At 61.2% G+C, this 57,671-nt stretch carries 40 protein-coding genes and 1 pseudogene (1 of these 41 running past the window's edge); 15 read left to right on the forward strand and 26 right to left on the reverse strand.

From position 1 onward, the window contains the following. Window positions 1-114: 114 nt before the first annotated feature. Window positions 115-1,065, forward strand: a complete 951-nt coding sequence (locus tag AAIS01_RS22590; RefSeq protein ID WP_343470791.1) for a S66 peptidase family protein — start codon at window positions 115-117, stop codon at window positions 1,063-1,065. 118 nt (window positions 1,066-1,183) lie between these two features. Here AAIS01_RS22590 and AAIS01_RS22595 read toward each other — a convergent pair whose 3' ends face one another. The 5 genes from AAIS01_RS22595 to leuS form a co-directional block, all read right to left on the reverse strand. Next, complete coding sequence (locus AAIS01_RS22595; protein ID WP_343470792.1) at window positions 1,184-2,506, reverse strand: lytic murein transglycosylase; 1,323 nt, start codon at window positions 2,504-2,506, stop codon at window positions 1,184-1,186. Between the two features lie 73 nt (window positions 2,507-2,579). After that, window positions 2,580-2,744, reverse strand: coding sequence for an alternative ribosome rescue factor ArfA (arfA, locus tag AAIS01_RS22600; protein WP_047229500.1), 165 nt, complete (start codon window positions 2,742-2,744; stop codon window positions 2,580-2,582). Between the two features lie 177 nt (window positions 2,745-2,921). Continuing rightward, on the reverse strand, window positions 2,922-3,959 hold the full coding sequence (gene holA, locus AAIS01_RS22605; RefSeq protein ID WP_123415265.1) for a DNA polymerase III subunit delta: 1,038 nt from the start codon (window positions 3,957-3,959) through the stop codon (window positions 2,922-2,924). 39 nt (window positions 3,960-3,998) lie between these two features. After that, a complete protein-coding gene (locus AAIS01_RS22610) occupies window positions 3,999-4,604 on the reverse strand; it encodes an LPS-assembly lipoprotein LptE (RefSeq protein WP_343470793.1) in 606 nt (201 codons plus the stop codon). Window positions 4,605-4,692: 88 nt separating this feature from the next. Then, the gene (gene leuS, locus AAIS01_RS22615) at window positions 4,693-7,299 is read right to left on the reverse strand and encodes a leucine--tRNA ligase (protein WP_343470794.1); all 2,607 of its coding nucleotides are present in this window, start codon (window positions 7,297-7,299) and stop codon (window positions 4,693-4,695) included. 293 nt (window positions 7,300-7,592) lie between these two features. Here leuS and AAIS01_RS22620 point away from each other — a divergent pair, with 293 nt between their 5' ends. Both AAIS01_RS22620 and AAIS01_RS22625 read left to right on the forward strand, forming a co-directional pair. Beyond that, window positions 7,593-7,913, forward strand: a complete 321-nt coding sequence (locus AAIS01_RS22620) for a hypothetical protein (protein ID WP_343470795.1) — start codon at window positions 7,593-7,595, stop codon at window positions 7,911-7,913. Between the two features lie 103 nt (window positions 7,914-8,016). Then, the gene (locus AAIS01_RS22625; protein WP_343470796.1) at window positions 8,017-8,778 is read left to right on the forward strand and encodes a YdcF family protein; all 762 of its coding nucleotides are present in this window, start codon (window positions 8,017-8,019) and stop codon (window positions 8,776-8,778) included. A gap of 136 nt (window positions 8,779-8,914) precedes the next feature. Here AAIS01_RS22625 and lnt read toward each other — a convergent pair whose 3' ends face one another. From lnt to miaB, 5 genes are all read right to left on the reverse strand, one after another. Further along, window positions 8,915-10,438, reverse strand: a complete 1,524-nt coding sequence (gene lnt / locus AAIS01_RS22630; RefSeq protein WP_343470797.1) for an apolipoprotein N-acyltransferase — start codon at window positions 10,436-10,438, stop codon at window positions 8,915-8,917. Between the two features lie 27 nt (window positions 10,439-10,465). Next, window positions 10,466-11,305, reverse strand: a complete 840-nt coding sequence (locus AAIS01_RS22635) for a CorC family transporter (protein ID WP_025215634.1) — start codon at window positions 11,303-11,305, stop codon at window positions 10,466-10,468. A gap of 40 nt (window positions 11,306-11,345) precedes the next feature. After that, entirely contained in the window at window positions 11,346-11,804 is a 459-nt protein-coding gene (gene ybeY, locus AAIS01_RS22640) for an rRNA maturation RNase YbeY (RefSeq protein WP_047229507.1), read from the reverse strand. Beyond that, entirely contained in the window at window positions 11,797-12,807 is a 1,011-nt protein-coding gene (locus AAIS01_RS22645) for a PhoH family protein (protein WP_343470798.1), read from the reverse strand. Before AAIS01_RS22645 ends, ybeY begins: the two co-directional genes overlap by 8 nt. A gap of 207 nt (window positions 12,808-13,014) precedes the next feature. Continuing rightward, on the reverse strand, window positions 13,015-14,343 hold the full coding sequence (miaB, locus tag AAIS01_RS22650) for a tRNA (N6-isopentenyl adenosine(37)-C2)-methylthiotransferase MiaB (protein WP_343470799.1): 1,329 nt from the start codon (window positions 14,341-14,343) through the stop codon (window positions 13,015-13,017). Window positions 14,344-14,477: 134 nt separating this feature from the next. Here miaB and AAIS01_RS22655 point away from each other — a divergent pair, with 134 nt between their 5' ends. Beyond that, on the forward strand, window positions 14,478-14,807 hold the full coding sequence (locus tag AAIS01_RS22655; protein WP_003185742.1) for a DUF1820 family protein: 330 nt from the start codon (window positions 14,478-14,480) through the stop codon (window positions 14,805-14,807). Window positions 14,808-14,948: 141 nt separating this feature from the next. Here AAIS01_RS22655 and AAIS01_RS22660 read toward each other — a convergent pair whose 3' ends face one another. The 4 genes from AAIS01_RS22660 to AAIS01_RS22675 form a co-directional block, all read right to left on the reverse strand. Next, a complete protein-coding gene (locus AAIS01_RS22660; RefSeq protein WP_343470859.1) occupies window positions 14,949-15,503 on the reverse strand; it encodes a tetratricopeptide repeat protein in 555 nt (184 codons plus the stop codon). A gap of 218 nt (window positions 15,504-15,721) precedes the next feature. Beyond that, on the reverse strand, window positions 15,722-17,005 hold the full coding sequence (gene hemL, locus AAIS01_RS22665; protein WP_343470800.1) for a glutamate-1-semialdehyde 2,1-aminomutase: 1,284 nt from the start codon (window positions 17,003-17,005) through the stop codon (window positions 15,722-15,724). Window positions 17,006-17,030: 25 nt separating this feature from the next. Continuing rightward, window positions 17,031-17,657, reverse strand: coding sequence for a thiamine phosphate synthase (thiE, locus tag AAIS01_RS22670; protein WP_343470801.1), 627 nt, complete (start codon window positions 17,655-17,657; stop codon window positions 17,031-17,033). A gap of 16 nt (window positions 17,658-17,673) precedes the next feature. Further along, entirely contained in the window at window positions 17,674-18,471 is a 798-nt protein-coding gene (locus AAIS01_RS22675; RefSeq protein ID WP_343470802.1) for a hydroxymethylpyrimidine/phosphomethylpyrimidine kinase, read from the reverse strand. 434 nt (window positions 18,472-18,905) lie between these two features. Here AAIS01_RS22675 and AAIS01_RS22680 point away from each other — a divergent pair, with 434 nt between their 5' ends. From AAIS01_RS22680 to AAIS01_RS22705, 4 genes are all read left to right on the forward strand, one after another. Next, a complete protein-coding gene (locus AAIS01_RS22680) occupies window positions 18,906-21,290 on the forward strand; it encodes a 7TM diverse intracellular signaling domain-containing protein (protein ID WP_343470803.1) in 2,385 nt (794 codons plus the stop codon). A gap of 74 nt (window positions 21,291-21,364) precedes the next feature. Then, entirely contained in the window at window positions 21,365-23,014 is a 1,650-nt protein-coding gene (locus AAIS01_RS22685; protein ID WP_343470804.1) for an acyl-CoA dehydrogenase family protein, read from the forward strand. 551 nt (window positions 23,015-23,565) lie between these two features. Continuing rightward, entirely contained in the window at window positions 23,566-25,065 is a 1,500-nt protein-coding gene (amn, locus tag AAIS01_RS22700; protein ID WP_343470805.1) for an AMP nucleosidase, read from the forward strand. Between the two features lie 158 nt (window positions 25,066-25,223). Continuing rightward, complete coding sequence (locus AAIS01_RS22705; RefSeq protein ID WP_171061311.1) at window positions 25,224-25,790, forward strand: pseudouridine synthase; 567 nt, start codon at window positions 25,224-25,226, stop codon at window positions 25,788-25,790. Here AAIS01_RS22705 and AAIS01_RS22710 read toward each other — a convergent pair. Both AAIS01_RS22710 and AAIS01_RS22715 read right to left on the reverse strand, forming a co-directional pair. Further along, a complete protein-coding gene (locus AAIS01_RS22710) occupies window positions 25,785-25,994 on the reverse strand; it encodes a DUF2788 domain-containing protein (protein ID WP_343470806.1) in 210 nt (69 codons plus the stop codon). The genes AAIS01_RS22705 and AAIS01_RS22710 overlap by 6 nt on opposite strands. A 109-nt stretch (window positions 25,995-26,103) precedes the next feature. Then, window positions 26,104-27,549: a SulP family inorganic anion transporter gene (locus AAIS01_RS22715; protein WP_343470807.1), complete on the reverse strand. Its 1,446-nt coding sequence runs from the start codon at window positions 27,547-27,549 to the stop codon at window positions 26,104-26,106. A 413-nt stretch (window positions 27,550-27,962) separates the two neighbouring features. Between AAIS01_RS22715 and AAIS01_RS22720 the strand changes: the two genes are divergently transcribed. The 4 genes from AAIS01_RS22720 (at window position 27,963) to AAIS01_RS22735 (ending at window position 32,167) form a co-directional block, all read left to right on the forward strand. Then, entirely contained in the window at window positions 27,963-29,312 is a 1,350-nt protein-coding gene (locus AAIS01_RS22720) for a GntT/GntP/DsdX family permease (protein WP_343470808.1), read from the forward strand. A gap of 27 nt (window positions 29,313-29,339) precedes the next feature. Then, window positions 29,340-30,200 (forward strand): MurR/RpiR family transcriptional regulator, encoded by an 861-nt coding sequence (locus tag AAIS01_RS22725; RefSeq protein ID WP_343470809.1) that lies wholly within the window; start codon window positions 29,340-29,342, stop codon window positions 30,198-30,200. A 1-nt stretch (window position 30,201) separates the two neighbouring features. Continuing rightward, window positions 30,202-31,674 (forward strand): N-acyl-D-amino-acid deacylase family protein, encoded by a 1,473-nt coding sequence (locus AAIS01_RS22730; protein ID WP_343470810.1) that lies wholly within the window; start codon window positions 30,202-30,204, stop codon window positions 31,672-31,674. A 124-nt stretch (window positions 31,675-31,798) separates the two neighbouring features. Then, window positions 31,799-32,167: a glyoxalase superfamily protein gene (locus AAIS01_RS22735; protein ID WP_343470811.1), complete on the forward strand. Its 369-nt coding sequence runs from the start codon at window positions 31,799-31,801 to the stop codon at window positions 32,165-32,167. 67 nt (window positions 32,168-32,234) lie between these two features. Here AAIS01_RS22735 and AAIS01_RS22740 read toward each other — a convergent pair whose 3' ends face one another. The 7 genes and pseudogenes from AAIS01_RS22740 to katG form a co-directional block, all read right to left on the reverse strand. Beyond that, window positions 32,235-35,033, reverse strand: coding sequence for an RHS repeat-associated core domain-containing protein (locus AAIS01_RS22740; protein WP_343470812.1), 2,799 nt, complete (start codon window positions 35,031-35,033; stop codon window positions 32,235-32,237). Continuing rightward, entirely contained in the window at window positions 35,030-39,517 is a 4,488-nt protein-coding gene (locus AAIS01_RS22745) for a SpvB/TcaC N-terminal domain-containing protein (protein ID WP_343470813.1), read from the reverse strand. The genes AAIS01_RS22740 and AAIS01_RS22745 overlap by 4 nt, the downstream gene beginning before the upstream one ends. Next, window positions 39,514-44,061, reverse strand: a complete 4,548-nt coding sequence (locus tag AAIS01_RS22750; RefSeq protein WP_343470814.1) for a Tc toxin subunit A-related protein — start codon at window positions 44,059-44,061, stop codon at window positions 39,514-39,516. Before AAIS01_RS22750 ends, AAIS01_RS22745 begins: the two co-directional genes overlap by 4 nt. 35 nt (window positions 44,062-44,096) lie before the next feature. Beyond that, the gene (locus AAIS01_RS22755) at window positions 44,097-46,640 is read right to left on the reverse strand and encodes a Tc toxin subunit A (RefSeq protein WP_343470815.1); all 2,544 of its coding nucleotides are present in this window, start codon (window positions 46,638-46,640) and stop codon (window positions 44,097-44,099) included. A 253-nt stretch (window positions 46,641-46,893) separates the two neighbouring features. Continuing rightward, window positions 46,894-47,757 carry a methyl-accepting chemotaxis protein gene (locus tag AAIS01_RS25765; RefSeq protein WP_431191942.1) on the reverse strand — a complete coding sequence of 288 codons (864 nt, stop codon included), beginning with the start codon at window positions 47,755-47,757 and terminating at the stop codon, window positions 46,894-46,896. A 42-nt stretch (window positions 47,758-47,799) separates the two neighbouring features. After that, window positions 47,800-48,813, reverse strand: a pseudogene (locus AAIS01_RS25770) (methyl-accepting chemotaxis protein); the annotation flags it as partial. Window positions 48,814-49,179: 366 nt separating this feature from the next. Then, complete coding sequence (gene katG / locus AAIS01_RS22765; RefSeq protein ID WP_343470817.1) at window positions 49,180-51,444, reverse strand: catalase/peroxidase HPI; 2,265 nt, start codon at window positions 51,442-51,444, stop codon at window positions 49,180-49,182. A 362-nt stretch (window positions 51,445-51,806) separates the two neighbouring features. On the opposite strand from katG, the gene AAIS01_RS22770 reads away from it, so the two are divergent. Beyond that, window positions 51,807-52,397, forward strand: coding sequence for a hypothetical protein (locus AAIS01_RS22770; protein ID WP_343470818.1), 591 nt, complete (start codon window positions 51,807-51,809; stop codon window positions 52,395-52,397). Window positions 52,398-52,503: 106 nt separating this feature from the next. On the opposite strand, the gene AAIS01_RS22775 is transcribed toward AAIS01_RS22770, so the two are convergent. The 3 genes from AAIS01_RS22775 to AAIS01_RS22785 all read right to left on the reverse strand — a co-directional run bounded on the left by AAIS01_RS22775 (window position 52,504) and on the right by AAIS01_RS22785 (window position 56,482). Next, window positions 52,504-54,876, reverse strand: coding sequence for a TonB-dependent siderophore receptor (locus AAIS01_RS22775; protein WP_343470819.1), 2,373 nt, complete (start codon window positions 54,874-54,876; stop codon window positions 52,504-52,506). Window positions 54,877-54,996: 120 nt separating this feature from the next. Continuing rightward, window positions 54,997-55,980 carry a DUF4880 domain-containing protein gene (locus tag AAIS01_RS22780; protein WP_343470820.1) on the reverse strand — a complete coding sequence of 328 codons (984 nt, stop codon included), beginning with the start codon at window positions 55,978-55,980 and terminating at the stop codon, window positions 54,997-54,999. Further along, window positions 55,967-56,482, reverse strand: a complete 516-nt coding sequence (locus tag AAIS01_RS22785) for a sigma-70 family RNA polymerase sigma factor (RefSeq protein ID WP_343470821.1) — start codon at window positions 56,480-56,482, stop codon at window positions 55,967-55,969. The genes AAIS01_RS22780 and AAIS01_RS22785 overlap by 14 nt, the downstream gene beginning before the upstream one ends. A gap of 206 nt (window positions 56,483-56,688) precedes the next feature. Between AAIS01_RS22785 and AAIS01_RS22790 the strand changes: the two genes are divergently transcribed. Both AAIS01_RS22790 and AAIS01_RS22795 read left to right on the forward strand, forming a co-directional pair. Further along, window positions 56,689-57,522 (forward strand): oxidoreductase, encoded by an 834-nt coding sequence (locus AAIS01_RS22790; RefSeq protein ID WP_343470822.1) that lies wholly within the window; start codon window positions 56,689-56,691, stop codon window positions 57,520-57,522. A gap of 22 nt (window positions 57,523-57,544) precedes the next feature. Then, window positions 57,545-57,671, forward strand: partial view of an AraC family transcriptional regulator gene (locus tag AAIS01_RS22795; protein WP_343470823.1) — the 5' portion only. It continues 812 nt past the right edge of the window; the window shows 127 of its 939 coding nt (coding positions 1-127); its start codon is at window positions 57,545-57,547; its stop codon lies beyond the right edge, outside the window.

Below are 57,671 nucleotides of genomic sequence, written 5' to 3' on the forward strand. Positions count from 1 at the left end.
TCCGGCACCCGGCTTTTCCAAAAGTGACCCGCTGTAAGAGCGGAACCATAAGTAGCCGTTACCGCAGCAACGGATATACACACGCAAGCAAGTTTCAAACCGGGAGACCCACGGATGACCGCTCGACCCACCCACACTCTAACCCCACATCACCCCGTCCCAGCACTCCCATCCCAGGGTCTGATCGCCGTGATCGCCCCCGCCGGTCCCGCCCCCCTGGACACGGAAAAAGCCATCCAATGGATGCGCGCCCGAGGCCATGAGCTGCGGATCTTCCCCGGAGTCTACGAAAAGAATGGCTACCTCGCCGGCAGCGACGAGACACGCCTCAACGACCTGCACGCCTCCTTCGCCGACCCAGAAGTAAAAACGATCATCTGCCTGCGCGGTGGCTACGGCACACCGCGCCTGCTGGACCGCATCGATTTCGAACTTCTAAGGCGCAACCCCAAGCCCTTCGTCGGCTACAGCGACATCACTGCCCTACACCTGGCCATCAGCCGTTACGCGGGCTTCGTCACCTTCCACGGCCCGTTGCTCAACGCCGATCTTCTGGGCGACAAGGATCCATTAACCGTCACGTCTTTTTTCAGCCAGCTGCGTGGGCAGTTGATGGCCGGCAGTGTGCTGAGCCATCCCGCGGCTTATCCGTTGACCACCGTTGCGCCCGGCATCGCCTACGGGCGTTTGCTGGGAGGCAATCTGTCGATGATTGCCGCGACCATGGCCACGCCCTACGAAATCGAGGCCGAAGGCGTAATCCTGCTGGTTGAAGACATCAACGAGCCGCTTTACCGCATCGACCGGCTGCTGACCCAGTTACGGCTGGCCGGCACCCTGGCAAAGCTGCGGGGTGTCTTGGTGGGGGATATCGCTGGGGTGGATGTCGAGGCGTTGAACAAACTGTTCAAGCAGACCTTCGAGCCGTTTGGCATCCCGGTACTGTCCGGCTGGCGCAGTGGGCACTGCGATCCGAACCTGACGTTGCCCATGGGCGCGCTGGTGACGCTGGATGCCGGGGAGAAGAGATTGGTGCTGGAGCAGGATGTGGTGGTTAGCCGCTAAGCGCTCGTCGTCTGATAGTCCCTCATCGCGAGCAGGCTCGCTCCCACAGTTGACTTCAAAACACGGTCCAGTGTGGGAGCGAGCCTGCTCGCGATGAGGGCAGCGGCCATAAGGCAATCTAGCGGTTACGCAACCCTTCCAGCAGCTTGTGCGTCGGATACCCATCCGCTGGCCAGCCGAACGACTGCTGGGCGCTGCGTATGGCCTTGCGGGTGTTGGCGCCGATGATGCCGTCGGGCGTGCCTGCGTCGAAGTTGTGTTTGCCCAGCAAGGTCTGCAGTTCGAAGCGCTCGCTACGGCTCAAGGGCAGATCGTCCTTTGGCCATTGCCCGTTGATCAGCCCCGCGCCCGCGAAGCGCTCTGACAGCAGGCTGACCGCCAAGGCGTACGACGAGGAATTGTTGTACTTGAGGATGGCGCGGAAGTTGTCGAGCACCAGGAAAGCCGGCCCGCGGTAGCCGGCCGGCAGCAGCAGGGCCGCCGACAAGTGTTCGGCACCAGCTGGGACCTGGCTGCCGTTGGGCAGGCTGACGCCCAGTTGCAGCCATTCGGAGACGGGTTTGCGGATCGCGCCATCGGCCAGCGGATAGTCGAACCCTTCTTTGAGTCGTACCTCGAAGCCCCACGGCTGCCCGCGCTGCCAGCCAGAGCTTTGCAGGTAGTGCGCGGTCGAGGCCAGGGCATCGGTGGCGCTGCCCCAGATATCGCGGCGGCCGTCACCATCGAAGTCCACCGCGTGGGTGTTGTACGTGGTGGGAATGAACTGGGTCTGGCCCATGGCGCCGGCCCAGGAACCCAGCATTTTTTCCGGAGCGATGTCACCCTGCTGCAGGATCTGCAGCGCGGCGATCAACTGCGCATGGGCAAACCCCGGACGCCGACCTTCGTAGGCCAGGGTCGCCAGGGAGTTGATCACCGACTTGGTGCCCTGGAACTGACCGAAATTGCTTTCCATGCCCCATACCGACACCAGGAACTGCCGATCCACGCCATAGCGCTGCTCGATGCTTTGCAGGATGTCGACATGCTGTTGGAGCAGCGTCTGGCCCCGGCGTACTCGCAGTGGCGACAGGGCGCCATCGAGGTATTCCCACACCGGACGGCTGAATTCGGGCTGGCTGCGGTCGGCCTTGATGACGCTCATGTCCGGGCTGACGCCGATGAACGCGCGATCAAACAGGTCGGCACGGATCCCGGCGGCCAGGGCTTGCTTGCGAAAACCGGCTTGCCATTCGGCAAAAGTTTGCGTGGGTGCGATGACCAGGTTGTCACCGGTCGGAACCACCGGCGGTACGATGGCCGGAGCAGGCACGGCAGGGACGGTCTTGAGCGGTTGGGCGTCGGCGGCGGTAGGTTTTTCTGCGCAGGCGACAAGCAGAACGACGCTTGTGGCTGCAATCAATTGGCGCAGGGGCCAACGACGGGAAAGACAAAAGGGCATGCACGGGTCCAGATAAACAAATCAGATGCTGACCTTATCATGCGCAAAGGAGAATAGGGCTGGTCCCGGTGTTTCAAGCCGCCACAAAGCAAGAAGCCTCCCAGTTGTCAGACTGGAAGGCTTCGCGGCGGTAGCTGCCTTTGCCCTTGGCGGGTCGTTCCTGGCGGCTGCGGAACAGGGGCTGGGCGATGATGGATTTGGCCTTGTTGGGGCCATGCTTGGATGGCTTTTTGCTCATGATGGGTTCTCTCATGGGGTGATTTTGCGGGGCAAATCATGGGGCAGACTGAGGGAGCTGTCCATAGGGTAAATGGAGGTGATATGTGTAGGATCAAGAGCGGAAAGGCTCGCAGCCTTCGACAGCTCCTACAATGAAATGCATACCTCTGTAGGAGCTGCCGAAGGCTGCGATCTTTTATTCTGCTGGCAGAGTCAGCCGCTGACCGGCCATCAACAGCGACAAGCGGCTCAGGCTCATCCACGGCGACCCCGCCGCCTGACCTTTGATCTGCGCATCGATGCGCTGGGCTTCGAGCAGCAGTTGCGCCCAGCGCGGTGCCGAATAGCGTTGCAGGGCCTTGCTCATCAGCGGCTTGCGCTTGTCCCACACCGGCGGTCGGGCCTGGCTGAAAGCCTTGTCCAGCGGCACGCCCTGGCTGTATTGCAGCGACAGGTTAGCCAGCAGGCGCAGTTCCCGGGCCAGGGCCCAGAGGATCACCGGAGGCTCGACGCCTTCGCCCCGCAGGCCTTCGAGCATGCGCAAGGCGTGGGCGGCTTCACCGTTGAGGATCGCATCGGTCAGCCCGAACACATCAAAACGCGCACTGTCGGCCACGGCGGCCTGTACCGTTTCCACGGTGATCTGCCCACCCTCGGCCATCAGCTTGAGCTTTTCGATTTCCTGAGCGGCGGCCAGCAGGTTGCCTTCGACCCGGGCGGCGATCAGTTCCACCGCATCCTGGCTGGCTGAGAGGCCGGCCTGGGACAGACGCTGGCGGATCCAGCTGGGCAACTGGCTGACGTCCACCGGCCAGATCTGTACGAACTGGGTCTGCTGACCTTCGACCAGGGCCTTGCCCCATTTGGTTTTCTGCGCGCTGCCATCGAGTTTGGGCAGGCTGATGAGCAACACTGTGTCTTCGGCCGGCCGTGAGCAATATTCGATCAGCGCGGCGGCGCCTTTGTCACCGGGTTTGCCAGACGGCAAGCGCAGCTCCAGCAGGCGTTTTTCCGCAAACAGCGACATGCTCGCCCCCGCCTGCAGCAGCGTGCCCCAGTCGAAACTGGCGTCGGCGGCGAACACCTGGCGTTCGTCGAAGCCTTGTTGACGGGCGGCGGAGCGGATGGCGTCGGCGGCTTCCTGGCACAGCAGCGGATCATCGCCACTGATGATGTAGACCGGCGCGAGTGCGCCTTGCAGGTGTTTACCGAGTTGGGCGGGAGCGAGCTTCATAAGAGAAGGCGAGCGGGGCGCCGGAGCGCCCCGCAAGGCTTATTCAGACGGGATTTGCATCGGCGACTGTTGCGGGGTTTCCGCCTCAGCCTTGCGCGCCGCTTCCAGTGCCTCGGCTTCTGCCTTGGCGCGGGCGTCGGCGGTCTGCTGCAACTGGTCCAGTTGGGCCGGGCTCAGTTGTTGCAGGCGCAGCATCATGCGTTGCACGAGGTCACGACGCATTTCGCCACGCACTTCGCTCGACTCCTGGTCGGAACCGGTGATGTTGTTGCCATCGTGCAGGTAGACCTTCTGCACTTGCAGTTTGTCGTCCAGCAGCACCAGGTTGTTCTGGCCGCGGATCTCATAGCTCAGGACGTTATTGAGTTCATACTCGGCCGAGCGACCGGCACCGGCGTAACTCAGGCTGCGCTGGCTTTGCTGTTCGCTGGTCAGCACCAGTTTGTACGGCGCGCCGTTGTAGATCTTCACGCCGCTGTTCTCCAGCGTGTCGCGCAGCATCTTCACGGTCTCGCCATAAGCGTCCCGGGCGCTGAGGTCCAGCTCCGTGATGGCCAGCTCGGTGGTGCCGGTGCCGCGCAGCTGGAAGCCGCAGGCGCTCAACAGGACCGCCAGGCCCATTACCAGCAGATTACGTTTGATCATCTTGTTGCTCCCCTTGAAACCCTATGGCTCGACAGTGCGGCCCCGCAGGTTATATTCGGCGCCCGGCCCAAGCCGGCGCCCGATCCAATTAGCTTGCGACGATGTTGACCAGTTTGCCGGGCACGACGATCACCTTGCGAATCGTCAGGCCATCGACGAAGCGCAATACGTTTTCATTGGCCCGTGCGGCGGCTTCGATTTCTTCGCGAGTGGCGGCGGCCGGCATTTCGATCTGGCCACGCAGCTTGCCGTTGACCTGGATGACCAGGGTCAGGCTGTCCTGCACCAGCGCGGTTTCGTCCACCACCGGCCAGCGGGCGTCAATCACCGGGTCAGCGTGGCCCAGGCGATTCCACAGCTCGTGGCTGATGTGCGGCGTGATCGGAGCCAGCAGCAGCGTCACGGCTTCCAGGCCTTCGTGAACCAGTGCGCGATCCTGTTCGGTGCCTTGCGCGGCTTTTTCCAGGACATTCATCAGCGTCATCACCTGGGCGATGGCGGTGTTGAATTTGTGGTTCTGGCCGACGTCATGGCTGGCCTGCTTGATGGCCAGGTGGATCGAACGGCGAACGGCTTTCTGCTCGTCGTTCAGGCCGGCGACGTCCAGTTTGCCCGGCAGGCCCTGAGTGACGTGGGCTTGAGCCAGACGCCAGACGCGCTTGAGGAAGCGGTGCGAACCCTCGACGCCGGAGTCGGACCATTCGGCGCTCATGTCGGGTGGCGAGGCGAACATCATGAACAGGCGGCAGGTGTCGGCGCCGAACTGGTCGATCATCGACTGCGGGTCGACGCCGTTGTTCTTCGACTTGGCCATCTTCTCGGTGCCGCCGATTTCCACCGGCAGGCCGTCTGCGATCAGTTTGGCGCTGATGACCTTGGCTTTGCTGTCGCGTTCGAGTTCGACGTCGGCCGGGTTGTACCAGGTGTAGGCACCGTTGGCTTCGCGACGATAGTACGTCTCGGCGATTACCATGCCTTGGGTCAGCAGGTTCTTGAACGGCTCGTTGGAGCTCACCAGGCCTTCGTCACGCATCAGCTTGTGGAAGAAACGCGCGTAGAGCAGGTGGAGAATGGCGTGTTCGATGCCGCCGATATACTGGTCCACCGGCAACCAGTGGTCAGCCGCGGATTTTTCCACCAGGCCGCCTTCATAGTGCGGCGAGGCGTAGCGGGCGTAGTACCACGAGGACTCGACGAACGTGTCCATGGTGTCGGTTTCACGCCGGGCCGGTGCGCCGCATTTCGGGCAACTGCACTCGTAGAACTCGGGCATGCGCGCCAGGGGCGAGCCGGCGCCGTCGGGTACCACGTCTTCGGGCAGGACCACGGGCAGTTGATCTTCCGGCACCGGTACGTCACCGCAAGTATCGCAATGCACGATCGGAATCGGGCAGCCCCAGTAGCGTTGGCGGCTGATGCCCCAGTCGCGCAGGCGGAACTGGGTGCGGGAAGCACCAAGGTTCTTCTTGATCAGGGCCACTTCGATGGCGTCGAACGCGCCGGGAAAGTCGAGGCCGTCGAACGCGCCGGAATTGATCAGTTCGCCGTGTTCGCCATAAGCGTCCTGCCATGGCGCCGGGGTCTGGTCACCGGCGCTGGTACGCACCACGGGCTTGATCGGCAGGTTGTACTTGTGGGCGAACTCGAAATCGCGCTCGTCGTGGGCCGGAACAGCCATGACGGCGCCGTCGCCGTAGTGCATCAGCACATAGTTGGCGACCCACACCGGGAGTTTTTCGCCGGTGAGTGGATGCTCGACGAACAGCGAGGTCGGCAGGCCTTTCTTCTCTTGAGTGGCGACATCGGCTTCAGCGACGCTGCCACCTTTGCATTCGGCAATGAACGCCTGCAGCTCGGGATTGTTGCGGGCTGCCAGGGTCGCCAGCGGGTGCTCGGCGGCCACGGCCACGTACGTGGCGCCCATCAGGGTGTCCGGACGGGTGGTGAAGACTTTCAGGCTGCCCGCTTCGCCAATGGAGGCGACGTCGTAGGGGAACTGCACTTCCATGCCCCGGGACTTGCCGATCCAGTTGCGCTGCATGGTCTTGACCTGCTCAGGCCAGCCGGTCAGCTCGTCGAGACTCTCCAGCAGTTCATCCGCGTAGGCGGTGATCTTGAAGTAGTACATCGGGATTTCGCGCTTTTCGATCAGCGCGCCGGAGCGCCAGCCACGACCGTCGATCACCTGCTCGTTGGCCAGGACGGTCTGGTCCACCGGGTCCCAGTTCACGGTGCCGTTTTTGCGGTAGATCACGCCTTTTTCGAACAGACGGGTGAACAGCCATTGTTCCCAGCGGTAGTAATCGGGCTTGCAGGTGGTGACCTCGCGGGACCAGTCCACCGCGAGGCCCAGGCTGCGCAGCTGGGTTTTCATGTAGGCGATGTTTTCGTAGGTCCACTTGGCGGGGGCCACGTTGTTTTTCATCGCGGCGTTTTCCGCCGGCATGCCGAAAGCGTCCCAACCCATGGGTTGCAGGACATTCTTGCCTTGCATGCGCTGGTAGCGGGAGATCACATCGCCAATGGTGTAGTTGCGCACGTGCCCCATGTGTAGCTTGCCGCTGGGGTAAGGGAACATCGACAGGCAGTAGTAAGTCTCCTTGCCTGGCTGTTCACTGACTTCAAAGGACTTTTGCTCGTCCCAGAACGACTGGGCGGCGGCTTCGATTTCACGGGGCTGATAGTGTTCGTGCATGGCTACTTTTGTACTGAATGGGGTGGCCCAATCCTCTTCGATGCCATGCTGGACGCAGACGACGCCTGATGCGGCGTTTTCGATGCCCAGCCGAGCTGGAAGTGGAGTTACAGGAAGCGCCGTAGCATACATGACCGTGCTCTGCCGAGGGAAACCCTGATTGCGTGCCGGGGCATTGTCGATACCCGGTGATGGTCGCTGTTCAGGGCCGTTGGTCGCGGCGCCCTGCCGGTTTGCCCAGCGAAGCTAAGCTTCTCAATGGGGAGTGAGTCTTATCTTCAATGAGGTGAGGGATGGTTGAATCACAGCGAAAAGTAACTACACCTGAGTTGTACGAAAAACTGATCGATCGTCTCGGGATGGCCCTGGACGCTGCAAGAACCGCCGGTCGCTTGCGCGATGAACGCCCGGCAGAGCTGGAACTGCGTGGCTTGACCCCCGCAGAATTCGAACTGGTCGAGGCTTACCTTGAGCAGGTCGGGCATCAACCCCCCACAAGTGGGGCCCAGCTACTCAAGCGCCTCGATACACCCCGTTCGGCCAAGGTTGTATGGCTCAAGGATCGGACGCCCACCAGGGATGCTGTAAAAGTCCGGTCACTGCAGTTCAAGTAAAGCCGGATTCACGCGTGTCGCTTTTTTTGATTCAAGGTTGTTTCGAATCTGTTGTCGCTTTGCGTCAACCCACCTAGGCTTCGGGCATCTATGGAGATGCCCGATGCCGTTTCGCTATTTCATCAAACAACTTTTATTGCCGCCCGGCATTCTTTTGCTGCTGTTGGTGCTTGCCTGGTGGTGGCGCAACTCCCGGCCGCGCCTGGCTCGCCTGTGTTTCATTGCTGGAGTGGGCGGTTTCTGGCTGATGAGTTTGCCTGTGGTGGTGCAATGGAGCGCTAAGGCGTTGGAGCGTGAGCCGCCGCTGCCTCGCAGCGAATGGGTGACGCTGGCGCAACGTGCCGATGCCATCGTGGTGCTCGGTTCGGGCCGCGATCGCGGTGACTTGGCCTGGGGCACCGACCAACCCACCGGCATCGGTCTGGAGCGCCAGCGCTATGCGGCGCGACTGGCCAAGGCATCGGGATTGCCGGTGCTGACCAGCGGCGGCTTGCACTATGGCTCCCCACCGAGTGAAGCGAAAGTGATGGCCGATTCGATGCTCGATGATTTTGGTGTCGCGGTGCGCTGGCAGGAAGGGCGCAGCCGCACGACCTGGGAAAACGCCCGGATGAGCGCCGAGGTGTTGCTGCCGCAGGGCATCAGGCGGGTCGTGGTTGTGACTCATGCGTCGCACATGCCACGGGCAGTGTGGAGTTTCGAGCGCTCGGGGTTTGAAGTGGTCCCTGCACCGATGGGTTTTCTGGGGCAGGACAATGCCCGCCCGCTGGGCGGCTGGATGCCGGAGTTCAAGTCGATCTGGCAGTCCGGGCAGTTGATGAACGAGGCGGTGGGGCAGGTGGGGTATAGGTTGTTCTATCGTTGAGTATTTGGGGGCGGTAATCTCTGTGGGGGTAAGGCTTGCCCGCGATGAAATCGACGCGGTCCTGCCTTGGGAACAGGGTGCCTGCATCGCGGGCAAGCCTTGCTCCCACAGGAAATTCGTTGACCCCGCAGCGGGATCAAACCGTCTTGGCCATCCGTCCCGCCATCAACGCCCAGCCCAGCAGCAACACGCATAAAATGATCAGCGGCCACGAGCGCCATTGCAGGTATGGCGTCAAGCCGTGCATCGGCACCACTTCGCCGTACAGGATGCCACGCTCGAATTGCGGGATCTGTGCGGTGATCTGGCCGAAGGGGTTGATCAGGCCGGTGACGCCGTTGTTGGTGGAGCGGATCATCCAGCGACCGGCTTCCAGGGCGCGCATCTGAGCCATTTGCAGGTGTTGCAATGGACCGATCGAGGTGCCGAACCAGGTGTCGTTGCTGATGGTCAGCAGCAGGTCGCTGCGCGCCGAGAGGCCGGCGGCGAACTCCGGGTAGACCACTTCATAACAGATGAACGGCGCGATCTGGTAACCCTTGGCTTGCAGCAACGGCTGGTCGGCCGGGCCGCGGGCAAAGTCCGACATGGGCAGGTCGAAGAACGCGATCAGGCCACGCAGAATGTCCTGCAACGGCACGTATTCACCAAATGGCACGAGTTTTTGCTTCAGGTAAGTGCCGTCACCTTCGCCGGTCACGGTGATGCCGTTGAAATAACGCTTCTGTTGATGCACCACCTGGCGAATCGGCACGCCGGTAATCAGCGCCGAATTTCGCTCGGCGGCGAAGGTGCCCATCATGTCCAGGTAGCCCTGGGCCGATTCCTTGAGCACCGGCACGGCTGTTTCCGGCCAGATCAACAAGTCGACCCGTTTGGAGGCAAAACTCATGTCGCGGTACAACGCCAGTTGCGCGTTGAGCTGGTCCGGGTCCCATTTCATGCTTTGTTCGATGTTGCCCTGAATCGCCGCGACGCTCAGCGGATCACCCGAAGGGCTGGTCCAGGCATGGTCTTTGAGTGCCATGCCGGCGGCCCATGGGCCGATCAGCAGGACCGCGCCCGCTGCGATAAAGCCTTTGCGCCCGGCGCGGATCAACCGTGGCGCGTTGTACAGCAGCGCGGCGGTCAGGGCCAGGGTGAAGGACATCAGCCACATCCCGCCCAGCGGCGCGAGGCCGGCCAACGGACCGTCAAGTTGGCTGTACCCGGAATACAGCCACGGGAACCCGGTGAGGAACCAGCCGCGAAAGGCTTCCTGGCCCAGCCACAGGGCGGCGAAGGCCAACGCGTCGGCCAGCGGGGCTTCGTTACGCCTCAGCCACCGCGCCCAGAGCCAGGCGGGCAGGGCGAAAAACCAGGCAATGGCGGCGATGAACAGCAGCATCAAGAAACCGGCGAGCAGCACCGAGGCGCCGCCGAAGTTGTGAATGCTGACGTAGATCCAGCTGGTGCCGGCGCCAAACAGGCCGAAACCGAAACACCAGCCACGGCCGATGGCCTGACGCGGCGAAAGCTCGCGCAGGCCCGCATAGAACAGCCCGACCGCCAGCAGTGCCAGCGGCCAGATGTCAAACGGCGCCAAGGCCAGGGTGGTGATCGCGCCAGCCGCCATGGCCAGCAGGTTACCGGGCCAGCCGGGGCGGGTTATCCAGCGCATGTGTGTCCTTAGCGGGGCTCGCAGGGTTTATCGGGCAATGGGTGACAGGCGCAGCAAGTGAATCCGACGGCTGTCGGCGTTCAGGATGCGAAAGCGCCAGGAGCCGATTTCCGTGGTTTCATTGCGCTTGGGCAGGTGCCCGAAAGCACTCATCACCAGGCCGCCGACGGTGTCGAACTCATCGTCGGAGAACTGACTGTCGAAGAACTCGTTGAAGTTCTCGATCGGCGTCAGCGCCTTGATCAGGAAGTCGCCGCTGGGCAGCGGCTTGATGTAGCTGTCTTCTTCGACGTCGTGCTCGTCTTCGATGTCGCCGACGATCTGCTCAAGCACGTCTTCGATGGTGACCAGCCCGGCCACGCCGCCGTATTCGTCGATGACGATGGCCATGTGGTTGTGATTGGCGCGGAATTCACGCAGCAGCACGTTCAGGCGCTTGGACTCGGGCACGAAGGTGGCCGGGCGCAGCAAGTCCTTGATGTTGAAGCTGTCGCCGTTCTCCTGAAGGATCAGCGGCAGCAGATCCTTGGCCAGCAGTACGCCCATGACGTCGTCATGGCTCTCGCCGACGACCGGGTAGCGCGAGTGAGCGGAATCGACCACGGCGGGCAGGAATTCGCGAGGTGTCTGGGTCGCCTTGATGCTGACCATCTGCGAGCGCGGGACCATGATGTCCCGCACCTGCAGGTCAGCGACCTGGATGGCGCCTTCGACGATGGCCAGCGCTTCGCTGTCCAGCAGTTTGTTCTGGTGTGCATCGCGCAGCAGCTCCAGCAGCTCCTGGCGGTTTTTCGGCTCATGGGCAAAAGCCTGGGTGAGCTTGCCCAGCCATGACTTCTGCCCGTTGCTCGATCGATCTTCGCTCATAGCGATTACTCTGAATCCTTTGTCGTTACAGGTTGATGTATCAGTGTTCGTCGCCGGCGTAGGGGTCGGGGTGACCCAGCTCTGCAAGCAACGTTCGTTCCAGCGATTCCATTTCCTCGGCTTCGTCATCTTCTATATGGTCGTAACCCAGTAGATGCAAGCAGCCGTGAATCACCAGATGGGCCCAGTGGGCCTCAGCGGTTTTGCCTTGTTCGGCAGCTTCGCGCTCCACCACCGGGATGCAGATCACCAGATCGCCCAGCAGCGGAATGTCGAGCAGTTCGTCGGGCACGTCGGCGGGGAACGACAACACGTTGGTGGCGTAGTCTTTCTGCCGCCAGGTGTGGTTCAGCTCGCGGCCTTCGGGCTCGTCTACCAGGCGGATGGTCAGTTCCGAGTCGGCGCTGCGCTGGCGCAGGGCCAGCTCGCACCATTGACGCAACTGAGCCTCGCTGGGGGCGGGGCGTTCGCTGGCCAGTTGCAGATCAAGTTCAAGCATCGTGGCGATTGCCCTTGTCTGCGGTCGCCCGCTCGTCCTGAAGATTCTCGAAGCGCTCGTAGGCTTCGACGATGCGCTGTACCAATGGATGGCGCACGACGTCCTTGGGCATGAAATGCGTGAAACTGATGCCCGGCACGTCCTTGAGCACCTGGATCACATGGTTCAGCCCGGACTTGGTGCCACGGGGCAGGTCGACCTGGGTGATGTCCCCGGTGATCACCGCAGTGGAGCCGAAGCCGATCCGGGTCAGGAACATTTTCATCTGCTCGACCGTGGTGTTCTGGCTTTCGTCGAGGATGATGAAGCTGTTGTTCAGCGTACGGCCACGCATGTAGGCCAACGGCGCAACCTCGATGACCTGGCGTTCGATCAGCTTGGCGACGTATTCGAAACCGAGCATTTCGTACAGTGCGTCATAGAGCGGACGCAGGTACGGGTCGATTTTCTGGGCCAGATCGCCGGGCAGGAAACCGAGTTTTTCCCCCGCTTCTACCGCCGGGCGCACCAGCAGGATGCGGCGCACCTGTTCGCGCTCCAGCGCATCGACGGCGCAGGCCACGGCCAGGTAAGTCTTGCCGGTACCGGCCGGACCGATGCCGAAGTTGATGTCGTTGCCCAGGATTTCCTTCACGTAGCGCTGCTGATTTAAGCCACGCGGGCGAATCATGCCTTTTTTCGTGCGCAGGGCCACGGCAGGTTCCGACGGAGCGTGGTTCTCGAGTTCTTCGAGGGCTGACTCCTGCAGGAACAGATGGACGGTGTCCGGCGACAACTCGCTTCCCTTGGTTTCCCGATAGAGACGGCGCAGCAGGTTTTCCGCGGAGCTGGTGTGCTTGGGTTCGCCGATCAGTTCGAATTGGTTTCCGCGGTTGCGGATCTCGATGGCCAGGCGCTGTTCGATCAAGCGCAGATGCTCGTCGAATTGCCCGCACAGATTGGCGAAGCGGCGAGCCTCAAAGGGCTCGAGAATGAAACGATGTGGTTCGATGGGTGCGTTCAAGGTCGTTTTTAGCCGCCCTGGGGCAATTAAGATGAAATCAAGGATAACGCCAGTAGGCTGGGTGCGAAAGCTCTTAATAAACCGAGCAATCTTGTGGGAGCAAGGCTTGCCCGCGATGAATGCACCTCGGTCCCTCAAGAATTGAGGCGCCTGTATCGCGGGCAAGCCTTGCTCCCACAAGTTCTGTTTTCACAGGGAATCGGCGGGTTACTGAACCAGCGAGCCGCGCAGGGAGTGCGGTTGCGCGGCGTCGATGTGCACGTCGGCGAACTGGCCGATCAGGGCCGGGGTGTCGCAGCGGAAGTTGACGATGCGGTTGTTTTCGGTCCGCCCTTGCAATTCGCCCGGGTCTTTTTTCGAGTAATCGGTCACCAGAATCCGCTGGACGGAGCCGACCATTTGTCGGCTGATCTCGAAACCTTGCTGGTTCAAGCGATGTTGCAAGGCGTTGAGTCGTTCTTTTTTAACTTCTTCGGGGGTCTCATCCGCCAGGTCGGCCGCCGGGGTGCCGGGGCGCTGGCTGTAGACGAACGAATAGGAAAAATCGAAACCCACGTCTTCGATCAGCTTCATGGTCTGCTGGAAATCTTTCTCGGTTTCGCCGGGGAAGCCCACGATAAAGTCCGAACTGATGCAGATCCCAGGCACCGCCGCCCGCAGTTTGCGCAGCTTGGACTTGTACTCCAGCGCCGTGTGGTTGCGCTTCATGGCCGCCAGGATCCGGTCGGAGCCCGATTGCACCGGCAGGTGCAGATGCTTGACCAGCTCAGGCACTTCGGCGTGGGCCTGGATCAGGCTGTCGGAGAACTCCAGCGGGTGCGACGTGGTGTAGCGGATGCGGTCGATGCCATCCACGGCTGCCACCACGCGGATCAGCTCGGCGAGGTCCGCCAGGCGCCCGTCATGGGTCAGGCCGCGGTAACCGTTGACGTTCTGCCCCAGCAGCGTCACTTCCCGCACGCCATTTTCCGCCAGGTGGATGATCTCGGCGATGACGTCGTCGAACGGACGGCTGACTTCTTCACCACGGGTATAGGGCACCACACAGAACGTGCAGTACTTGCTGCAACCTTCCATCACCGACACATAGGCGCTCGGGCCGTCGATGCGGGGTTCGGGCAGGTGGTCGAATTTTTCGATTTCCGGGAACGAAACGTCCACCTGCGGCAGTTTGGTGATACGCGCGGCGTCGATCATCTCCGGCAGGCGGTGCAGAGTCTGCGGGCCGAAGACCACGTCGACGTAGGGCGCGCGGTCACGAATGGCGGCGCCTTCCTGACTGGCCACGCAACCGCCCACGGCGATGACCATTTCCGGGTTGGCCAGCTTCAGTTCACGCCAGCGGCCGAGCTGGGAGTACACCCGGTCCTGGGCGCGCTCGCGGATGGAACAGGTGTTGAGCAGGATCACGTCGGCGTCTTCAGCGCGGGCGGTGACTTCCAGGGCCTGGTGTTCACCCAGCAGATCGACCATGCGCGAGCTGTCGTACTCGTTCATCTGGCAACCGTGGGTTTCGATGTAAAGCTTCTTGGCCATGGACGGAGTCATCACGTGATTCAAAGAACCGCGCATTATAGGGAACAAGTCACCCGGTTCCTACCGCTGTGCGAGCAGTGGCTATGCTATAGTTCGCGCCCTCATTTTTTACCCGCCGATGTGTTTCGCCAGCCATGACCAAACGTGAAGCTCCAATCTACAAGGTGATTTTCCTCAACCAGGGCCAGGTGTTCGAAATGTACGCCAAGCAGATCTATCAAAGTGATCTGTGGGGCTTCCTGGAAGTCGAAGAGTTCGTCTTTGGCGAGCGCACGCAAGTGGTCGTCGATCCGAGCGAAGAAAAGCTCAAGGCGCAGTTCGAAGGCGTGGTGCGCAGTTTTGTGCCGATGCATTCGATCGTGCGTATCGACGAGGTCGAACGCCTGGGCACCCCGAAAATCAGCGAAGCCCGCGGCGCGGTCGGCAATGTCATGCCGTTTCCGATGCCGATGCCTGAGAAGTAAGACTCAAGACAGAGTGGCCTTCATTCGCGAGCAAGCCCGCTCCCACACTGGATCTCCTGTGAACACATTATTTGTGAACACTGAAGATCCCATGTGGGAGCGGGCTTGCTCGCGAAGGGGCCAGTAAGACCCACGCAATAGTCAGGGCAACGGCGAGAAGGGCGTGCGCCCGTCGGCGTTCTGCAATTCCATCAGGTATTTGCGGAAGATCTGCCCCAGCACCTGGGTGGCGACTTCCAGCTCGTCGCGGGGCATCTGTTCGGCGACTTCGTCGGCGGTGTCCAGGGCTTCTTCGGCGCCATTGACCGCTGCCATCTTCAAGACGATGTAGGCCTGAACGTTGTTGGCCGGTACGCCTTCGCCATGGAAGAACATGCCGCCCAGCTTGTATTGCGCCTGGGCATGGCCCTGCAATGAGGCTTGCTCGAAGTAGCCGAGGGCCAGTTTGAGGTCGCGCGGTGCAGCCTTGCCCTCGTAGTAGAACTCGCCCAGTTCGTATTGCGCTTGGGCATCGCCCGCGTCCGCCGCTTTTTGACAGGCGTCGAGTGCCGGTGCGAGATCTTGTGGCTGGGTGTTGAGCGTGCAACGGCCCATCGCCGGGATCAACAACGAATTGCCGCCTGCTTGTGCGTTCGCCAGCAGCGGCTGAAGGAGCAACAGGCAGCCCAGGGCAAGGGTGCGGCCGGTGCGGTTCATGGGAATCGACTTACCTCTGAGGGGCACGCGGACCCTCCGGGGGATCCAATAAGCGCGCATTATGAAATAAGCAGGGCCATCCTTACAAAGTCTTTACTCGTTTTTCTGCTGCAAGGGAGCGCTAGCGGCAGCTTCGAGGGGTAATACGTAGGAAAAGGGGTAAGAGGTTGTCGTCAATCACTGACGCCAGCGTCAGCCGGCGTCAGTTATCCACAGGCTTACTTCAACGCGGCGAAGGCCCGTTCGGCGGCGTCGAGGGTGATTTTCAGCTCGGCTTCGCCATGGGCGATGGAGGTAAAGCCGGCTTCGAACGCGCTCGGTGCCAGATACACGCCACCCTCGAGCATCAGGTGGAAGAAGCGCTTGAAGCGGTCTGCGTCGCTGGCCATCACCTCTTCGAAGGTCACGATGTCATCGGCCCCGCTGAAGTACAGGCCGAACATGCCACCGGCCTGGGTGGTCACGAACGGGATGCCCGCCGCGTCGGCACGAATCTGCAAACCATCGAGCAGACGGGTGGTGTAGTTGGTCAGCTCGGCGTGAAAGCCCGGACGGCTGATCAGGCGCAGGGTGGTCAGGCCGGCGGCCATGGCCAGCGGATTGCCCGACAACGTGCCGGCTTGATAGACCGGTCCCAGCGGCGCGATGCATTCCATGATGGCACGCTTGCCACCGAAGCAACCGACCGGCATGCCGCCGCCGATGATCTTGCCGAAGGTGCTCAGGTCCGGTGTCACGCCGTAATGGGCCTGGGCGCCGCCGAGGGCCACGCGGAAACCGGTCATCACTTCGTCGAAAATCAACACGACGCCGTGCTGGTCGCACAGGCTGCGCAGGCCTTCGAGGAAACCCGGCGCCGGCGGTACGCAGTTCATGTTGCCGGCCACCGGTTCAACGATGATGCACGCCACTTCCTGGCCGACTTCAGCGAGCATTTTCTCGACTGCTTCGAGGTCGTTGAACGGCAGGGTCAGGGTGTGCTTGGCGAACGCTGCGGGCACGCCGGCCGAACTCGGGACGCCTTGGGTGAGTGCGCCGGAACCGGCCTTGACCAGCAGGCTGTCGGAGTGGCCGTGATAGCAGCCTTCGAACTTGATGATGCTGTCGCGCCCGGTGTAGCCGCGCGCCAGGCGAATTGCACTCATGGTCGCCTCGGTGCCGGAGCTGACCATGCGCACCATTTCCATTGATGGCACGATCGAGCAGACCAGGTCGGCCATCTCGGTTTCCATGGCGGTCGGGGCACCGTAGGACAGGCCATGCTGCAACTGGTTGCGCACCGCTTCCAGCACGTCTGGATGGCTGTGGCCGAGGATCATCGGTCCCCACGAACCGACGTAGTCCACATAACGCTTGTCATCTTCGTCCGTCACGTACGCGCCTTCGGCATGCTTGAAGAACAGCGGGGTGCCGCCCACGCTCTTGAACGCACGAACGGGGGAGTTCACGCCGCCGGGGATGTGCTTCTGGGCGTTGGCAAACAGGGTTTCGGAACGGGACATGGTTGGGCTCTCGAAATCGAAAAATTTATTTGATCTGCAACAGATCGTTGAAGGCACGGGCTCGGCGCGTCACTTCCAGGGGGCTGTCGGCGCCGAACAGGCCATGGACCACGGCCAGCAGGTCGACACCGTGAGCCACCAGCGGGGCGGCGTTGTCCAGGGTGATGCCGCCGATGGCGCACACCGGTATATGCAGTTTGAGCCGGGCCTGGTCGAGCAGTTCAAGGTTTGCACTGGGTGCGCCGGGCTTGGTGTTGGAGTTGAAGAAGCGTCCGAACGCGACATAGCTGGCGCCCTCGCTGGCGGCCTGCTCGGCCAGTTCCAGGCTGGAGTGACAGGTGGAGCCGATGATTGCGTCGCGCCCCAGCAGCGCCCGTACCGGCGCCAGCGGGCCATCGGTCTGGCCCAGGTGAACGCCGACGCCCAGGCGCGCGGCCAGTTCGGCGTCGTCGTTGATGATCAACCGGGTCTTGTAGCGCTCGCACAGATTTCGCAGCGCTTCGGCTTCGCGCAGACGGCGGGCTTCGTCGCTGCTTTTATCACGGTATTGCAGCAGGGTGACGCCACCTTCCAGTGCCGCTTGCACATACGCGAGGAATTTGCCGGCCAGCAGTTGGCTATCGGTGATGGCGTAAAGGCCACGTAGTTTCATTCCACAGCCTCCGGAGCTACGAGCAGAAATCCAGCGGCAGGCGCCGCGGTACGAACTGGCCTTTGCCCAACTGTTCGGCATCGCGCAGGGTACGCCAGGTGTAATCCAGTGCTGTCTTGACCGCGCTGGCCAGGTGTTCGCCCTGGGCCAGCCGTCCGGCCAGGGCGCTGGCCAGGGTGCAGCCGGAACCATGGTAGCTGCCGGGCAAGCGCTGGCAGGTGAAGGTTTCGCGGCGACCATCGCGGCTGTACAGGCGATTGTGGACTTCATGTTCGTCGCCGTGACCACCGGTGATCAACAGGTGCTTGACGAAGGGCAGTAGTTTTTCGGCGCACTCATCGGCGCTGCCTTCGGGCAGTTCGGCGAGGATGCGCGCTTCAGGCAGGTTGGGGGTGGCGATGATTGCCAGGGGCAACAGGCGTTCGCGCATGGCGTAGCCGACTTCATCCTTGCCCAAGCGTCCGCCGCCACCGGCACGCAGCACCGGGTCGCAGACCATGGGTAAATGCGGGTGCGCCTGCAGCAGTTCGACCACCGTGTCGACCATGTCCAGTGAACCGAGCATCCCCAGCTTGACCGCCGCCACCTGTGAATCGTTGAGCACGGCATTGGCTTGCGCCAGCACCCACTCCCGATCGAGCACGCGGAAATCGCTCACATTGACCGTGTCTTGCACGGTCAACGCGGTAACGGCCGGGGCGGCATGACAACCCTGGGCGAGCAGGGCTTCGATATCTGCCTGCAAACCGGCGCCACCACTGGGGTCGTGGCCGGAGAGACAGAGGACAACGGGGCGAGAGCTGTAGATATTCATGGTGCGCGAGCTTACCACCAAACCCCTTGTCGGGCGCGCCTGTAGTGACGGGACTCTCTACAGGCAGGATTTATTTGTGGCGAGGGGATTTATCCCCGCTGGGGTGCGAAGCGCCCCCATTCAAACTGTCTGATATACCGAGCCGACAGTTACTGGGGCTGCTGCGCAGCCCAGCGGGGATAAATCCCCTCGCCACAACCGAGCCTGACTCCAGGCTGTATTGCACGCTGACCAAAGCAACAGCTCTAGCTCAATGCTTGGCGCTGGAACGCCCGTTCTAGAGCCATCTGTAGGAAAAATTTCAATGGTGCAAATTGGCCATCAACGGCTATGCTAGAAGTGGATCCAACCAATAACAGGTAATGCCGGTTTTACGTCTACTCAGGGAATGGGGGGCTTCCTGATTCAACCGGACAGGCCACGCTGGGGCTTAAATGCGCTATTTGCTGATGTTGCTGTTGTGCTTGCCCCCTTTGGCAAGCGCCCTCTCATTCGACGAGTTCACCCAAAGCCTGCCCTTGGGCCATGCCCTGCAGGTGTTCGAAGACACCGACGGTACGGCCACCATCGACGAGGTCCAGGCGGAGGCTGCGGCGGGTCACTTCAAACCCCATGACAAAGCCACACTGAACGCCGGGTATTCGCGGTCGGCGTTCTGGCTGAAAGTCGACCTGCACTACCTTCCAGGCAACCCGGACGCCCAGCGCACCTGGTTGCTGGAGTTGGCCTATCCACCGCTGGACCATCTGGACTTGTATCTGCCTGATAGCGCCGGGGCGTATCGCCTGGTTCGCCAGACCGGCGATGCCTTGCCATTCGCCAGCCGTGAAATTAGCCAGAACAACTACCTGTTCAGTCTCGACTTCAAACCCGGGCAACGTCAGTCCGTGTACCTGCGCCTGCAGAGCCAGGGGTCGATCCAGGCGCCGCTGACGTTGTGGTCGAGCACGGCCTATCTCGAGCAACAACCCGTGCGCTTGTACGTATTGGGCATCATCTATGGCGTACTGCTGGGGATGCTGGTCTACAACCTGTTCATTTACCTGAGCGTGCGCGACACCAGTTACCTCTATTACATCGTCTACATCGCTTCGTTCGGCCTGTATCAGTTGTCGGTCAATGGTGCCGCCGTGGAGTATTTCTGGCCGGACAACCCCTGGTGGGCCAATGCCGCAACCCCCTTTTTCATCGGTTGCGCGGGCCTGTTCGGCAGCCAGTTTGCGCGCAGCTTCCTGCAAACCGCGCAACACAGTCGTTGGCTTGACCGGCTGCTGCTGGCGCTGATCGTCTACAGCGCGGTCGTGGTGGGGCTGTCGCTGATGACCAGTTACGCCCTGGCCTTGCGCCTGGCGACGGCATTGGCGCTGGTGTTTACCGTGGTGATTTTCGCCGCCGGGCTGTTCGCCTGGTGGCGCGGTCTGCGGGTGGCGCGTTATTTCATCATCGCCTGGTCGGCGTTTCTGCTGGGGGGCGTCGTCAATACGATGATGGTCCTCGGTTATCTGCCGAACGTGTTCCTGACCATGTACGCCAGCCAGATCGGCTCGGCCATCGAAGTGGCGCTGTTGTCACTGGCCCTGGCTGACCGTATCAATGCCATGCGCGAGCAACAGGCCCAGACCCTGTTCGACGCCGGGCAGAAACTTGAAGTGCTCAATCAGCAACTGGCCCACAGCAACACACTCAAGGATGAATTCCTCGCCACCTTGACCCATGAGCTGCGCACGCCGATGAATGGCGTGATCGGTTCGCTGGAGTTGATGGAGACCGTCGAAATGAACGAGGAGTTGAGCCAGTATCAACAGACGGCCGCAGGTTCTGCGCGGGACATGATGCGCATGGTCAACGGCATCCTCACCCTCACCGAGTTGCAGGCCGGCAAGCTCAAGGTCTACCCGGCGCCGTTCAGCCTGCGCGGGATGGTCGACGCTTTGCAGGTGCAGTTCGGTGCCAATGCTGCGGTCAAGAACCTGGATTTCAAGGTCGACGTGGCACCCGGCCTGACGGACCGGCTGATCGGTGACAGTGGCAAGTTGGCCCAATGCCTGGAATGCCTGCTGGACAACGCCGTCAAGTTCACCCGCACAGGGGGCTTGGCGCTGCGGGTCAGTGGCAGGCCGTCAGGGCTCGATCGGCTGGTGCTGTCCTTTGCCGTGATCGACACCGGTATTGGTTTCACGGACCTTGGAGAGGCGACCTTGTATCAGCGTTTCTTCCAGCTTGACGGTTCCATGACCCGGGAATACGGCGGCCTTGGTGTGGGGCTGGCGATCTGTCGACAGCTGGTGGAGCTGCTGGGCGGGCGCTTGACCCACACCTCCGAACCCGGGCGCGGTAGCCGATTCCAGTTGGATGTCGAGGTGGAAGTGGCCTTGCCCGTGGAGGCGCCCACGCCATTCTCGTTCAGCCCGCGAGAAAGCGCGCGGTTGCCCCAGGATTGCACGGTGTTGCTGGCTGACGACAACAGCATCGATCTGCTGGTGATGCGCGGCATGTTGCTCAAGCTTGGTTACCGGGTGCGTACCGCCGACAGCGGCCGCGCGGCATTGGAGATGCTGCAGGGCGAGAGTGTTGACGCGGTGCTGCTCGATTGCCAGTCGCCACCGCTGGACGGCGTGGCGGTCTGTTGTCAGATCCGTATGCTCGCCGGCTGCGAGGACCTGCCGGTATTTGTGATCAGTCCCCATCCGAATCACGAGCGCTGCACGTCGGGCGTGTTGACCGATTACCTGAGCAAACCGGTGAAATTCGAAGTGTTGCGCACGATTCTGCAACGGCGGGTGCTGTGTCCAAAACAGGGTGAAAGCGCCGACATTTAGGCAGGTATGACACTTTGTTCGGCCTTGGGGCGGTGCTTAACTGAACCTCTGCTGGCCGACCAAGGAGCCCTGTCATGAACCTGCACCAGTTCGCCGAAACCCACGAGGTCACCAATCAGCCACCGTCCCTGGATGGCGCCAACCTCTATCGCATCGACCTGCCGCTGCAACAGTGGTCGCAGCGTTTCGGAGCGGGCTGGGCGCAAGGACGGATCGATGCATATGGGGCGCTGGCTGGCGGGCCGCTGATGGAAGCGGGGTTTCTGGCCAATCAGAACAAGCCGGTTTTTTCCAGCCACGACCGCTACGGTCATCGCATCGATCTGGTGGAATTCCATCCCGCCTACCATCAGTTGATGCGCACCGCCGTCGAGCATGGTCTGCCCAGCCTGCCATGGGCCCACCCGCAACCCGGCGCCCACGTCGCCCGAGCCTCGATGACCTATCTGCACAGCCAGGCTGAAGCCGGCACCGGTTGTCCGCTGACCATGACCTTCGCCAGCATCCCGGCGTTGCGCTTGCAACCGGACTTGGCCGAGCTCTGGGTACCCAAAGCGCTCGCCACCGAGTACGACCCGCGAAACGTCGGCATGGCCCACAAGGCTGGGGTGACCCTCGGCATGGCGATGACTGAAAAGCAGGGCGGCACCGACGTGCGGGCCAACACCACCAAGGCTTATCCGGTGGGCGCCAGCGGTCCGGGGCAGGCCTATGAGCTGGTGGGCCACAAGTGGTTCTGCTCGGCGCCGATGTGCGATGCCTTTCTGACCCTGGCCCAGACCGACAAGGGCCTGAGCTGCTTCCTGCTGCCGCGCCATCGCCCGGACGATACGCGTAATCAGTTCTATATCCAGCGGCTGAAGAACAAGCTGGGCAATTGTTCCAACGCCTCCAGCGAAGTCGAATTCCGGGGTGCGTTGGCCTGGATGGTCGGTGAAGAAGGGCGGGGCGTGCCGACGATCATCGAGATGGTCGCCATGACCCGTTTTGATTGCATGGTTGGTTCCAGTGCTCTAATGCGCCAGGCGTTGACCCAGGCCAGTCATCACTGCGCGCACCGCAAGGTCGGTGGCAAGTTGTTGAACGAACAGCCACTGATGCAAAACGTGCTGGCCGACCTGGCGCTGGAAAGCGAAGCCGCCCTGGCCTTGAGCCTGCGCATGGGCCGGGCGCTGGATCACTTGAGTGACGAACACGAGGCCAAGTTCGCGCGGCTGGTGACGGCGGTGGGCAAATACTGGATCTGCAAACGCGCCCCGGCCATGATCAACGAAGCCGCCGAATGCATGGGCGGCGCCGGTTACGTCGAAGACAGCATCCTGCCGCGCCTGTACCGCGAAGCACCGGTGAACTCCACCTGGGAGGGCTCCGGCAATGTGCAGTGCCTGGATGTGTTGCGGGCCCTGTCCAAGGAGCCGGGCGTGCTTGAAGGGCTGTTCACCGAATTGGGTGACGGCCACGGCGACAAACGCCTGACTGCCCACATCGATCGGTTGCACGCGGCGTTCAAGGATACCGATGACATCCAGTACCGCGCCCGGCAGTTGACTGAAGATATCGCTGTGGGACTACAAGCCAAACTGTTGCTGGAAGCGGGCAACAGCGACGTCAGCGATGCCTTCATCACCAGCCGCCTTGGCTCGGGTGGCCGGGCATATGGTGCCTTGCCCCGAGGCCTGAATGTCGAGGCCATCGTGGTGCGCTCCACGCCCCAGGGTTTCTAAGGACACCAAGAAACCCTTGTGGGAGCGAGCTTGCTCGCGAAGGCGTCGGCACATTCAACATCTTTGCTGACGGATACACCGATTTCGCGAGCAAGCCCGCTCCCACAGGGGATCTGCGGTGAATGAAGATTCTGCGGCCACGGGAAATCAAGGGTGGGAGCGAGCTTGCTCGCGAAGGCGTCGGCACATTCAACATCTTTGCTGACGGATACACCGATTTCGCGAGCAAGCTGGCGTCGGCACATTCAACATCTTTGCTGACGGATACACCGATTTCGCGAGCAAGCCCGCTCCCACAGGGGATCTGCGACGAATAAAGATTCTGCGGTCACAGGAAATCAAGGGTGGGAGCGAGCTTGCTCGCGAAGGCGTCGGCGCATCCAGCATCGGCGCTGACGGATACACCGATTTCGCGAGCAAGCCCGCTCCCACAGGGGACCCTGCGGTGAATGAAGATTCTGCGGCCATAGGAAGTCAAAGGTGGGATCTGCGGTGAATGATCGATCGCGCCCAATACGCCACTGTTCCCGTCAGGCGACGTTGCAGGCAAGATGAAGGCCTGCAAGTCAGAACACAGGAAGCTGATCGTGACCGAAGCGTTTATTGTCGTTCAAACCGCCGAACAAGCCGTGGATCGTCTGGCGGCCCTGCACGAGCGTGCGACCGCTGCGCTGAACCAGGCGCTCAAGCGGTACCTCAAGGATCGCATCGAACCGGATGCCCAGCAGCGGGCATTGTTTCGCTATCCCGCCCTGCGCCTGACCTATCACTGCCATGGCGAAGTCCCGCAAACCACCCGCGCCTACGCCAAGGTCCAGTTGCCGGGCACCTACAGCGTCACCGTCACCCACCCTGCCGCGTTCCGTAAATACCTGCTGGAGCAGTTGGTCCCGCTGATGCACGACTTTACCGTCACCGTGGAAGTGGGTGTCAGTGAGCAGAACATCCCGTATCCGTACGTGGTGGAGCAGGGTGATGAACTGGCCGGCTCCGGCGTGACCGCTGCCGTGCTGGCGCGAGTGTTCCCCAGTACCGACCTGTCGGCCGCCACCGATGGCATTGCCGACGGCCTCTACGACTGGGAAAACACCGACCCGCTGCCCCTGGCGTTGTTCGACGCCGCGCGGGTGGACTTTTCCCTGCGTCGGTTGGTGCATTACACCGGCAGCGACTGGCGCCATGTGCAGCCCTGGATCCTGCTGACCAACTATCACCGTTATGTTGACCAGTTCATCGTTCATGGCCTGGAACAACTGCGCAGCGACCCGCGTTTTGTGCGCATGGTCCTGCCGGGCAACGTGATCATCGAAAAGGGCATGGATCACGGCGAAGCCTCGGCGATCGCCGCGGGCGTGGTCTGGCACCGCTACCAGATGCCGGCCTATCACCTGCAGGCCAACGACGGCCATGGCGTGACCCTGGTGAACATCGGCGTCGGGCCGTCCAACGCCAAGAACATCACCGACCACCTGGCTGTGCTGCGACCTCACTGCTGGCTGATGATCGGTCACTGCGGTGGGCTGCGGCAGTCCCAGACCATCGGCGACTACGTGCTGGCCCACGCTTACATGCGTCGCGATGGCATTCTCGACCGGGTCGTGCCGCCGAACATTCCGATTCCAGCCCTGGCCGAAGTGCAGATGGCGCTTCAGCAGGCGGCGGCGAACATCACCGGCGAGAAGGGCGACGAGCTGAAAAAGCGCCTGCGCACCGGCACCGTGCTGACTTACGACGATCGCAACTGGGAACTGCGCTGGGCCCAGGAGCGTCCGTTGATCAACCTGTCCCGCGCCGTGGCGGTGGACATGGAAAGCGGCACCATCGCCGCTCAGGGATACCGCTTGCGGGTGCCATACGGCACGTTGCTTTGTGTCTCGGACAAACCGCTGCACAGCGAGATCAAATTGCCAGGTTCGGCCAACGCGTTCTATGAACGGGCGGTCAACCAGCACCTGAAGATCGGCATCGCGGCGCTGGACCTGTTGCGCACCGAACTCAACTCGCTGCACTCGCGCAAGTTGCGCAGCTTCGACGAGCCGCCGTTCCGCTGATCAACGGATGCCCGGTTGAAGGGGCAGTGGTTATTTAACGGTCGGGCCACTAGCATGGTCGGCCCAGACCGTTAGATGTTGTGTTTGCCATGCCCCGTCCGCCACGTCCCGCTTCCCGCCGCCCTGGCGCGAAACCTCCCGCATCCGCCCCGCGCCGTGTGGCCAAGGCCCCGCCGGCCGAGCCCAGGCTGATCCTGTTCAACAAACCTTTCGATGTGCTGACGCAGTTCAGTGACGATCAGGGGCGGGCGACGCTCAAGGACTTTATCGACGTGCCCGGCATTTATCCCGCCGGGCGGCTGGATCGTGACAGTGAGGGGTTGCTGCTGCTCACCAACGACGGACAATTGCAGGCCCGCATCGCCGACCCCCGCCACAAACTGGCCAAGACCTATTGGGTGCAAGTAGAAGGCGAGCCCAGTGCCGAGCAATTGCAGCGTCTGTGCGATGGCGTGGAGTTGAACGACGGCATGACCTTGCCCGCACAAGCGCGGCAACTGGACGAACCGCAACTATGGCCGCGCAACCCGCCGGTGCGCTTTCGTAAAAGCGTGCCGACCAGCTGGCTGGAACTGGTGATTCGCGAAGGGCGCAACCGTCAGGTACGGCGCATGACCGCTGCGGTGGGCTTGCCGACATTGCGTCTGGTGCGGGTCAGGATCGGCGACTGGACGCTCGAAGGGCTGGATCAGGGCCAGTGGAAGGAAGTGCCGGCGCGTTTATAAGGTGCCGGTCTCGATCAGGCCGATCACCACGCTCTTGATGATGAATGCCGCCACGCCCAGTCCCAGCACGAAAAACAGGATGAATGAACCGAAACGCCCGGCCTTGGACTTCTTCGCCAGATCCCAGACGATAAAACCCATGAAAATGATCAGGATGCTGACAAGGCCGGTCATCATCCACTCTTCGAAAACCACAGGATCCATCGAAACACTCCGGCGTGGGCGAGGTTGAAAAGGCGGGGCGAGTATACGGCATGGGAAGAGGGCGAAGGATTGGGCTGCGACGGTGTGTCGCAGCTATTCGTCAGTCTTTTCAGTCGTGCTGGACGCCCGCCCGCTTGAGCATCTGTTTGCAGCGTTCGGACAAATGAAACACCCGCATATGCTTGCCGGCTTTGCTATAGCGTTCACGCAGGGTCTTGAGCGCCGCGATGGCCGAGTAGTCGACAAAGCTCAAGTGGCGACAGTCCAGCGTCACCTGAGAGGGATCGTTGGCCGGGTCGAACTGGTTGAGAAACGGCGTGGTCGAGGCGAAGAACAGGGTGCCGTGCAGGCGATAGAGCTTGCTGCCGTCCGCCTCCAGATGCGTGTCGGCGTACAGTTCCCGGGCCTGTTGCCAGGCAAAGTTGAGCGCCGCAATGATAATGCCGCACAGCACCGCGGTCGCCAGATCGGTGAACACCGTGATGGTCGTCACCGCGATGATCACCAACACGTCATTGACCGGCACTTTGTTGATCACCCGCAGCGAGGCCCAGGCAAAGGTCTGCTGGGACACCACGAACATCACGCCGACCAGCGCGGCCAACGGAATGCGTTCGATCAACGGCGACAGAAACAACACGAACAGCACCACCATCACCCCGGCAATCACGCCGGATAACCGGCCGCGGCCGCCCGAACTCAGGTTGATCACGGTCTGGCCGATCATCGCGCAACCGCCCATGCCGCCGAACAGGCCAGAGGCCATGTTGGCCGCGCCCAACGCCACGCACTCGCGGTCCGGGTAGCCGCGGCTCTCGGTGATCTCGTCGGTCAGGTTCAGGGTCAGCAGGGTTTCCAGCAGGCCGACCATCGCCATCACCACCGCATAGGGCGCGATGATCCGCAATGTATCCAGGTTCCAGGGAATGTCCGGCCAGACAAAGGTCGGCAGGCCGCCGGCGATATGCGCCATATCACCCAGGGTGCGGGTCGGCAGGCCGAAGAAGTAGACCGCAAGACCCACCCCCAGGATCGCCACCAAGGCCGGCGGAACACTGCGGGTCAGGCGCGGCAACAGGTAGACGATGGCCATGGTCAGCGCCACCAGGCCGATCATCAGGTACAACGGGCCGCCGCTGAGCCAGCTCTCGCCACTCTTGAAGTGTTCCAGTTGCGCCAACGCGATGATGATCGCCAGGCCGTTGACGAAACCGAGCATCACCGGGTGCGGCACCATGCGCACCAGTTTGCCCAGCCGCAACAGCCCGAACGCCATCATGAGCAACCCGCCCAGCAGCACAGTGGCCAGCAGGTATTGCACGCCGTGTTGCACCACCAGCGCGACAATCACCACCGCCATCGATCCCGCCGCGCCAGAGACCATGCCGGGCCGCCCACCGAACAGCGCGGTCAGCGTGCAGATGATGAACGCGCCATACAACCCCATCAACGGGTTGAGATGGGCCACCAGGGCGAACGCGATGCATTCGGGCAGCAAGGCAAAAGAAGTGGTGAGGCCGGCGAGGGCGTCGGCGCGAAGACGTGCTGGTTTCATGATTTTCCTGACTGGGCAGCGCTTGAACATCGGCTGCCATGGGCTTGGCGCAAAAAACAAGCTGGGGATGGTACGGAATTGCGCTCGGTGCGGCCAGCCGTCTGTGGTGAGGGGATTTATCCCCGTTGGGCTGCACCGTAGTCCTAAGGCATTAGGCCCAATCTTGCTGGCACACCGAGTTGCCTGGTTTGGGGCTGCTGCGCAACCCAACGGGGATAGATCCCCTCGCCACAAGAGAATGGTTGTGCATGAAAGTCCGGCGCGGGATTTTCATAGCGGCTGTATCGCGATGTCCGTCAGCGACATTTCTTGCCTGTGGGCGAAAATTACTTTCAGTGGGTTTGAAGATTCGTCGTCGAAATGATTTATGAGTTTCACAACACATCGACGTGACCCCATTCGAGGAGTAGCGCATGGCCCCTGCATTCGGTTATTGGCTGTTGGTCTACGCGGCCATCGCCATCATTGCACTGATCGTCTTGATCGCCCGATACCGGCTTAATCCGTTCATTGTCATTACCCTGGTGTCCATTGGCCTGGCGCTGCTGGCCGGGATGCCGCCGTCCAGTGTGGTTGGGGCGTACGAGGCGGGCGTGGGCAAGACCCTGGGGCACATCGCGCTGGTGGTGGCCTTGGGCACGATGCTCGGCAAGATGATGGCCGAGTCCGGCGGGGCCGAGCGCATGGCGCAAACGCTGATCGAGCGCTTCGGCGAGCGCAACGCGCATTGGGCCATGGTGTGCATTGCCTTCCTGGTGGGGTTGCCGTTGTTTTTCGAAGTCGGTTTCGTGCTGCTGGTGCCGATCGCGTTCACCATTGCCCGGCGCGTGGGCGTGTCGATCCTGATGGTGGGGTTGCCGATGGTCGCCGGGCTCTCGGTGGTGCATGCCCTGGTGCCGCCGCACCCGGCGGCGATGCTGGCGGTGCAGGCGTTCCAGGCCTCGGTGGGGCAGACCTTGCTGTACGCGATCCTGATCGGTATCCCCACCGCGATCATCGCCGGCCCTGTGTACGCCAAATTCATCGTGCCGCGCATCCAACTCCCCGACGATAACCCGCTGGAGCGACAATTCCTCGACCGCGAGCCCCGGGCCAATCTGCCGGGCTTCGGGGTAACCCTGGGGACCATCCTGCTGCCGGTGATGCTGATGTTGATCGGCGGTTGGGCTAACCTGATCTCCGAGCCGGGCAGCGGCTTCAATCAGTTCCTGCTGTTCATCGGCAACTCGGTGATTGCGTTGCTGCTGGCGACCCTTCTCAGCTTCTGGACGCTGGGCCTGGCCCAGGGTTTCAACCGTGAATCGATCCTCAAGTTCACCAACGAATGCCTGGCGCCGACGGCCAGCATCACGTTGCTGGTGGGCGCTGGCGGTGGTTTGAACCGGATCCTGGTGGACGCTGGGGTCACTCAACAAATCGTCGGCCTGGCCCAGGAATTTCAACTATCACCACTGGTCATGGGCTGGCTGTTCGCCGCCCTGATGCGCGTCGCCACCGGCTCGGCCACGGTGGCGATGACCACGGCGTCGGGCATCGTCGCGCCTGTGGCGATCGGTCTGGGCTATCCCCATCCCGAGCTGTTGGTGCTGGCCACCGGAGCCGGCTCGGTGATTTTTTCCCACGTCAACGACGGTGGCTTCTGGCTGATCAAGGAATACTTCAATATGACTGTCACTCAAACTTTCAAGACCTGGACCGTACTCGAAACGCTGATCTCCCTGGTTGCGTTCGGCCTGACCCTAGGACTTGCGCGCTTGCTTTAATCGCAACGCGCCCACACAGGTGCCGTCATGGACATCCTTTACCAGATTCGCTCCCGTCAGGATTCCTTCAGCGCCGGCGAAGGAAGAATCGCCCGGCTGATGCTCGACGACGTAGGATTCGCCGCCTCGGCGAGTCTGGATGAACTGGCCCAGCGCGCCGAAGTGAGCAGCGCCACGCTGTCGCGTTTTGCCCGTACCGTTGGCTGCCGCGACCTGCGGGACTTGCGCCTGCAACTGGCCCAGGCCAGTGGCGTCGGCAGCCGTTTTCTCGACCCCGCCGGCGCGCCCGAGCAATCGGCGTTTTATGGGCAGATCGTCGGCGATATCGAGACGACCCTGCGTCAGCACCTGTCGGCATTCGAAGAGTCTCGGTTCAGTGACGCTGTGCGGATGCTCGGCAAGGCGCGGATGATTCATGCGTTCGGGCTCGGCGGTTGGTCGGCGCTGTGCGGTGAGGAATTGCAGGTACGGCTGGTGCGTTTCGGCTACTCGATTGCCGCCTGCCGGGATCCGGTGATGATGCGCATCACTGCCACGTCATTGAGCCAGGAGCATTTGGTCATCGCGTGTTCACTCACCGGCATCACCCCGGAACTGCTCGGCGCGGTTGAGCTGGCCCGCAGTTATGGTGCGGCAATCCTGGCCATCACCCGCACCGACTCGCCGTTGGCCCGACTGGCCGATGTGGTGTTGCCCCTGCAAGGCGCCGAGACCTCGTTCATTTATAAGCCCACGGCGGCGCGCTACGGCATGCTGCTGGCCATCGATGTGCTCGCCACCGAGTTGGCGCTGGCCCACCCTGAAGACAATCAAGAACGCCTGCGGCGAGTCAAACTCGCCCTGGACGATTACCGCGGCGGCGATGATCACTTGCCGCTGGGAGACTGACATGCTGTACGACACGCTTATCCGCAACGCAGTGGTCATCGATGGCCGCAACACCCCCGGTTACAACGCCGACGTGGCGATCCGCGCCGGTCGCATCGAGCGCATTGGCGACTTGAGCGATGCCCGGGCGCTTGAAGAAATTGACGCCGCCGGCCGCGTGCTGGCGCCAGGGTTCATCGATGTGCACACCCACGACGACACCGTGGTGATTCGCCAACCGCAGATGCTGCCCAAGCTCAGTCAGGGCGTGACCACGGTGATCGTCGGCAATTGCGGCATCAGCGCTTCGCCGGTGAGCCTGCGAGGCGAGCCGCCGGACCCGATGAACTTGCTCGGCACGGCCCAAGCGTTCACCTATCCGCGTTTCGATGATTATCGTTCGGCGGTGCAGGCGGCCACGCCGGCGGTGAATGTGGCGGCGCTGGTGGGGCACACGGCGCTGCGCAGCAACCACATGGACGATTTGTTGCGCACAGCCAGCGTGGGAGAAATCGCCGCCATGCGTCAGCAACTGCGCGAAAGTCTGGAGGCCGGTGCACTGGGGTTATCCACCGGCCTGGCCTACGCCAACGCCTTTTCGGCCTCCACCGACGAGGTGATGCAACTGACCCAAGAGCTGAGCGCATTCGGTGCGGTCTACACCACCCACCTGCGCAGTGAATTCGAACCGGTGCTCGAGGCCATGGACGAGGCCTTCCAGATCGGCCGTCACGCCCGGAGCCCGGTGATCATTTCCCACCTCAAATGTGCGGGTGCCGGTAATTGGGGGCGCAGTCCGCAGGTGCTCGCGGCGCTGGAGAACGCGGCGAAAACCCATCCGGTCGGGTGTGACTGCTATCCCTATGCGGCCAGCTCCTCGACCCTGGATCTCAAACAGGTGACCGATGCCCATCGCATCACCATCACCTGGTCGACACCTCACCCGTCAATGGGCGGACGCGACCTGACCGACATCGCCGGCGAATGGCAGGTGTCGCTGTTGGAGGCGGCGCGGCGCCTGCAACCGGCTGGCGCGGTGTACTACGGCATGGATGAGGACGACGTCCGACGGATCCTCGCCCATCCGCTGTCCATGGTCGGTTCCGACGGTTTGCCCGAAGACCCGTTTCCCCATCCGCGCTTGTGGGGGGCTTTCCCACGGGTGCTGGGACATTTCAGTCGTGACGTCGGGCTTTTTCCGTTGCACACCGCTGTGCACAAAATGACTGGCCTTTCAGCGGCGCGTTTCGGCCTCAAGCAACGAGGGGAAATCCGTGAGGGGCATTGGGCGGACCTGGTGCTGTTCAACCCGCACACCATTCGCGACGTGGCCGACTTCAACGAACCTCAACGGGCTGCCGAAGGGATTGATGGCGTGTGGGTCAATGGAATCCTGAGCTACTGCGAAGGGCAGGCAAACGGGCGTCGGGAAGGGCGGTTCCTGGCGCGGGAGGGCGATCTGCGCCACGGGTTTGGTCCAGCGATTGACGTGTAAGCGGCTGATATTGGGTAAATTGGCGCCACAATAATGGCACTGCGACACTAAAGAAGCCGGGCTCAAGGCCGAAGCATTGGGGTCAACCCATCTAAACTGGGTCTTTTCAGCCAGGGAGCAACCCATGAGCTTCGGTAAAACCACCCCGATCCTGCGGATCTTCGATGAAACCAAGGCGTTGGCGTTCTATGTCGACTTCCTGGGCTTTACCGTCGACTGGCAACATCGCTTCGGTGAAAACTTCCCGTTGTACTTGCAGGTCTCCCGTGGCGACTGCGTGTTGCACCTGAGCGAGCACCATGGCGATTGCACGCCGGGTTCGGCATTGCGGATCGAGACCGATGAGTTGGAAGCATTCCAGCAGCAATTGCAGGACAAGGCGTATCGCTACGCTCACCCACAGATCCAGGCCATGCCCTGGGGTAGCCAGGACATGACGGTGGTCGATCCGTTTGGGAATCGGTTGGTCTTTACCAATGCGATCAGTGTCTGAGAGGCGCCGCTGCTCGAATCCTCCTGGCCAGGCAGGGTCCGAGCAGGTTTGAACGGGCCTGGCTCAGTCAGGGACTGAGGCCAGGGCGCGGAGCACGATTGATACCCAAGACATGCTCGTTGTATTTCGCATAGTCCATAGCGTGGCGCCCCGTTTGGATACTGACGCTTTCCGGGATAATGCCGCTGCAATTGAAACAGGCAATGAAAGGTTTCGGTTTGTCCACGCCGGTTATTTTGTGGGTGAACAGTCGCGTGTTCGACAGCTTCATTTCAGCTTGACCCGGGTAGAGCGCAACGACCGAGTTGATCAGGCGGACTTCTCCGTGCGCCCCTGGCCCGCCCGTGAGCGTGGGAATAATGTTGTCGGATTTCTCGATGTGCGCGGCGATGAGGTTCTGGGTGTATTGCTGCAGTTCATGGACATCCTCGATGGTCCTGCTCAGCGTCGGCTCGCTCTTTAACTCGTCAAGATCCAGTTCGATTCTATGGATCGGATCGTTTTTCGTCGCGCTGTATCGTTCGGCCAAGTCGGCCAGGTAATCGTGGGTATTGCCGATCCTGTAGCTTCCGAAGTTCAGGTAGAAACTTTCGCTTTGGGCGGCGCCGTCATACGCCTTGTCTACGCCGCGGTATCCCTCCGGGCCGGATTTAGGCCCGGTGAGATTGTAGAACTCGTTGAGGCCCACGCCCAAGGCCTCGACTAAGCCATGGGAGTGAACGACCAGCTCCTTGCGTTTGGTTTTGCTGAAACTGGGGCTGGCGTCGGGGTCTGGAGGACCTTCCTGATAAGTGCCGGCACGTTTTTTAGCGTGTTTCGTCGGTGGCGGCTGCATCATTTTCAGGGAACGGGCGTGGCCATCCTCTTTCATCCATTGGATGAAATCCTCCTTCATCCACCCTTGGCGGTCGACAAACCTGAGGGGGTTGTTTCCCACCATGCCATACAGGTTCAAGCCATCGACCGCCCCTGCCGGGTCGGGACTGATCCAGCGTTGCAACCACGGCGCGTAGTACCGCTGCCCGTAGTAATACAGGCCACTGGCATCGCGTTCCTTGCCGGAGTAGCGAAGGGTCCGGTAGTCGGCTTCCACGGCCGAGCGGGAGGCCTGCCACGCGGTTGCGCCGTAGGGCAGGTAGCTTTCCTGGCTGATCAAACCACCCCGGTCGTCGAGTTCCAGTGAGCTGGAGCCCAGGTGATCGCCAAGGCCATAGCGAATCTGGTTGGCGGCGATACCGGACGGTCGGCCTTCGGTCCAGTGCAGGTAGCGCACATTGTAGCGACCGGCTTGCAGGGTAATGACTTCCAGGCGTTCATTATCGCGCGTGCGAATTTCGAGGCCCGGCAGGTAACGGACTTCCCGGGTATGAACCCGTGTTGCGCCCAGGGTTGTCTGGAGCTTGCGTACCCGTTGGCCGCCGCTGTCGTAGCGATAGCGCTCGATGTCATCGGCAGCGTTTTCACGCCGCACCAACACCACGCCGTCGAGCTGGTTGCGCAGATTCCATGTCAGCGCCTGGCCCGGGGCAAGCGCCTGCTGGTTGCCGTTGGCATCGAAGCCCACTGCCACGTCGGGTGTCGATTGGCCTTTGTTCCAGGCGCGCAGGCGATTGCTCGCCGCGGCCACGTTCAAGGTCCGGGTGTAGTGGTTGCCGTCGCGACGATGACGCAACTCAATCAGGTTGCCGCCGGCGTCGTACTCGTAATGTTCGGTGAAGTTGAATAGCTGACTGGGGTCGATGGGTGTTTTGCCGAGGGCTGGAAGGTCCGGGGGGCTGGTCAATCCGGCGGCCTCGCGGCCCGTCGCACTGATCAATTGGTAAAGGCTGTCGTAGGCGAACGTGCTGCAGGCTTCGACCCGCTGGTTATTGCCGAACTGCACCGGTTGGGCCATGTCCTCCAGCTGCGTCACGTTGCCCACCGGGTCGTAGGTGTAACGCAGATCCTGCAAGGTGCTGGCCGCCCGCGACGTGCGCAGGGCGGTCAGTCTACCGTTGGCCGGATCGTACACGGCGCGACTGACGACCCCGTTGCCGGCCGTCTGGGACTCGATCTGGCCGGACGCGTTATAGACCAGATCGCTCATGATGACTTTTTCGGTCGCCGTGTTGCTTATCTGCAGGCCCACGGACTTGAGCTGACCGGCGACATCGAACGAGTAGCGCTGCTGGTGCTGGGCGGCATCGGTCTGCTGGATGAGCTCGGCGAGGGCGTCGTAGCGCCAGCTCGTGGTGTAGCCGTTCCCCAGCTCCAGCAAGCGATCACGGTCTATCTCCTGCGCGGGCCAGTCCAGGCGTTCGGCGGTGGCCAGCAGGTGCCGGGTCTGGCTGAGAGGTTTGGCGCAAAGCGCATAGCCATGGATCAGCAGGGTGCCGGCGCTGTCATCGTGACGGATCAGCGCACCGCAGCGGTTATGCACCGCGAACTCTGGCGAACTGTCGCCGTAATGCCGGCATTCGACCCTGCGCGGCACGTCGCCTGCCGCTTGCTCATGGACAGCCGTGATGCGCAGTTGTGTGTCGTAGGTGGTTCGCCAATAGGTGCCTCGCTGATCCCAGCAGTGCGATATCTGCCCGGCATCGCCAGGCAGGTACAGGCGCCACCCGGCATCGATGCTGTCGAGCAACAGCGTCTTGCCGGACAAGCTGAAGACCGTTCGCAGGTTTGCCCCGCCCGTCGCCTTGGCAAACAGTCGAGGATCACGCTGCGCCACCGCTCGTCCCGCCGCGTCATAGTCTTGCTGGGCAATGCGCGCCTGGGAGGGGGCCTGGGCGTCGCGCCGGTAGTAAGCGATTTGCCGCACGGGCAGGCCACGGCCGTCGACGGCGTTGATCGTGGGTGTCCTGTGATGAAGGCGTGCGTTCATGCGCCACCTCCGGCCGTGGCGGCGTGTTCGGACAGGACTTCCTGCAGCGTGTCATTCTCGTCCTCGTCCACGGTGTACCAGGGATGACGTGTATGCCGACGCCTATAAACGAGGCCATTTTGCCTGGCGAGTAACACGTGGCTGGGGCGTCCGAGTGGGTCGTAGAAGTGTTGGTCGAAATGCCCGGACTGGCGCAAGGACGCATCGTTGATATGGCTGTGCCGGTCGGCGAAATAAGGGCGGTAGATACGCACCGCCAGGCCCTTGCTGTTGTATTCCACCCGTTCGCTGACGCGCCAGCGCCTGGCTGCGATCTGTTCCTTGGGCTTTTGGTCCATCAGCGTCAGGTCGCCCTTGGCATCGACGACGTAAGCCTGGCCCGGTTCGACGAGTTGCTTGCTTTGCAGGGTTCGCCCGAAGCCATCGAAGCCACTGACGGCGATGCGGATTTGTCTTTGGTCGTCATCCGGGAAGCGGTCGGCGACCAGCGTGGCGATGTGTATCGGTTCACGGGGCGCGGCTTCGATTTCGTGTTTCAGCTTGAGGTCGTCGGCGGAGAGTGTCTGAAGCTCCGCCAGGCGGGCTCGGGCCGATGCGCGGATATGGCCGCCGGGCAGCAGGTCGCCGTTGCCCACGCAACGCGCCAGCCAGTCGCTGTCCGCCCGGGCAACCTTCGAGACACGCCCCATCCAACTGAAGGGCGCGTGATAGAGGGTCATGGCGGCGTCTTGCAGAGCGTCCCCGCTTTGGCTGATGGCGGCCGCGGGGCTGCTGAACGGTGGCCGTTTGAACTGTGCGAGCGGCTTGAAACCCACGGGCGTGTGATGCTCGTCACCATGGAAAGAGGTCGCCAATACTTGGCCGAACGCATCGAACAGGCCTTCTTGTACGTGACCGTTGGGGTCGATGATGCGCAGGGGCTGGAGTGAACGGTAATCGTAGAACGCCTGGGTGGTGCAGCCGTCGGGCAGTTTGAAGGTGGTGACAACACAAGCGTATGGGTCATGGCCTATCTCGCACACGCCTTGGCTTTTGCTCGGTTGTACGGTCCTGGTTTTGTAGAAGCCCGCCAATGGCGCGTAGGTGGTGAAAGCGCTTTTGACTGACCAGAGTTTTTTCTCCGGCGCGGTGCCGAGAAAAAAATCGCTCATTCGGTGATAACCCATTCGCTCCAATAGTTTTCCTTTGGGGCGGCTGTCCTGTGGCAGTAATTGGAAGGCGCCCAAGGCCGTTTCATCCAGCTCGGCGCTTTCCAGATGATCGACCAGGGCCTGAAAATCGGCGACGCCGTCCGGCAGGGTCGCTGCGCTCGACGCGTGTCTGTAGCGCTGCACGGATAAGCCGGTCAGCACGCCTTGGGTTTTCCAGGCTGTTTGTTTCGTGAGTTCGCTGAGCGTTTCGAAAGACAGGTCCCGTGGGCTCAACCCCTCGTCTTCAGGGCGCTTGGGGCGTTGCAACGCTTGGGTGCGCTGGCGATAAGGCAGGCCGAGTCGCCATTGCTGGGGCGCCTGCAAGTGGATGAATTCGGCACGGGTTTCGTTCAGATAGTAGAGCTGCTGCGCCGGGTCATGCGCATCGCGCCACCACTGTTGCGGGTCGGTGTCGCTGAACGGCGGTGTATCGCTGGCGGTTTTTCGTCGGGCGTAGTGGATGTCCACGCTGTGGGTCAGCGCGCCGTACCGGTCGTGTTGCAGGTTCAGGGTGTGCCGGCATTGCGGGTCATCGGTGATGCCTTCGTACTGGTAGCGGATGGACTCCAGCAGCAGGGGCAGCAATCGGGCGTGCCGGCGAACGCTGTCGGGCGCTTGCAGCAGGCGCAGCCCATAACGGTTTTCCTCCACCGAATACAGGCGGGTGGTTTTCAGCCGTCTGTCGATGCCGAACACCTCACTGCGCAATACCCGGCCGCACAGCGCGCGGGACATTTCCAGTTCGGTCGCCGCATCTGGCGAGGCAATGATGCGATCCTGCAACGACTCTGGCGGCCGGTGGCACAGCAAGGTCTTGCCCAGTGGCACGGCTTGCTTGTCTGCCCGGCTGTAGCCATTGCGTGGCAGGTTCACCCTTCGCCCGGTGTGAAACCAGGTCTTTTTCAGGCATGCAGCGGTGAAGGCCTGGACGTCTGTGTCGCCGGGGCTCGCTTCAGTGTCGGTTTGCAGCAACAGACCAAAGCCCCGAAACTCACGTTCGATGCCGTCGTAGTAACCCTGGCGATAGGAGAATGCCTGGGTCAGTCGATTGCCGGTTATTTCATCCACTTGGGTCTGAGCGCAAACCAGGTGCAGGGCCAAGGGCAAGCGACAGGTGAGGGGCTTGCCGTCCGTCATCCGCTGCAGTTTTTCATCCAGCCACTCCTGGGCCGAGCTGCGGTAGCGGATGCGCTGGTCGGCTCCCATGTTGTTGTGGATGCCGGTGAGCAGGTACGGTTTGGCGCTGACGAAGTCGTAGCGCCAATGCCGCGGTGTCATGTGCGGCGCGCTCAGGATCAGGCTGGAGCAACCGAGCCCTTGCAGGTCGGCGATGCTCACCTGGCACAGAGGGTCGTAGCGCAGGCCTTCCGGCCAGGGCAGGGCGACCGCGGGGCTGAAACCATGGCCGCCGCGGTTCATGAAAATCAGGGCCCGGTCCGCTTGCAGATAGATCAGGTCGACAGCGCCGGAACCATCCAGGTCCGCCAGGCGGATACGCGCGGCGTCGAAGTTGTCGTAGGCCAGCCCAGGGAAGTCCAGCACCCTGCCGTTGCCGAAACGCCCGCGGCCGAGGTTGGGCCAGCACTTCACTTCGTTGTGACGAATACGTACCAGGTGCTGCTGGCCGCTGCCCAGTACATCGCTGAAAGCCACCAGTTCGCCGGCTGAGGCATTGAATAGGGGCAGGGCGTCTTCGTTTTCCTCGCGAGGGACTTCCACCGGGGGGGAGAAGCCGCGCTCCCGCTTGTTGGCGTACAGGCGAACGCTGCGCGGGCCGATCACCGCCAGATCGCCGAGCCCGGCGCCCATCAGGTCGGCCAACTGCCCTTGGGGACTGAAAAACTCGGGTGCAAGCGCATTGAACGTGGCGAAGCCCGACCAGCTTCGTTTGGCATCGAGGGTGAAAAAGCCGCTCACTTGCGGCTGGGCGATGAGCCAGTCCAAACGACCGTCCCCCGTGAAGTCACTCAGGGCCTGGTGCATCGGTGTGGCCGTGTCGGTCGCCGGGATGTGGGGCAGCGTTTGCCACGGCCCGTAGGCCACGTCGTTGCCTTGGGTACTGGCCCGCACGGGCTCGCGGTAATGCCAGCCGTTTTCGGTTCGATGGAGCACCCCCGGCAGGCCTTCGCCGTACAAGTCCACCAGTTGATAGGCACGGCCGTCGTTAAGCCCCGGCATGTCCTCGAAACGCCGCCAGCCGCGGGATTCAGGCGCAAGCTGGAAGGCGCTATAGCTGAACTCGACGGGCGGTCGGCTTTCGGCGGCTTCACCTTCGCCGAACGCCTGGTCATGGGCGGCGCTCAAGTGCTGGTAACCCAGGGGTGTCTGGCGATAATCCAACAGCAAACGCCGCACCAGGACGGGGGCGGCGCCCAGTTCCTCGGGGAAACGGTGAAACATCAGGACCTGGCGACACAGCCATTCGGTGCGCAACTCAAAACCGTAGGCGAAACTGGAAAATGCATCGCCACGGGCTTGCCACTGTTGCCCCTCATACGCCGGTTTTTCTGTGTAGGCGGTGGTCCGTTCGCCGTAGTCGAACACCAGTTCGAAGTGCCATTGCACGTTCGCGAGCCGATCCGCTGTCCACGCGTACAGATGGGCGTCGGCCTTGAAATTGCCATAGCTGACCTGGCTTAGATAGCGTTGGGCCGTGGTGTCTGTCTTGTATTGGTAGAGGATGTGCTCGCCGTGGGCGTTCAGGCTCTCCTCCAGCAGCCATTCGCCGATACGGCTCGTGTCCTGGGGATCGGCGCGACGTGCTGTCGGGTGCTTGCCAAACAGGTGGAGACTGCCGTCGGCACTGTGTACCAGCCAGAACCCGGCCTCATCGCCTTGCGAGGACCAATGCTCAATTCGGTCGAAGTGGCTTTCGATCCTGGGAAAGTAACGTGTGACGGAGTACCTCGTGCCCAGGTCCAGATCGTTGTAGTGGTCGATATGGATTGCGCTGATGACGTCTTGTGAATCGCGTTCGGGTAGCCACGCCACCCCGGAGGGGCCGACGATCTCGTCATCCTCGGTATACGCCGGTACACCCTTGCTGGTACGGCGCGCCACGCAGGGCAATGACAGCCCCCAGCCGATGCCGAACACACCATTGCCGAGCGAGCTGAGATAGCTCAGGGTCAAGGGCGGCGCAAAGCCACGCCCAGGCGAAATGGGCAGGGCAATCTCATAGGAGGCCGTACCCTGGGCGCCGACGGGGCTCCACCCTTTGCCGATGCTTTGAATGGCACCGCCCCCCTTGGGCAGGGACGGTGCGGTGACAGGCAGCGGGGCGTGTTCATTCATTGCACACCTCCACCGACCCTGGCGGTATAGCTCACGTGCACGATGACGTCGGTCAGTGACTCCAGCAGGTCTTTTTGGGCCTCGGGGTTCGGGAAGGTCAACTGCCACTTGGAAATCGCGCCGGTGTATTCGAACGGCAGGTAGCGATCATCGTTGAAGTTCAGGGTGAACAGACCGTTGTCGTCGACACCTGTCGAAAGGGCGATCTGCTGGTTGGCGCGCCAGCTCTCCATGGTCCGGCCTTGATCGCCCGGCGACAGGAACACCGTGCTGGCGGTCTGGGTCAGCGTGGCTCGAATGTTTTCATAAGGGCCGACGACGGTGGGCAAGGTCACGCTGATGGTTTTGATGCGCCGCAGGTAATGTCGCTGGCCCTTGTAGTCGTCTTCAAACAATGGGTGGGTCAATTCGAACTCGCACCCGCCTTGCTTCAGGTCGGCATGCAATTGCGACCATTCCTTGTTGATGGGGCTGGCCGCGGTTTTGTCCTTCAGTTGCCGCAACGATAGGGTCTTGCGGATCTCCAGTTCCCGCTCGTGACGTTGGAGGTATTCGGCGTGCATCTTCAACAGGTTCATCTTCAGCAACTCGCCAGCGCCAAGCCCGCGATAGGTCGCATGCCAGGCGCCAGGTTGAATGAAGCGTGTGTCGAAGTCGGCGATTTCATACTGCCAACAGGCTTCGGCCGCCAGGCACAGCGACAGCGTGGCGTCGTAGGCCTGACGATACAGCGCGGCAAATTGGCCGTTCAGCCATTGGTACAGCTGTGCCTTGGTAAAGCGTTTGCTTAGGAAGTCGTAGTTGGCCTTTGCTTGGCCCAGGGTCGATTCGGCCAGGCGCAGTTGCAGGCGAGTGGCGGTTTCCTGTTCGGTGAATTGCGCCAGTTGTGCGTCGATCTGGGCCAGTTCGAGTTGTGCCTGGTCACGAATCAGGGTCCATTCCTCCCCGCGACGATTGAACTGTGCCGTGCGATCGAGGTGAGCCGCCGCCGTACGATCATCGATGGCGGCTCCTTGGGCGAGTGCGGTAGCCGCGTGCATGGCACCTTCCCAGCGAATGCCGCCATTGCTGAAACCAAAGATGTTCGGAGCCATCATCAGGCCGCCCGCCGTGACCTGGGCGTCCGATGCCGAGAGCTCGGAGGCACCGCTGTTCAAGTACAACTGGCAGGCCTGGGTCTCGGCGCCACTGATACCGTTGTCCAGCAATTGTTGGTAGTGATTGATCCGGCCCTGGGCAATCGCCTTGCTGGCCAGCAGTGCCTGGCGATTGCGCTGGTCGATGATCAAGGCCTGGCGCTGCAGGTCGACGGAAATTTTCGCCAGGTCCCAGGCTTGCTGTTGTTGCAGCTCCTGCAACTGGGCCTGCTCCTTGCGCTCGATCAGCGACAGCAACGTGGCGCCGAACTGGCTGAGGCTTTCCACGGCGTTCTGGGCATGGCTGTGCATGACGGTGAAGCGATAGTGGGGGATTTGAACCGCCGGCAAGTGGGGCGTGGCGCCGGCCGGGGTATTCGGAACACCGGCATTGGTCAAGGTGCGAGGGTGCAGCGGAGCTGCGAATGCGGGCAAACGCAGCGGCTTGCCAGCGATGTCGAGGTTATGCCGCAGGTTGTACAGGCGGCTGTCGGCAACATCCCAGCACTTGAGCAATTGCGGATTGAATGGCACGCGCAAATACGGGTTATCGATCGCTGCCAAGGCCGCTTGCGTACGGCCTTCCTGCGCAAGCGACGGCGGGCTGGTGGTTGGGAGAGGTAGCCGGTTTTCAAAGCGGCGCAGGTCATCATTATTCGCGGTGCTCAAGCCGTTTAGGCTGACGGCCGTCCAGTTATCGGCTGGTTGAACGACCGGGCGTGGCCCCAACAGCTCCAGTGTCCGGACGTACCAGAGCTTTGCCTCGCTGAGGCTGTCCGGTGTCAGCTCGCGATACGCGGCGTCGCCTCGGTTGGTCAGGATGTCGAGGTACAGGAAGTACAGGGCCTTGCGAAAGTGCACGGGATGACTGCGGGCAATCTGATGGGGATCGTGGGGAGCCTGGTGGGAATACGAAGGCATGTCATCGTCGAGCAAAGGAACGCTTCTCCAGCATTCGGCCTTCTTGCGGCCCGGGTCGAAGACATAGCGGAGCCAGCGTTCAGCTTCCTCATACCGATGCTCGGCGTTCAAGCGATGGGCGACCAGCCAGGGCACGTAGAGAAACAGTTCGGTGAAGTAACGACCGTATGGCCCATGGAAGTCCATCCTGTTGCTTGGGGCATCGGGCAGTGTGGGTTCCGGCAGGTGTTGAGTCGTCCAGTCAAACAGTTCGTCCAGGCTGTTTTCGGTACGCCGGATCAACTCTGCGGCGAATACGGTGTTCAGCCTGATCGGTTGGCGCTTTTGGCTTCTGCCGTCGCTGTTCTTGATGGCGGACTTGGAAAAGTCGATGAATTGGGTAGTGCCCAGGTTGGGTGTCGGTAGGGAAGTGATGCCGGGAGGCAGGGAGAGTGCAGGGGCCAGGTTGAGCCTGATCGCTTTGAGGGCGAAGGAAACGGTCTTTTCCGGTTCGCGAGGACTGGCTAACGCAACCCCATAAAATAAGGTAGTGCCCTGTTCAGTGAGTTCTTCGATGTGCAGCGGGTATTCATAGAGAGCCGGTAACTGCGTTACCAGGGGAGTCGTCGCGACAGGTTTCAGGTCTTCAAAGGTAAGTGAGTCAGGATCCAATGTGTCTGGCTGACGGAAGACGATATATCTCCTATATAAAAGCTCTTCTTGGTAATTAACGATAGCCGGGATGTTAAAAGTCTCTTCTGGTGTTTGGAAGGTCATGGGGACATTAGCCAAACGGTTATTTTTTGTGGCGGCGATCAAGTATCGGACCGCCGCAACGGAAATGAACTTGCCACTTAAATCATGATTCCATGGCAGCGTAAGACTTTGCGATTCTTCATTGTCTATGAGTACATTAGTCATATTGCCGAATGACAATATATATTCGTCATAGAAGGCCCCGGGTCTTAGTGTCATAGTGAGCTTCGAATCATCACCCAGGGGAATATAGGCGGAGGACGGTAAGCTTTCTTGAGGCGGCACTAGATTAAACTCTAAGGTGCCTGTGTAGAGCTTAACTCTACTCACGGTCGGGGGGAGCGATGCGTTGTCGGCGTTGAACGACAGATAATGGGTCGCGTCGGCGGATCTGACGATGACGCCGTTCAGTTGGTCATCGACGCTGGGAAGAGTATTAACGATGTTCTTTGGCAGGGTGGTGGCAGCACCTTCTATTTTCACAAGGGACAGTTTGGTTTGGATCCGCTGATCGTGAAGACCGATGAGATCATCCTCAATGGAGCTGCGATTTGGACCAGGCTCCGTTTCTGTCTCTGTCTCTGTCTCTGTCTCCGTTTGCTCCATAGAAACCGCGTTGTTCGGATCATGGCCGAGATTTTTATCGACAAAAACCGTTTTGCTAAAACTGAACGTCTTCGCCGACGTGGCGTTGGCGTCGGCATTGGGGCGCTTGGCACACAGTATGAGACAGAGCGAGTCTCGTGCCGTGTTGTGAAGCTGCACCGCAACAGTACCTATCAACGGCCTGATTGCCTCCAGGCTCTGACTGGCAAGTACCTTGTCCTCGCAATACCCTTGCAGGCCAACTCGCGCGGTGCTCCAACGGCCATCCTGCTTTTTGAAGCAATAGCTCAATCGCAATAGAGGATGGGTTACAGTCGGTAGAAGGGCGTTGGCGTTCGAGGCGTCGGTGTTGACGGCTGATGGGTCCTGATGAATGCATTCTGCCCAGGCAACGAACAGCCGATTGTTGAACCAGACAGGACGAATCGAGTGTTCGACCGCACTTTCGGAAATGGGCACATCGGCTTTTTCCCAGTCCGACCAGGCGTACGGATCCGGCTGATCCTGTTTGGAGGGGGGCGCTAACGTACTGTCCAGCGGACGTTGCGCCATGTTCAGCGAGCGCCAGTAGTAGGTGTTTTCGGTGCGGGATTTGGCGATGAAGTAGTAAGTGCTGTTGGCAAAGTCCTCGCCATCGATATAGCTGTTGAGAACCGCCAGGTTGGTCACTTCTTCGAATCGAGCCAGGTAGGCCAGGACCGCCGATTGAACCGCCTCGGGTTGAAGCCGGTTCTGGTTGAGGGCGTTTTCCAATTGTTGGAAGTTATCGCTGCTGTTAGCGCTCAGAACTGGGTCCAGGTAAGTCGCGGGGAAGTAAAGCAACTTTTGGTGGGCGGCCCAGGTGGAGTACTGATGCATCTCGTTGCGCCACGTCTGCCGGTGGTCGGCGGTGAAGTCCTCCGGGTCGTAGCCGGGCTCCAGATTCATCAATATACGGTTGATGTAATGCTGCAGACTGGCAATCGCACAAGCTACCGGCGTGGTGGGCACATCCTGGCTGACCAGCACATCGAGCAGCCAGTATTCATAGAGGTCATGGGCACTCTTGAGCCGCGTGGCATTGGCGGGGGCGACGTTGTTCAGATAGAGCGCCAACAATGCGTCGCGCAGACGTTCATCGAGCTGCTTTTTTATGGCATCGGTCATCTATTCAGTCCTTGAATTTGAATTGGGTGCAGCCGTCAATGGCAGGCGGCAATCAGCGCTTCACCGACTATTTTCCAATCCGATGCAGGGCTGGTGGTTTTCAGTTTGATCGCCTTGATCAGCAGGTTTGCAGACAGTCCCGTTTGCAGGCAGCACGCTTGACAGCGCATGATCCAATCCACTGCTTCCATTGAGCTTGCGCGCCTTGTGTCCAGTGACGCCGTCAGGGAACTCACCTCCTCTACGCTCCAATTCAACAGCTTGGCCAGCAGGCCATTGGTTTCTTTTTCCGAATGCTGCGCGTCCTGGTTGGCCACTTGCAGGTAGTGCAACAGGTTCTCTTCCGATTGGGCCTGATGGCGGGCGCAATGACTGAAGCGTTCGAGCAGATACAGGAACTGGGGCGTCAGGTTTTCGGATGGGCGCGCGGCCAGCCATGTCGGGTTTTCCATCAGGATCGCCAACGTGCTGCTGCTCAGGTGCAAGCGCTGGCAAACCTCGGCGGTGCGCAATACCGTCGCCAGCAACGGGGGCATCGTTCCCGAGGCTTGCTTGATGGCCGCAACGAGCGCCCTTGCGTCGGTGCAGGCCATTTGCAATACGCCAGGGACGTAATCGGCGGGCAGGTCCGCAATGTCCTGCAGCAGGAGCTCCACCTGATGCTGATGATCTTGGGAGGCGTTGGTGTCTGCCTGGAATTTCGCCAAGCGTTTCTCCAGGGTTTGATCTAGCGGCCAGTCATCGCTGCTGACGTTGAACAGGCGACACCATTGCAACACGTCCCGATTGTTTTGCCTGAGCCAGTCAACGGCCCAATCCATTGCCATCAGGACATCGAGAATGTCCAACTCTGCGGAACCGACGGTTTTCAGTTCCCCTTTCACCAACGCCTTGCAGAAATCCTCCCCGCCGAGTAACCGGGCCAACTCGGTGCATTCAAGAGGGGAGAGCCCGAACATCCGGGCGATACGGGCCTGGCGATACAGGGCCGAAACCGTGGGCAAATCGTATTCCAGTGAAAAGTACCGGTTGGCCTGTTCCGTCAGCAGCGACAGCGAATCTTGGGTTACGGGAAGCCCAAGGCCAGCGCCGAGGTAACTGAAGGTCTGGATGTCCGTGGCGGTCAGGCTCCGCCTGGGGGCGCCCCACACAGGACTTTTGAGCAGTTGGGTGCGATTGAACACATGATCGAACAGCGACACCCGTTCCCCGCAAGCATGAGTGGGCATGTCGTGCAGGAACGAAGCGAATTCTTCAGGGGCGATGCCATGGCGTCGGTTCAGGTATCGATAGACGCCCAGCGCGCGCAAGGTGTTGGCGCTAAGCGTTTCAACTCTTTCCGAGCGTTGGACATTGAAGATCAACGTGTCCAGTTCGGCAACGGGAATACCGGTCCAGCGATGCAGGCGGATCATGCGCTGCAAACGGTCGAAACGTTCAGGGGAGTTGTTGACGAAGACCCTCTGCTCCCCTTGGATCTCGATTGCCAGGGCAGGGGTTGCTCCGCCGCCGTTGATGTAGCTGGCGCCGTAATGTTTCCGGGGGGAAAGGGGACTGTTCACTGACGTTCGTGGGCTGTATTTGCCTTGCGCCAGTAGCTCCTCGACCTGTTCCGTCGTGAGCCCGGTGCGCTCCTTGAAGAACTCAAGCTCACTCAAGCGTAGGAGGTTCTCAGTGCCATAGTCTGCTTTCAGTGTTCCGAGGTTGCCCTGCGAGGCGGTCGGAGCAATGAGCAGCGCCTGTTGCGCGGGACTCAACCCGGACAGGAGTTTTTGCGCTTGCGCAGAATTGACGAATACGTCCCCGTAAAAATTTCGGTCCTGTGAAAACGGCAGCTTCAGGCTCACCCGGTAATTCAGCTCGCCCAGCGTCGGCTTGCTCGTGCCCAGCCCGAGCACACACTGGTGATGGTGCAGATCGTAGGGCAGCGAGAAGGGATAGTGCGCACTGGCCAGTACCTGGTGAACGGTCCTGTTCTTGTCGCTGTTTTCCAGGTGCGCCTCGATATTGCTGCGCAGGGTGTCGTTGATGATGTCGAGCATCGGTCGCGTAACGAAGGCACTCTGTCGATCGAGCATCAGTGCCTTGAGGTCCGGGCGCCGTTGCGCCAGAGTGATTCTATCGGCGTGCGGTGACAGGTTTTCCAGCTCCTCGGCAAACAGATACAACGCCCGCAGATACGCCACGGGCGAGTCGATTGCCGCGATATCACCCTCGTTGCAGAACTGATCCCAATTCTCTTCGAACAGCGCCTGATAGCCGGTGGGCTCTGACGCTGAGCCTATCGCCAAGCTGCGTTTGCTACGTGGCGTGTTGACGCCGGACGATAGTCGATGCTCTTGATACAGGCGGCTGATTTGCCGGGCATGGCTCGTAGCATTGTCGTGGGCCCGCTCGCCGTCCACGTCGCTAAGCCCGGCGAGTGCCTGGGTGAATTGCGCCTTGCTCATGCGTGCGATGTCGAATACCGACGTCACCCCGATTTGTGTCAGGGCGGTTTTCAGATCGGCTGCTATGGCGTCCTTACCGTCTGGGGAGCCAACGAGCCTGTGCAACAGCGAGTCGTTGCTTACGTCCATGTGTTGCCATCTCCTGTGCGAACGGAATGTGCTTGTTCAAGCGAAAACCGTACAGGAGCAGGCAAAGAAAGGCGGTAGGACAGGGGGAGGGAGTTTTGTATGAAAGAGCGATTCGTGGGTGGCGCTGATGCGAGTCCTGTGGGGCGGATTCGCTTGCGAAGGCGGTGGCTCAGCCAACATTTAAGTTGACTGAACCGCCGCCTTCGCGAGCAAGCTCGCTCCCACAGTGGGGCATGTAAAGTCCGGTCGGGCGTTAGACGCGGAAGTGGCTGACCATCATCTGCAACTGATTACCCAGCCGCGCCAGTTCCACGCTGGACGCGGCGGTTTCTTCGCTGGCGGCGGCGGTCTGTTCGGACACGTCGCGCACGTTGATGATGCTGCGGCTGATTTCCTCGGCCACGGCGCTTTGCTCTTCAGCGGCGGCGGCGATCTGCTGGTTCATCGACTGGATGTTCGACACCGTGCGGGTGATGTTTTCCAGTGACACACCGGCCTTGCGGGTCAGGGCCACGCTGCTGTCGGTGAGGCTGCGGCTGTTGTTCATCACGGCGGCCACTTGCTGGGTGCCGTTCTGCAGGCCGGCCACCAGGTCTTCGATCTCCTCGGTGGACTTTTGCGTGCGCTGGGCCAGGCCACGGACTTCGTCGGCAACCACCGCGAAACCACGACCGGCTTCACCGGCGCGCGCCGCTTCGATCGCCGCGTTCAGGGCCAGCAGGTTGGTTTGTTCGGCCACGGCCTTGATCACGTCCATGACGCTGCCGATCTTGTCGCTTTCCTGTTGCAGCACGGTCATGGCGTCGGTGGAGCGCTCCACTTCACTGGCCAGGCGTTCGATCTGGGCGATGGCCTCGTTGACCACCTGGTCGCCGGCACGGGCTTCACCGTCTGCGGCGGCGGCCGCTTGGGACGCTTCTTCGGCGTTACGGGCAACTTCCTGCACCGTGGCGGTCATCTCGTGCATGGCAGTCGCCACCTGATCGGTCTCGACTTTCTGGCTGTTGACTCCGGCGCTGGTCTGCTCGGTCACGGCGGACAATTGTTCGGCGGCGCTGGCGATCTGGGTCACGCCATCACGGATGCCGCTGATGAGGTCGCGCAGGGTCACGCCCATGCGCGCAATGCCCTGTTGCAGCACGCCCAGCTCATCACGACGGGTGACGATCGGGGTGTGCGACAGGTCGCCACCGGCAATGCGTTCGACCACGGCCAGGGTTTCGCGCAGCGGTCGGGTGATCTGGCGAGTGATGACCACGGCCGCAATGATGCCTACCAGCAACGCCAACAAAGTGCTGACCAGTTGCAGGGTGCGGGCCTGGGCGCTTTCGGCGTCGCGGCGGTCGAGCTGGATCTGATACAGCTGTTCGCTCAGGGAGACGATGGTCGTGCCCTGGTCGGTCATTTCCTTGCGGGCCTGCGCCGCCTCGGCAATGGCCAGGGAGAAAGCCTGTACTGCGCTGCGGTATTGAGTCAGGGCAGCTTCCAACTGATGCAGCTCACCTTGCCGGGTGCTGGCGAAATACGCATTCAGCGGTTGGAGCGAAGCGATGGCGGTGTCCAGTTGGGCGACAGCCTTGCGTTCGTTTTCGGCGTTGCTGTTGGCGGTGTAGCCACGCACTTCGTAGCGGGCCAGCATGAACGCTTGCTTGGCTTCGGTGATGGCTTGGTATTGTTCGAAGCGCTGGTCGCTCACGGGCGTTTGCTGAACGTCAGTATTGATTGTTTCGATCAGTTTGTAAGCGGCCCCGGCGTTGGCTGTCATCACATCGCGGGCGGTGTTCCCGGTGCGGTAGGCGTTGCGCATTTTGTTCAGGGATACCTGATAGGCGCTGATGGTCGCGCTCTGCTCCTTGAGCAGCTTGACGTTTTCCGGGCTCTTGAAGCTGCTGAGCAACGCATTCTGTTGCGCGACGAAACCATCGAGGGTGGTTTGCACATTCTGTGCGGCGGCTTCATCGCCGTTGGTCAGCATGTATTGCAGGCGCACGACCCGAAGCTTGGTCAGGCCGGCATTGAGCTTGGTGATGTCGCTCATCCAGTTGCTGCGGTCGATCAGCCCTCCCAGGCTGGTCCAACTGGTCAGCGCCAGGATGCAGGTCAGTACCAGCACCAGGCCAAAGCCCAGGCCCAGTTTCATGTTGACGCTAATATTGCCAAACCAGCTATTCATCAAATTCCTCCAGGAACGTTGTGCTGCTTGATTGTCGGTACGCTGGAAGATTGTTGTTTTTGAGCCAGCTAAAACGTGTAACAGGGCTGTATCGGCTGGCGACGCTGGATCTGAAAGGATTATTTTCGGGTGTCAGGCATTGCTGAAGATTTTGCTGTGCGCCTCAGGGTTTTCCTGAATTTCAGGCAAAAAAAAGCCCGCGGGAGGGCGGGCTAAAACCTTAGTTTCTTGAATGAGCGAGGAGACTTTACCGAATCACGCGAAAGCATGGGGTGAAGAAAAGTTCATGCGGGACGAGTTGCATGAGCAGAGAACGAAGCCCTCAACCTGGATCAGATTGAGGGCTTCTCTCAGCGCCTGATAACCTCACCTCAGATCAAACCGATCCAGGTTCATCACCTTGACCCATGCTGCGATGAAGTCATTGACGAACTGCTCCTGGGCGTCGGAGCTGGCATAGACTTCGGCCAGGGCCCGCAGTTGAGCGTTGGAGCCGAACACCAGATCGACCCGCGTGCCGGTCCATTTGACTTGACCGGTCTTGCGGTCACGGGCTTCGAACGTCTGCTGGTCGTCTGAGAGCGGTTTCCATTCCACGCCCATGTCGAGCAGGTTGACGAAAAAGTCGTTGGTCAACGCCCCAGGCCGTTGGGTGAAAACCCCGTGTTGAGTGTGGCCGACGTTGGTATCGAGCACGCGCAGGCCGCCGATCAATGCGGTCATTTCCGGGGCGCTGAGGGTCAGCAGTTGCGCCTTGTCGATCAGCAATGCCTCGGCGGGTACGCGATACCTGCCCTTGAGGTAGTTGCGAAAGCCATCGGCGATGGGTTCAAGAAAGCCGAACGACTCGACGTCGGTCTGCGCCTGGCTGGCGTCCATACGGCCTGGCGAGAACGGCACCGTCACGCTGAGCCCGGCATTTTTCGCCGCCTGTTCAATGCCGGCGTTGCCAGCCAGCACGATCAGGTCGGCCAGGGAGATTTTCTTGCCGCCGGACTGGGCTCCGTTGAACTCGCTGCGGACCTTTTCCAGAGTCGCCAGCACTTGCGCCAATTGTTCCGGCTGGTTGGCCGGCCAGTCTTTTTGCGGGGCCAGGCGCAGCCGGCCACCGTTGGCACCGCCACGTTTGTCGGAACCGCGGAAGCTGGACGCAGCCGCCCACGCCGTAGACACAAGCTGTGACACCGACAGCCCCGAGGCCAGCAGTTTGTCCTTGAGGGACGCAACGTCACTGTCGTTGACCAGTGCATGGTCGAGCGCCGGGATGGGGTCTTGCCAGAGCAACTCTTCGTTGGGCAGTTCCGGGCCGAGGTAGCGCGAGAGTGGGCCCATGTCGCGGTGGATCAACTTGAACCAGGCGCGGGCGAAGGCGTCGGCCAATTGGTCCGGGTTCTCCAGGAAGCGCCGGGAGATTTTTTCGTAGATCGGGTCGAAGCGCAGCGCCAGGTCGGTGGTCAGCATCGTTGGGTTGCGGCGCTTGGACGGATCATGGGCGTCCGGGATGATGCCGGCGCCAGCGCCGTTTTTCGGTGTCCACTGGTGCGCCCCGGCCGGGCTCTTGGTCAGCTCCCACTCGAAACCGAACAGGTTCTCCAGATAATTGTTGCTCCAGCGGGTGGGCGTGGTGGTCCAGGTCACTTCCAGGCCACTGGTGATGGTATCGGGGCCTTTGCCGGTGCCGAATGCGTTCTTCCAGCCCAGGCCCTGTTGTTCCAGACCGGCGGCTTCAGGTTCGGCACCGACATTGTCCGCGGGCCCGGCACCGTGGGTCTTGCCGAAAGCATGGCCGCCAGCGATCAGGGCCACGGTTTCTTCATCGTTCATTGCCATGCGGCCAAAGGTTTCGCGGATATCCAGCCCGGCGGCGACCGGATCCGGTTGACCCTCGGGACCTTCCGGGTTGACGTAGATCAGGCCCATCTGCACGGCGGCCAGCGGGTTCTCCAGATTGCGCCCCAGGTCGGTACGGCTTTCTTCATTGCCGGGTTCAGCCACCAGTTGGCCTTCGCCGGGATCTTGCATCGCGGCCTTATCCGGTTTGCCGTAGCGGGTGTCCCCGCCGAGCCATTTGTTTTCGGAACCCCAATAGACGTCTTCATCCGGCTCCCAGACGTCGGCACGGCCGCCGGAAAAGCCGAAGGTCTTGAAGCCCATGGACTCCAGCGCGACGTTGCCGGTGAGGACGATCAGGTCGGCCCAGGAGATGTTGCGACCGTACTTCTGTTTGATCGGCCATAACAGCCGGCGCGCCTTGTCGAGGCTGACGTTGTCCGGCCAGCTGTTGAGCGGTGCAAAACGTTGCTGGCCGGAGCCCGCGCCACCGCGTCCGTCGCCAGTACGGTAGGTGCCGGCGCTGTGCCAGGCCATGCGCACAAAGAGCGGCCCGTAGTGCCCGAAGTCCGCCGGCCACCAGTCCTGGGAGTCGGTCATCAGTGCATTCAGGTCATTTTTCAGGGCCTGGAAATCCAGGCTTTTGAACGCTTGGGCGTAATTGAAATCCTCGCCCATGGGGTCGGACAGCGGTGAGTGCTGGTGCAGGATTTTCAGATTCAACTGGTTGGGCCACCAATCACGGTTGGTGGTGCCACCACCGGCTGCATGATTGAACGGGCATTTCGATTCGTTTGCCATGAGGAGCTACCTTGGTCGTGTTCATCCAGCTATAGAGCCCGGCCGGGCGCTATAGCGACAGGTGAAAATCACTACGTAGATGCAGGGCTCACAGTTGGTTCATTGATCGTTCGGCCTTCCGGCAATCGACGTCGATTACCCGCATCGTGGCCCACGGCAAGCCCAGTACGTTTCGAACGCTTTCGTATCTCTTGTCAGGTCTGATCTGGCCAGCTTACGCCAGCGCTGAATCAAGGCTAGTTCTTCTGTGGCAGATCGCTAATAGCTGCAGTATTAACGGGTGATAGGCAGATTCTTTTACCCGGCTTGCCGGTCGAGGCAGATGATAGGGCCAGTGCCTGGTTACGGGAGAGGACCGGACCATGAACGAACGCCCTCGCAGCACGGCCATCCACGAAGCCGGCCACGCCCTGGCTTTTTGGTGGAATGGTCTGCCGATAAAACGCATCACCGTGCGCACCAGGGATGAAGCGTGCGCGGGACCGATGATCGATCTGCTTGGTAATCCGCACGACGCCGAAGGGTTGGTGGAGGCCGATTATCTGGTCCTGCACCCGGCGTTGGCCGCCCGGGGGATTGCTGAATATTTGCCCTCCATGGTTGATTCGATTGAGCGCGACCTGCTCCATTGCTTCGCCGGGCCTGTGGCCGAAGCGGTCTATCGACACGGCCGGTCCGACCGGATGATCAGCACCAGTGGCCGTGGTGATCTGGACCGGGGGCACGAATTGATCTGCCTGCTGCCCCCACGCATGTTGCTCGACGCCGAATCACGGGCCATCGCCCGTTGCAGTTGCCTTGTGCATCGTTACTGGAAGGCTGTCAGCGCTGTGGCGGGGCTTCTGCAAGAGCAAGGCGTGGTCGAGGGCAAAGCGGTCACGACCCTGCTGTGCGAGATCACCGGAGAGTCGCCCAGCTTGCTTGGCAATGGCGTGAGAAGCCTTGATTCGTAATCGAGAAGCGACAAGCGACAAGCGTCACACCCGTGGGAGCAGGTTTTGCTCCCACGGGGTTTACGCCATTTGAGGGTTGACCGGTATCAGGCCATGGACGGCTGGCTTACCAGTTGTAACTCAGCTTTGCAGTGATTTCGCGGCCCGGGTTGTAGTAGTTCGCGGTACCGGAACCGACCACATGTTGCTCATCCAGAAGGTTGCTGACGTTAATCGCCAGGTCAGTGCCTTTGAAGAGGTTGTAGTTGAAGGCCGCATCGAAGAGCGTCGTGCCATCGCTGGTGCCGGTGTTGGCGGCGTCGAAGTAGTAGGCACCCACATACCGGGCACCCAGGCCAACGCTGACAGCCGTGTCGGGTACGCTGTAATAGCTCCACAGCGAAGCGGAGTGTTTCGGCGCCGTGGCAAACTCATTCCCCTTGAGTGAACTTCCGTCGTACAAAGTGCCGCGCAATACTTCGGACTCCATGTAGGAGTAGCCACCGACCAGGCTCAGGTTGGGGGTCAACTCAGCCTTGGCTTCCAGGTCCAGACCGCGCACACGTGACTCGCCAACGGTTTGCTGCTCGATGACACCACTGGGCAGTACGACGGCGATGCTGACATTTTCCTGAGTGAGGTCGTAGACGGCCGCCGAGAACAACGCGTCCATACCGATGGGCGCATATTTCACACCCACTTCGTATTGTGTGCCCGTCTTCGGGACCACGCCAACCGTTGGCGGTGAGACCGACTCGACCATGCTGACGTAGGTGGACACTTCGTCGTTGACGATATAGGTCAGCGCGCCGCGATAAGAGGTTTCCGAAAAATCATCCGACTCTTTTACGTTGTTGATGTCGGTACTGGACAGATCCAGCGAGTCGTTGCGCACACCGGCGGTGACGATAAAGCGCTCATAGAAGGACAAGTTCTGCTGCAGGAACACGGCCTTGGTTTTGGTATCGAGCTTGTTGTTGCTGTAGGGCGCTACGGCGCTTGGCACACCGGTGAACACCGGGTTGGCCAGGTCGATGGAGCCTGTCGTGGCATATACGGAGGTTTCCTCGGTCGAAGAATCGCCATACTCCACGCCCACCAACGTACTGCTGTCGATGTTTTCGAAGCGGGCATCGTATTGCAGCATCAAGTTGCCGTTCAGTTGCTCGGCTTCGCTGTCAGTGCCAAAGATGTAGCGAGGGATCGTGGTATCGGTGCGGGTAGGGGAGTCGCTGAGGAACACATAGCCGAAATCATCGGTCAGTTCGCTGTAGCGCAGGTTGCTGCGCAATACGAAGCCATTGTCGAAATCATGGCTGAAGGTGCCGCTGATATTGGTGCGTTCGACATCGTGGAAATTGTAGCTGGGCTCGCCGTAGAACTTGTCGCGGTCGTATTCCTTGTCCAGCGGGTAACCGCCGCTGTTGGGCGAGCTTTGGGTCTTCAGGTAGTCCACGATCACGGAGGCCGAGGTGAAGTCCGTGGGGGCCCAGGTCAGGCCGCCCATCAAGAACTTGTTGTCGTCCTGCGAGTGGTCGTACTCGCGCTCACTGTCTTGCAGCTTTGCCGTGAAGCGACCGGCCAGGGTTTGCTCTTCGTTCAGCGAGTCCCCGACGTCGATGCCAGACTCGACATGGTCGAAAGAACCGTAGGTGACGTAGCCCTGGCCGAATGTGTCGAAGCGTGGCTTCTTGCTGACAAAGTTCACCGAGCCGCCCGGGTCAGCCGGGCCGAACAGTGTGGAGTTGGCCCCGCGTATCACCTCAACGCGCTCATAGGCGAAAGGTTCCTCGCGCACACCGCGCATTGAACCCAGGGTCAGGCCGTCCCGATAGGTCGTGGCCTGAAAGCCACGGATCTGGAAGTAATCGTTGCGGTCGTCAGTGCCGTAATAGTCGGTAAGGACCCCCGGCGTGTATTGCAGCAGCTCTTCGGTGGTGCTCACGCTGCGTTGCTTCATTTCCTTGTCGGTCACCACGGAAACCGAGGCGGGGGTGTTGAGGATGCTGGTGGCCACCTTACCGCCGACCCAGAGTTCCTGGGCGACCACCGAGTTGGCGTCTTCGGTGCCGTCGACCCTGGCCTTGGCGTTGACGAGGATGGGCGCGAGGCGAAAGGCGTCGAGTTCGCCGTCCGCGCTGGTTTGCGGCGTCAGCAAGTAAGCGTTCGGGCCTTGCTGCTGTATCGCGATGTCGCTCCCCTGCAACAACGACGACAGGGCTTGGGGCGTATCAAGTGTCCCGCTCACGCCCTGTGTATTGCGGTTCGCTACGCTTGACGCATCGAAGGAAAGACTGATGCCCGCCTCGCGCGCAAAGCGGTCAAGCGCCGGTGCCAATGGGCCGGCAGGAATGTTCCACGAGTGAACCTGATGGGCCTGATCAACGCTCGAGGATTGCGCCAGAGACGGTAGCGCGTAGCTGCTGACAATGACGCCAAAGACCGCACCGTGTAAGGCTCGATTCAGTCGGTGGCGCTGTGGAACCGGGGACGAACTCATTTACTCGCTCCAAGAAAGGGGATCGGCAGATCGGCCTGTATTTCAGCCTTTCTTACATGCCGAACGAGAATGAGAAATCACCTCATTTTTATTTGATGTTGGCGCGCGATGGAAAAGGGCTTAGCTGGCGGCGCTCAACGTCACCCAATATTGGGTTCGATAATCAATCCGTAAGTGCAGTGACTGCGCCACCAATGCCAGTACCTGATCGGTGTCGGCGAGCTGAAAGGTCCCGGAAACGCGTAAGTCCGCGACTTCTTCGGCGCATCGCAACAGGCCGGGCCGATAGCGCGACAAGGCCCCAATGAAATCACCGAGGCGCATATGGCGTGCGCTGATCACCCCGTCACTCCAGCTCCATACATCCAGGCCGTTATCCTTGAACTCACGAACGCCATTTGAGGTGAACAGCCGCTGATTGCCGGCCTGGACAGTGTTGTTAACCGAAAGGGTTTGGCTGGATCCGGGAAATACGCTGACTGCGCCGCGCTGCACCGCCAGAAGGGTCCCGTCGTCACGCTCGTACGCCAGGAACCGGGCGTTCTGGGTGCTTATGATTGCGTCGCGGGTTTGTACCCAGAACGGACGCGGTTGAGCCGAGCCTGCGTCCGCACCGGTGTTCACAATGATTTCGCCGCGCCGCAGAACGATCAGGCGCCGCTGTGAGTTGAAATAGCTGTCGACCGCACTGTCGCTATTGAGCTGGATAAGGCTGCCGTCATCGAGTTGGAAGCGTCTCTGTTCGCCGGTTCTGCTGTGCTGCTGGGCAAGCATGGCCGGCAGCGGTGTGTAGTCGCGGCCCAGCCAGACCGCGCCACCCAAGGTGGTCAATGCACCCAGTAGCTTCAGGCTTTGGCGCCGACGCAGGCCTGTGCCGGCGCCTTTGAGGGTTTGTCGGACCAAGTCCGGCGCAATGCCCGCGAAGTCATCGCCAAGCGTTTCGACACGCTGCCACGCTAACCGATGTTCCGGACGCAACTGCAGCCAGTGCTCGAAACTGCGTTGGGTTTGCTCATCGGCAGGATTGAAGCGCAGGCGCACCAGCCAGTGGATCGCCTGGTCGACCACGGCTGGGTCCAGCACCTGCGCTTCACTGTTCGGCATAACGCAAGCGATAGCAGTGTTGCAGGGCCTTGGCCAGGTCGCGTTCAACCGTAGAGCGGGAAACGCACAATTTTTCGGCGATTTGCAGGCAGGTCAAGCCGTCGAGCTGGGCGAGTAGAAAAGCCTGGCGAACTCTCGGTTTAAGCAGGTCGAGCAGGCGGTCGATGCGCTCAAGGCTGTCAAGAATCAGCAACCGTTCTTCTTCGGAGGGGGCCTCTTGGGGAGGAAGCAGCGAGAGGCTCTCGAAGTAGGCACGTTCGAGCTCGCGCCGGCGATAGCGATCGATCATCAGTCCACGGGCGATGCTGCTCAGATAAGCCCGGGGTTCGCGCAACGGGCTTAATTGACGGGACTTGAGCAGACGTACAAACGTGTCCTGCGCCAGATCTGCTGCGCTTTCGTGACATCCGATGCGCCGGCTCAGCCAGCTGTGCAACCAGGAATGGTGGCTGCGATAGAGCAGCGCGAGATCGGCATTGCCCAGTGTGTCGTTGCTGCGCATCAGCATCTCGGAAAATACATAATTGATAATGAATCGCATTATATTCAGACAGGTGACGTCAGGGCAATGTGCGGAACCTGATGTTCGAGACGGGCCTGGTCTCCGAGTCCTGATAGGAATAGGCAATGCTGAAAGGCAAACCGGCATAGGGGCCCCGGTTCTGCCTCGCTACCATGGCCTTGTACCCACCTTATTGGAGGCTCGCCATGAGCCGCAGAAAAACCCTATTCATCACCGGCGTCAGCAGCGGCCTGGGCAACGCCCTGGCGCGGGAAGCGCTTGCGGCGGGCCATCGAGTCATCGGCACCGTGCGCAGTGAAGCGGCGTTGCAGGCCTTCGAGGCACTGTCCCCGGATCATGCCCATGGCGTCATCCTGGATGTCACTGACTTCGAGCGGATCGACAGCGTTGTCGCGGCCACACAAGCCAGTCACGGCCCGGTCGACGTGCTGGTCAACAATGCCGGCTATGGCCATGAGGGCATCTTCGAAGAGTCGCCGTTGGACGAGATGCGTCGTCAGTTCGACGTCAACGTGTTCGGCGCGGTGGCGGTAACCAAGGCCTTCGTGCCGTATTTCCGCCAGCGCCGCGCTGGGCATATCCTCAACATCACGTCGATGGGGGGCACCATCACGATGCCGGGCATTGCCTACTACTGTGCGAGCAAGTTTGCGCTGGAAGGTATCTCCGATACGCTGAGCCAGGAATTGCTGCCGTTCAACATCTTCGTGACGGCCGTGGCGCCCGGTTCGTTTCGAACGGACTGGGCCGGTCGTTCGATGCAGCGCACGCCGCGCAGCATTGCCGACTATGACGCCAGTTTCGACCCGGTGCGTAAAGCGCGGGAAGAGAAAAGCGGTAAACAGCTCGGCGACCCGCGCAAGGCTGCCCAAGCAATGTTGCAGGTCATCGCCAGCCCGACGCCACCGGCGCACTTGTTGTTGGGCAGTGACGCGTTGAACCTGGTGCGTGACAAATTGACTCGAACGGCCAGTGAGATTGACCGATGGGAGGCGCTGACCCGCTCGACTGACGGTTGAGCGGCCAGCAAAGGGGGCAATGATGACGCCGACCGATCCACACACCTTACGCATGGTGCAGTTGATGGAGCAGCTCGCGCCAGTCGAGGGCTACAACCTGAGCGCGCTGGACGACATCCGCTTTCTGCGTTCGAACCGGCCACTGACCC

This window comes from Pseudomonas halotolerans (assembly GCF_039581215.1).
Lineage (GTDB): Bacteria > Pseudomonadota > Gammaproteobacteria > Pseudomonadales > Pseudomonadaceae > Aquipseudomonas > Aquipseudomonas tehranensis.

What these genes read in the sequence shown, in the direction of transcription:
- amn (WP_343470805.1), top strand. Translation starts at nt 23,566, where the DNA reads ATGAAGGCCTGCAAGTCAGAACACAGGAAGCTGATCGTGACCGAAGCG.
- AAIS01_RS22635 (WP_025215634.1), bottom strand. Translation starts at nt 11,305, where the DNA reads ATGAGCGAAGATCGATCGAGCAACGGGCAGAAGTCATGGCTGGGCAAG.
- thiE (WP_343470801.1), bottom strand. Translation starts at nt 17,657, where the DNA reads ATGAAACTACGTGGCCTTTACGCCATCACCGATAGCCAACTGCTGGCC.
- AAIS01_RS22740 (WP_343470812.1), bottom strand. Translation starts at nt 35,033, where the DNA reads ATGAACGCACGCCTTCATCACAGGACACCCACGATCAACGCCGTCGAC.
- AAIS01_RS22745 (WP_343470813.1), bottom strand. Translation starts at nt 39,517, where the DNA reads ATGAATGAACACGCCCCGCTGCCTGTCACCGCACCGTCCCTGCCCAAG.
- katG (WP_343470817.1), bottom strand. Translation starts at nt 51,444, where the DNA reads ATGGCAAACGAATCGAAATGCCCGTTCAATCATGCAGCCGGTGGTGGC.
- AAIS01_RS22610 (WP_343470793.1), bottom strand. Translation starts at nt 4,604, where the DNA reads ATGATCAAACGTAATCTGCTGGTAATGGGCCTGGCGGTCCTGTTGAGC.
- AAIS01_RS22735 (WP_343470811.1), top strand. Translation starts at nt 31,799, where the DNA reads ATGAGCTTCGGTAAAACCACCCCGATCCTGCGGATCTTCGATGAAACC.
- lnt (WP_343470797.1), bottom strand. Translation starts at nt 10,438, where the DNA reads ATGCGCTGGATAACCCGCCCCGGCTGGCCCGGTAACCTGCTGGCCATG.
- AAIS01_RS22590 (WP_343470791.1), top strand. Translation starts at nt 115, where the DNA reads ATGACCGCTCGACCCACCCACACTCTAACCCCACATCACCCCGTCCCA.
- ybeY (WP_047229507.1), bottom strand. Translation starts at nt 11,804, where the DNA reads ATGCTTGAACTTGATCTGCAACTGGCCAGCGAACGCCCCGCCCCCAGC.
- AAIS01_RS22785 (WP_343470821.1), bottom strand. Translation starts at nt 56,482, where the DNA reads ATGCGCAGCAACGACACACTGGGCAATGCCGATCTCGCGCTGCTCTAT.
- AAIS01_RS22660 (WP_343470859.1), bottom strand. Translation starts at nt 15,503, where the DNA reads ATGAACCGCACCGGCCGCACCCTTGCCCTGGGCTGCCTGTTGCTCCTT.
- AAIS01_RS22680 (WP_343470803.1), top strand. Translation starts at nt 18,906, where the DNA reads ATGCGCTATTTGCTGATGTTGCTGTTGTGCTTGCCCCCTTTGGCAAGC.
- AAIS01_RS22675 (WP_343470802.1), bottom strand. Translation starts at nt 18,471, where the DNA reads ATGAATATCTACAGCTCTCGCCCCGTTGTCCTCTGTCTCTCCGGCCAC.
- hemL (WP_343470800.1), bottom strand. Translation starts at nt 17,005, where the DNA reads ATGTCCCGTTCCGAAACCCTGTTTGCCAACGCCCAGAAGCACATCCCC.
- AAIS01_RS22710 (WP_343470806.1), bottom strand. Translation starts at nt 25,994, where the DNA reads ATGGATCCTGTGGTTTTCGAAGAGTGGATGATGACCGGCCTTGTCAGC.
- AAIS01_RS22775 (WP_343470819.1), bottom strand. Translation starts at nt 54,876, where the DNA reads ATGAGTTCGTCCCCGGTTCCACAGCGCCACCGACTGAATCGAGCCTTA.
- AAIS01_RS22750 (WP_343470814.1), bottom strand. Translation starts at nt 44,061, where the DNA reads ATGACCGATGCCATAAAAAAGCAGCTCGATGAACGTCTGCGCGACGCA.
- AAIS01_RS22625 (WP_343470796.1), top strand. Translation starts at nt 8,017, where the DNA reads ATGCCGTTTCGCTATTTCATCAAACAACTTTTATTGCCGCCCGGCATT.
- AAIS01_RS22725 (WP_343470809.1), top strand. Translation starts at nt 29,340, where the DNA reads ATGGACATCCTTTACCAGATTCGCTCCCGTCAGGATTCCTTCAGCGCC.
- AAIS01_RS22755 (WP_343470815.1), bottom strand. Translation starts at nt 46,640, where the DNA reads ATGGACGTAAGCAACGACTCGCTGTTGCACAGGCTCGTTGGCTCCCCA.
- AAIS01_RS25765 (WP_431191942.1), bottom strand. Translation starts at nt 47,757, where the DNA reads ATGGGCGTGACCCTGCGCGACCTCATCAGCGGCATCCGTGATGGCGTG.
- miaB (WP_343470799.1), bottom strand. Translation starts at nt 14,343, where the DNA reads ATGGCCAAGAAGCTTTACATCGAAACCCACGGTTGCCAGATGAACGAG.
- AAIS01_RS22655 (WP_003185742.1), top strand. Translation starts at nt 14,478, where the DNA reads ATGACCAAACGTGAAGCTCCAATCTACAAGGTGATTTTCCTCAACCAG.
- AAIS01_RS22720 (WP_343470808.1), top strand. Translation starts at nt 27,963, where the DNA reads ATGGCCCCTGCATTCGGTTATTGGCTGTTGGTCTACGCGGCCATCGCC.
- arfA (WP_047229500.1), bottom strand. Translation starts at nt 2,744, where the DNA reads ATGAGCAAAAAGCCATCCAAGCATGGCCCCAACAAGGCCAAATCCATC.
- holA (WP_123415265.1), bottom strand. Translation starts at nt 3,959, where the DNA reads ATGAAGCTCGCTCCCGCCCAACTCGGTAAACACCTGCAAGGCGCACTC.
- AAIS01_RS22685 (WP_343470804.1), top strand. Translation starts at nt 21,365, where the DNA reads ATGAACCTGCACCAGTTCGCCGAAACCCACGAGGTCACCAATCAGCCA.
- AAIS01_RS22770 (WP_343470818.1), top strand. Translation starts at nt 51,807, where the DNA reads ATGAACGAACGCCCTCGCAGCACGGCCATCCACGAAGCCGGCCACGCC.
- AAIS01_RS22780 (WP_343470820.1), bottom strand. Translation starts at nt 55,980, where the DNA reads ATGCCGAACAGTGAAGCGCAGGTGCTGGACCCAGCCGTGGTCGACCAG.
- AAIS01_RS22595 (WP_343470792.1), bottom strand. Translation starts at nt 2,506, where the DNA reads ATGCCCTTTTGTCTTTCCCGTCGTTGGCCCCTGCGCCAATTGATTGCA.
- AAIS01_RS22620 (WP_343470795.1), top strand. Translation starts at nt 7,593, where the DNA reads ATGGTTGAATCACAGCGAAAAGTAACTACACCTGAGTTGTACGAAAAA.
- AAIS01_RS22730 (WP_343470810.1), top strand. Translation starts at nt 30,202, where the DNA reads ATGCTGTACGACACGCTTATCCGCAACGCAGTGGTCATCGATGGCCGC.
- AAIS01_RS22790 (WP_343470822.1), top strand. Translation starts at nt 56,689, where the DNA reads ATGAGCCGCAGAAAAACCCTATTCATCACCGGCGTCAGCAGCGGCCTG.
- leuS (WP_343470794.1), bottom strand. Translation starts at nt 7,299, where the DNA reads ATGCACGAACACTATCAGCCCCGTGAAATCGAAGCCGCCGCCCAGTCG.
- AAIS01_RS22715 (WP_343470807.1), bottom strand. Translation starts at nt 27,549, where the DNA reads ATGAAACCAGCACGTCTTCGCGCCGACGCCCTCGCCGGCCTCACCACT.